Annotated in this window: 43 protein-coding genes, 11 tRNA genes and 1 pseudogene; 17 read left to right on the forward strand and 38 right to left on the reverse strand. The window is 68.1% G+C overall.

Features of this window, described 5'->3' with window-relative positions; genetic code table 11:
• Window positions 1–41 precede the first annotated feature (41 nt).
• Window positions 42–131 (reverse strand) — tRNA-Ser (locus VFQ84_RS13650).
• A 69-nt stretch (window positions 132–200) separates the two neighbouring features.
• Window positions 201–2,168, reverse strand: coding sequence for a caspase family protein (locus VFQ84_RS13655; RefSeq protein WP_325132186.1), 1,968 nt, complete (start codon window positions 2,166–2,168; stop codon window positions 201–203).
• Window positions 2,169–2,312: 144 nt separating this feature from the next.
• Between VFQ84_RS13655 and VFQ84_RS13660 the strand changes: the two genes are divergently transcribed.
• The gene (locus tag VFQ84_RS13660) at window positions 2,313–4,616 is read left to right on the forward strand and encodes an autotransporter domain-containing protein (RefSeq protein ID WP_325132187.1); all 2,304 of its coding nucleotides are present in this window, start codon (window positions 2,313–2,315) and stop codon (window positions 4,614–4,616) included.
• Window positions 4,617–4,618: 2 nt separating this feature from the next.
• Complete coding sequence (locus tag VFQ84_RS13665) at window positions 4,619–5,320, forward strand: PP2C family serine/threonine-protein phosphatase (RefSeq protein ID WP_325132188.1); 702 nt, start codon at window positions 4,619–4,621, stop codon at window positions 5,318–5,320.
• Window positions 5,321–5,327: 7 nt separating this feature from the next.
• On the opposite strand, the gene VFQ84_RS13670 is transcribed toward VFQ84_RS13665, so the two are convergent.
• Genes VFQ84_RS13670 through VFQ84_RS13685 form a run of 4 tightly spaced genes read right to left on the reverse strand, consistent with a single transcriptional unit; the run spans window position 5,328 to window position 8,768 of the window.
• A complete protein-coding gene (locus VFQ84_RS13670; protein ID WP_325132189.1) occupies window positions 5,328–6,854 on the reverse strand; it encodes a serine/threonine-protein kinase in 1,527 nt (508 codons plus the stop codon).
• A gap of 46 nt (window positions 6,855–6,900) precedes the next feature.
• The gene (dnaQ, locus tag VFQ84_RS13675) at window positions 6,901–7,608 is read right to left on the reverse strand and encodes a DNA polymerase III subunit epsilon (RefSeq protein WP_325132190.1); all 708 of its coding nucleotides are present in this window, start codon (window positions 7,606–7,608) and stop codon (window positions 6,901–6,903) included.
• Between the two features lie 8 nt (window positions 7,609–7,616).
• Window positions 7,617–8,051, reverse strand: coding sequence for a ribonuclease HI (gene rnhA, locus VFQ84_RS13680; protein WP_325132191.1), 435 nt, complete (start codon window positions 8,049–8,051; stop codon window positions 7,617–7,619).
• Window positions 8,052–8,075: 24 nt separating this feature from the next.
• Window positions 8,076–8,768, reverse strand: coding sequence for a methyltransferase domain-containing protein (locus VFQ84_RS13685; RefSeq protein WP_325132192.1), 693 nt, complete (start codon window positions 8,766–8,768; stop codon window positions 8,076–8,078).
• Window positions 8,769–8,812: 44 nt separating this feature from the next.
• Between VFQ84_RS13685 and gloB the strand changes: the two genes are divergently transcribed.
• The 3 genes from gloB to VFQ84_RS13700 all read left to right on the forward strand — a co-directional run bounded on the left by gloB (window position 8,813) and on the right by VFQ84_RS13700 (window position 11,659).
• Window positions 8,813–9,580 carry a hydroxyacylglutathione hydrolase gene (gene gloB, locus VFQ84_RS13690; protein ID WP_325132227.1) on the forward strand — a complete coding sequence of 256 codons (768 nt, stop codon included), beginning with the start codon at window positions 8,813–8,815 and terminating at the stop codon, window positions 9,578–9,580.
• Complete coding sequence (locus tag VFQ84_RS13695) at window positions 9,577–10,779, forward strand: transglycosylase SLT domain-containing protein (RefSeq protein ID WP_325132193.1); 1,203 nt, start codon at window positions 9,577–9,579, stop codon at window positions 10,777–10,779. The genes gloB and VFQ84_RS13695 overlap by 4 nt, the downstream gene beginning before the upstream one ends.
• Window positions 10,780–10,867: 88 nt before the next feature.
• Complete coding sequence (locus VFQ84_RS13700) at window positions 10,868–11,659, forward strand: enoyl-ACP reductase (protein ID WP_325132194.1); 792 nt, start codon at window positions 10,868–10,870, stop codon at window positions 11,657–11,659.
• Window positions 11,660–11,749: 90 nt separating this feature from the next.
• Here the strand turns inward: VFQ84_RS13700 and VFQ84_RS13705 are convergent, their stop codons facing one another.
• The 21 genes from VFQ84_RS13705 to VFQ84_RS13805 form a co-directional block, all read right to left on the reverse strand.
• On the reverse strand, window positions 11,750–13,696 hold the full coding sequence (locus tag VFQ84_RS13705) for a SurA N-terminal domain-containing protein (RefSeq protein WP_325132195.1): 1,947 nt from the start codon (window positions 13,694–13,696) through the stop codon (window positions 11,750–11,752).
• 83 nt (window positions 13,697–13,779) lie between these two features.
• Window positions 13,780–13,856 (reverse strand) — tRNA-Asp (locus tag VFQ84_RS13710).
• A 15-nt stretch (window positions 13,857–13,871) separates the two neighbouring features.
• Window positions 13,872–13,946 (reverse strand) — tRNA-Val (locus VFQ84_RS13715).
• A gap of 11 nt (window positions 13,947–13,957) precedes the next feature.
• Window positions 13,958–14,230 carry an HU family DNA-binding protein gene (locus VFQ84_RS13720; protein WP_325132196.1) on the reverse strand — a complete coding sequence of 91 codons (273 nt, stop codon included), beginning with the start codon at window positions 14,228–14,230 and terminating at the stop codon, window positions 13,958–13,960.
• Window positions 14,231–14,438: 208 nt separating this feature from the next.
• A complete protein-coding gene (lon, locus tag VFQ84_RS13725; protein ID WP_325132197.1) occupies window positions 14,439–16,874 on the reverse strand; it encodes an endopeptidase La in 2,436 nt (811 codons plus the stop codon).
• 140 nt (window positions 16,875–17,014) lie between these two features.
• Window positions 17,015–18,310, reverse strand: coding sequence for an ATP-dependent Clp protease ATP-binding subunit ClpX (gene clpX / locus VFQ84_RS13730; protein WP_325132198.1), 1,296 nt, complete (start codon window positions 18,308–18,310; stop codon window positions 17,015–17,017).
• A 115-nt stretch (window positions 18,311–18,425) separates the two neighbouring features.
• Window positions 18,426–19,049 (reverse strand): ATP-dependent Clp endopeptidase proteolytic subunit ClpP, encoded by a 624-nt coding sequence (gene clpP / locus VFQ84_RS13735; RefSeq protein WP_325132199.1) that lies wholly within the window; start codon window positions 19,047–19,049, stop codon window positions 18,426–18,428.
• A gap of 26 nt (window positions 19,050–19,075) precedes the next feature.
• A complete protein-coding gene (gene tig / locus VFQ84_RS13740) occupies window positions 19,076–20,377 on the reverse strand; it encodes a trigger factor (RefSeq protein WP_325132200.1) in 1,302 nt (433 codons plus the stop codon).
• A gap of 85 nt (window positions 20,378–20,462) precedes the next feature.
• A tRNA-Leu gene (locus VFQ84_RS13745) sits at window positions 20,463–20,547 on the reverse strand.
• A gap of 33 nt (window positions 20,548–20,580) precedes the next feature.
• Window positions 20,581–20,656: transfer RNA gene (locus VFQ84_RS13750), tRNA-Lys, on the reverse strand.
• 53 nt (window positions 20,657–20,709) lie between these two features.
• Window positions 20,710–20,786 (reverse strand) — tRNA-His (locus VFQ84_RS13755).
• A gap of 39 nt (window positions 20,787–20,825) precedes the next feature.
• Window positions 20,826–20,902: transfer RNA gene (locus VFQ84_RS13760), tRNA-Arg, on the reverse strand.
• Window positions 20,903–20,975: 73 nt separating this feature from the next.
• A tRNA-Pro gene (locus tag VFQ84_RS13765) sits at window positions 20,976–21,052 on the reverse strand.
• A gap of 135 nt (window positions 21,053–21,187) precedes the next feature.
• Window positions 21,188–21,264: transfer RNA gene (locus VFQ84_RS13770), tRNA-Arg, on the reverse strand.
• A gap of 136 nt (window positions 21,265–21,400) precedes the next feature.
• Window positions 21,401–21,493 (reverse strand) — tRNA-Ser (locus VFQ84_RS13775).
• Between the two features lie 55 nt (window positions 21,494–21,548).
• The gene (gene csrA / locus VFQ84_RS13780; protein ID WP_325132201.1) at window positions 21,549–21,767 is read right to left on the reverse strand and encodes a carbon storage regulator CsrA; all 219 of its coding nucleotides are present in this window, start codon (window positions 21,765–21,767) and stop codon (window positions 21,549–21,551) included.
• Between the two features lie 140 nt (window positions 21,768–21,907).
• Window positions 21,908–24,571 (reverse strand): alanine--tRNA ligase, encoded by a 2,664-nt coding sequence (gene alaS / locus VFQ84_RS13785; protein WP_325132202.1) that lies wholly within the window; start codon window positions 24,569–24,571, stop codon window positions 21,908–21,910.
• Between the two features lie 158 nt (window positions 24,572–24,729).
• Window positions 24,730–25,224 carry a regulatory protein RecX gene (locus VFQ84_RS13790; RefSeq protein WP_325132203.1) on the reverse strand — a complete coding sequence of 165 codons (495 nt, stop codon included), beginning with the start codon at window positions 25,222–25,224 and terminating at the stop codon, window positions 24,730–24,732.
• A 28-nt stretch (window positions 25,225–25,252) separates the two neighbouring features.
• Window positions 25,253–26,287, reverse strand: a complete 1,035-nt coding sequence (recA, locus tag VFQ84_RS13795) for a recombinase RecA (RefSeq protein ID WP_325132204.1) — start codon at window positions 26,285–26,287, stop codon at window positions 25,253–25,255.
• Window positions 26,288–26,469: 182 nt separating this feature from the next.
• On the reverse strand, window positions 26,470–27,123 hold the full coding sequence (lexA, locus tag VFQ84_RS13800) for a transcriptional repressor LexA (protein ID WP_325132205.1): 654 nt from the start codon (window positions 27,121–27,123) through the stop codon (window positions 26,470–26,472).
• Between the two features lie 55 nt (window positions 27,124–27,178).
• Window positions 27,179–27,685: a CinA family protein gene (locus tag VFQ84_RS13805; protein ID WP_325132206.1), complete on the reverse strand. Its 507-nt coding sequence runs from the start codon at window positions 27,683–27,685 to the stop codon at window positions 27,179–27,181.
• 117 nt (window positions 27,686–27,802) lie between these two features.
• Between VFQ84_RS13805 and VFQ84_RS13810 the strand changes: the two genes are divergently transcribed.
• From VFQ84_RS13810 to mutS, 3 genes are all read left to right on the forward strand, one after another.
• Window positions 27,803–28,171: a BlaI/MecI/CopY family transcriptional regulator gene (locus tag VFQ84_RS13810; RefSeq protein ID WP_325132207.1), complete on the forward strand. Its 369-nt coding sequence runs from the start codon at window positions 27,803–27,805 to the stop codon at window positions 28,169–28,171.
• The gene (locus VFQ84_RS13815) at window positions 28,161–29,360 is read left to right on the forward strand and encodes a TonB family protein (protein WP_325132208.1); all 1,200 of its coding nucleotides are present in this window, start codon (window positions 28,161–28,163) and stop codon (window positions 29,358–29,360) included. The genes VFQ84_RS13810 and VFQ84_RS13815 overlap by 11 nt, the downstream gene beginning before the upstream one ends.
• A gap of 128 nt (window positions 29,361–29,488) precedes the next feature.
• Window positions 29,489–32,086 carry a DNA mismatch repair protein MutS gene (gene mutS / locus VFQ84_RS13820; RefSeq protein WP_325132209.1) on the forward strand — a complete coding sequence of 866 codons (2,598 nt, stop codon included), beginning with the start codon at window positions 29,489–29,491 and terminating at the stop codon, window positions 32,084–32,086.
• 18 nt (window positions 32,087–32,104) lie between these two features.
• Here the strand turns inward: mutS and VFQ84_RS13825 are convergent, their stop codons facing one another.
• From VFQ84_RS13825 to ffh, 6 genes are all read right to left on the reverse strand, one after another.
• The gene (locus VFQ84_RS13825) at window positions 32,105–32,509 is read right to left on the reverse strand and encodes an RNA-binding S4 domain-containing protein (RefSeq protein WP_325132210.1); all 405 of its coding nucleotides are present in this window, start codon (window positions 32,507–32,509) and stop codon (window positions 32,105–32,107) included.
• A gap of 84 nt (window positions 32,510–32,593) precedes the next feature.
• A complete protein-coding gene (gene rplS / locus VFQ84_RS13830; RefSeq protein ID WP_325132211.1) occupies window positions 32,594–32,959 on the reverse strand; it encodes a 50S ribosomal protein L19 in 366 nt (121 codons plus the stop codon).
• Window positions 32,960–33,085: 126 nt separating this feature from the next.
• The gene (gene trmD, locus VFQ84_RS13835) at window positions 33,086–33,844 is read right to left on the reverse strand and encodes a tRNA (guanosine(37)-N1)-methyltransferase TrmD (protein ID WP_325132212.1); all 759 of its coding nucleotides are present in this window, start codon (window positions 33,842–33,844) and stop codon (window positions 33,086–33,088) included.
• 20 nt (window positions 33,845–33,864) lie between these two features.
• Entirely contained in the window at window positions 33,865–34,371 is a 507-nt protein-coding gene (gene rimM, locus VFQ84_RS13840; protein ID WP_325132213.1) for a ribosome maturation factor RimM, read from the reverse strand.
• Between the two features lie 34 nt (window positions 34,372–34,405).
• Window positions 34,406–34,660, reverse strand: a complete 255-nt coding sequence (gene rpsP, locus VFQ84_RS13845; RefSeq protein WP_325132214.1) for a 30S ribosomal protein S16 — start codon at window positions 34,658–34,660, stop codon at window positions 34,406–34,408.
• Between the two features lie 159 nt (window positions 34,661–34,819).
• Window positions 34,820–36,193, reverse strand: a complete 1,374-nt coding sequence (gene ffh, locus VFQ84_RS13850) for a signal recognition particle protein (RefSeq protein ID WP_325132215.1) — start codon at window positions 36,191–36,193, stop codon at window positions 34,820–34,822.
• A 108-nt stretch (window positions 36,194–36,301) separates the two neighbouring features.
• On the opposite strand from ffh, the gene VFQ84_RS13855 reads away from it, so the two are divergent.
• Entirely contained in the window at window positions 36,302–37,099 is a 798-nt protein-coding gene (locus VFQ84_RS13855) for a cytochrome C assembly family protein (protein WP_325132216.1), read from the forward strand.
• A 185-nt stretch (window positions 37,100–37,284) separates the two neighbouring features.
• Here VFQ84_RS13855 and radA read toward each other — a convergent pair whose 3' ends face one another.
• The 3 genes from radA to VFQ84_RS13870 all read right to left on the reverse strand — a co-directional run bounded on the left by radA (window position 37,285) and on the right by VFQ84_RS13870 (window position 40,492).
• Window positions 37,285–38,679 (reverse strand): DNA repair protein RadA, encoded by a 1,395-nt coding sequence (gene radA, locus VFQ84_RS13860; protein WP_325132217.1) that lies wholly within the window; start codon window positions 38,677–38,679, stop codon window positions 37,285–37,287.
• An 89-nt stretch (window positions 38,680–38,768) separates the two neighbouring features.
• Window positions 38,769–40,328, reverse strand: coding sequence for a phosphatase PAP2 family protein (locus VFQ84_RS13865; RefSeq protein WP_325132218.1), 1,560 nt, complete (start codon window positions 40,326–40,328; stop codon window positions 38,769–38,771).
• 88 nt (window positions 40,329–40,416) lie between these two features.
• Window positions 40,417–40,492 (reverse strand) — tRNA-Thr (locus VFQ84_RS13870).
• 274 nt (window positions 40,493–40,766) lie between these two features.
• On the opposite strand from VFQ84_RS13870, the gene VFQ84_RS13875 reads away from it, so the two are divergent.
• Together VFQ84_RS13875 and VFQ84_RS13880 are read left to right on the forward strand one after the other, a co-directional pair.
• Window positions 40,767–41,243: a PA2169 family four-helix-bundle protein gene (locus tag VFQ84_RS13875; protein WP_325132219.1), complete on the forward strand. Its 477-nt coding sequence runs from the start codon at window positions 40,767–40,769 to the stop codon at window positions 41,241–41,243.
• A gap of 55 nt (window positions 41,244–41,298) precedes the next feature.
• Window positions 41,299–42,198, forward strand: coding sequence for a BON domain-containing protein (locus VFQ84_RS13880; protein WP_325132220.1), 900 nt, complete (start codon window positions 41,299–41,301; stop codon window positions 42,196–42,198).
• Between the two features lie 106 nt (window positions 42,199–42,304).
• Here VFQ84_RS13880 and ispH read toward each other — a convergent pair.
• Window positions 42,305–42,421 (reverse strand): annotated as a pseudogene (gene ispH, locus VFQ84_RS13885) (4-hydroxy-3-methylbut-2-enyl diphosphate reductase); the annotation flags it as partial.
• A gap of 345 nt (window positions 42,422–42,766) precedes the next feature.
• On the opposite strand from ispH, the gene VFQ84_RS13890 reads away from it, so the two are divergent.
• The 3 genes from VFQ84_RS13890 (at window position 42,767) to VFQ84_RS13900 (ending at window position 46,395) form a co-directional block, all read left to right on the forward strand.
• On the forward strand, window positions 42,767–44,701 hold the full coding sequence (locus tag VFQ84_RS13890; RefSeq protein ID WP_325132221.1) for a GmrSD restriction endonuclease domain-containing protein: 1,935 nt from the start codon (window positions 42,767–42,769) through the stop codon (window positions 44,699–44,701).
• 270 nt (window positions 44,702–44,971) lie between these two features.
• Window positions 44,972–45,505, forward strand: coding sequence for an ATP-binding protein (locus VFQ84_RS13895; RefSeq protein WP_325132228.1), 534 nt, complete (start codon window positions 44,972–44,974; stop codon window positions 45,503–45,505).
• Between the two features lie 158 nt (window positions 45,506–45,663).
• Entirely contained in the window at window positions 45,664–46,395 is a 732-nt protein-coding gene (locus tag VFQ84_RS13900) for a DUF2321 domain-containing protein (RefSeq protein WP_325132222.1), read from the forward strand.
• Between the two features lie 578 nt (window positions 46,396–46,973).
• On the opposite strand, the gene VFQ84_RS13905 is transcribed toward VFQ84_RS13900, so the two are convergent.
• Window positions 46,974–47,921, reverse strand: a complete 948-nt coding sequence (locus VFQ84_RS13905) for a DUF3761 domain-containing protein (RefSeq protein WP_325132223.1) — start codon at window positions 47,919–47,921, stop codon at window positions 46,974–46,976.
• A gap of 287 nt (window positions 47,922–48,208) precedes the next feature.
• Here VFQ84_RS13905 and VFQ84_RS13910 point away from each other — a divergent pair, with 287 nt between their 5' ends.
• The 3 genes from VFQ84_RS13910 to VFQ84_RS13920 all read left to right on the forward strand — a co-directional run.
• A complete protein-coding gene (locus VFQ84_RS13910) occupies window positions 48,209–48,850 on the forward strand; it encodes a hypothetical protein (protein WP_325132224.1) in 642 nt (213 codons plus the stop codon).
• Window positions 48,847–50,112 carry an abortive infection family protein gene (locus VFQ84_RS13915; protein ID WP_325132225.1) on the forward strand — a complete coding sequence of 422 codons (1,266 nt, stop codon included), beginning with the start codon at window positions 48,847–48,849 and terminating at the stop codon, window positions 50,110–50,112. Before VFQ84_RS13910 ends, VFQ84_RS13915 begins: the two co-directional genes overlap by 4 nt.
• Window positions 50,113–50,170: 58 nt before the next feature.
• Window positions 50,171–50,559: hypothetical protein (locus VFQ84_RS13920; RefSeq protein WP_325132226.1), on the forward strand; the 389-nt coding region annotated here is incomplete at its 3' end.

A 50,559-nucleotide genomic window follows, 5' to 3' on the forward strand; every position in this document is an offset into this window, starting at 1 on the left:
AAGTAGGGCCAAAGCCTCGGCTGAATGCGAGGGCGTGGGAATGGCGGAGAGGGTGGGATTCGAACCCACGGTAGGCTCACACCTACGCCTGATTTCGAGTCAGGTACATTCGACCACTCTGCCACCTCTCCGGACCCCGGCGTAGCGGTCGCACCGCCGGGGCCGCGAATTATAGGGCGGCGCGAGCCGATCCGCCAGCCTCAGGGGCCGGACCCGCTGGCGGCCCCCCGCGGCAGGAAGAAGAACTCGCCGCTTTCATGGCCCGCGAAGCGGATCGGCGAGTACTGGGGCACCTGCGGCACCGGGGCGTCGATGGCGCCCAGCGCCAGCGAGGTGGACACCTCCCGGAACAGGCGCTGGCCCTCCAGCAGGCCGTTGTTGTCCTGGAGCACGTTCAGGAAGGCCCGCGCGAAGTAGCTGTGCCGGCCCGAGCCGGTGTCGGGCACCGGCTGCACGCCGCCCGAGGTCAGGGCGGTGCGCGAGCGGCCGTCGGCCATGGCCCGGACCCATTCGTCCCACTGCCCCGCCGCCATCGTGCCGGGGTCGAAGGTCGGCACCGAGGCCCGGGTCATGGTGCCCGAGTAGCAGGAGTCGGCCACCACCAGCACGTGCCGGGCCGGGATCGTGTTGAGGATGTCGCTGATGGCGGCGTTCGAGATCCAGGTCTTGTCGGCCCCGGCGGCGCCGTCGCTGGGCACCCAGTAGCCGCGGCCGCTGGCGTCGATCTCCCCGTGGCCGGCGTAGTAGACCAGCAGGTTGTCCTCGGGCTTGAGCGTCTCGCGCATCTCGTTGAGCGCGGTGAGGATCTCGAGCCGGCTGCCGTTGAGCACCAGGCTGGCCTGGTAGCCGTAGCGCTCGCGCAGCATCGCCGCCACCGCGTTGGCGTCGTTGGCCGCGCTGGTGAGCGTGGGATAGGCCGGGTCGCGGTAGCTGTTGTTGCCGATCACCACCGCGTAGTAGCGACCGAGCTTGACGCCGCGCGGCAGCTTGCCGTCGCCGGCGGGCGCCGATGCCGCGGCCGGCGACGTGCCCGCCTGCGGCAGCAGGGTGAAGGCCAGTTCGGCGCGACCGCCCTCGCGTCCGGTCGCCGCGACCTGCACCTGGGTGCCGCCGGCCGGCACGTCGACCTCGGCGCTGAAGCCGCCGCTGGCGTTGAGCGGCGCCGGCTGGCCGTTGACCGTGATGGCGCCGACCCGCTCGGGCGCGGTCACCCGGCCGACGACCTGGCGCTTGCCGGGTCCGCCGCGATAGACGGCGGTGTTGCGGCCGCGGGTGGCGACGAAGACGGGATCGAGGATCTCGAGCATCGGTGCGGCCGCGTAGGCCCCGCCCGCCGACGCGCCGGCGCGCTGCTCCAGCGACGCCAGCTGGGTGCGCTGGCTGTTGATCTGTTCTTCCTGGGCCAGCAGCTGGTTCTCGAGCAGCCGGGTGAGGTCGTCGTCCTGCTGCTGGCGGGCCTGGGCCAGCTTGGCCTGGGTCTCGGACAGCTGGCGCCGGGCCTCGGCCAGGGCGCCGCGGCGCTGGGCCAGCTCGCGCTGCAGCGCCTGCACCTGCTCGCGCAGCGCGGCGGACTCGGCTTCGCTGGCCTGCACGTCCTGCTCGAGGCCACTGATCTTCTCGTCGCGCGCCTTGATCTCGACCTGCACCACCGAGGCGTACATCAGTTCGTCCTCGATGCCCGAGGCCTCGCGATAGAGATTGAGCGCCGCCGCCTGGTCGCGCTCGACGCCCAGCCCCTGTTCGTACAGGTAGCCCAGGTTGATCCTGGCGCGGCCGTAGCCCTGCTCGGCCGCCTTCTTGAACCACTGGAAGGCCATGCCGTAGTCGGGCGCGGTACCCAGCCCCTTGGAATAAATCTCGCCGACGTTGTTCTGGGCCTCGGCATCGCCCGACATCGCGCCCTCGAGCCAGACCTTCAGCGCGGTCTGGTAATTGGCGCGGTCGTAGGAAACATATTCACCGCCGCGGATCTGGCAGTCGGACTGGGTGGTGCGCACCGGCCGCCGGGCGCTGAGGAAGGTGGCCTGCCGGCCCAGGCGCCGGATCTGTCCGGGCAACAGGCAGTCGACGATCAGCAGGTCCTCGGCGTTGCGCACCGCGGCCTGCGCGGGCGCCGCCGGCCAGCCGGCGAGCACCGCCAACAGGCAGCCGGCGGCAAGAACGGACATTCGGGAGAGGAGCGGACAAGGGTTGTGCAGGCTCATGGGCACGGCTCCGTTGGGAAGCGATGCGGCTCGCGCGGAGGCCCTTGCAGCGGCGCGCCAGCCGCTATACTCGAGGCGAAGTTATAGCCGCATTCCAGGGGAAAAGCGATGGACTCAGGCAAGGTTGCGGTCGACGCCCGACGGGCGGCAAGCCACGTCGTCAAGGCACTCACCTGGGGGCTGGTCGCGATCGCCGCGCTGGCCTGGAGCAGCGGCGCCCGCGCACAGAGCTGCGACTTCGTCCCAGTCGGCGCCACCGCCGCCACCGGGCCCGCCGGCACCCAGGTCAGCTTCACCCTGCGCGCCGAAGTGGCGTGCACGCCCACGGTGGACATCGTGCTGGCGATCACCGCCGACACCACCGGCGGCGCCGCGATCGTGCCGCCGACCGCGCCGACCCTGGTGCTCGACACCGACTACACCTTCACCGTCGCCCTCGGCCCGCTCGCCAACGGCACCGGCACCGTGCAGGCCAGCTGCGTGCCCACGTTCTGCACCCCGGGCTCGCTGGTGTTCACCTTCAACACCGACGCCACCGTGGTGCGGCTGCTGACGGCGGTCGACGGCGGCGACCAGACGGTGCTGCCCAACGTCGCCTTCCCGACGCCGCTGCAGGCCAATGCCACCGACAACGGCCTCAACGCCGTCGGCGTGCCCGTGTCCTGGACCGTCACCAGCGGCTCGGCCACGCTGTCGGCGGCCACCAGCAACACCGACAACTTCGGCAACGCCAGCGTCACCGCCACCGCCGGCAACACGCCCGGCCCGGTCACGATCACCGCCGTGCGCCAGGACGATGCCACCGCCATCGCCGTGTTCAACCTCACCGTCGATGCCCTGGGCACCCTGGACGTGATCGGCGGCGACGGCCAGACGCTGGCGGCGGGCGCCACCTCGGCGCCGCTGCAGGTCGAGCTGCGCGATGCCGCCGGCAATCCCATCGCCGGCTCGCCGGTGGCCTGGACCGCCTCGGCCGGCACGCTGGGCGCCGCCACCACCCTGACCAACGGCGCCGGCGTGGCCAGCAACACCGTCACGGTCGCTTCGGCCGGCGCGGTCGACGTCACCGCCAGCTCGCCGCTGGCGGCAGCCCCGGCCGTGTTCCAGCTCAACGGCGCGCTGCGCAACCTGGCCGGCCTCTCGCGCACCCAGCGCGCCGTGGCCGAAGCCATCGATACGTTCTGCCCCGCGCTGGCCGCGCTGCCGACCCCGACGGCGCAGCAGGCCGACCTGCTGGCGCGCTGCCGCGAACTGGGCGCCGCCGCCGGCCTCGATCCCGCCGCCACCGTCGACGCCCTCGACCAGCTGATGGCCGGCGTCGCGCTGACCCAGGCCAATGCCGCATTGAGCGCGGTGCAGTCCCAGTTCCAGAACCTCAAGACCCGCATCGCGGCGCTGCGCAGCGGTACCGGCGGCACGCGCTTCGGCGGCCTGGCGCTGAACACGCCGGCCGGCCCGATTTCGCTGGGCACGCTCTCCAGCGCCTTCGGGGCCGACGGCGAGGCCACCGAGGTGGGCGCCGACTTCAGCCGCTGGGGCTTCTTCGCGGCCGGCACCATCGGTCGCGGCGAGTCCGACGGCGGCAGCGTCGACCCCGCCTTCGACTACGACGTCGAAGGCCTCACCGCCGGCCTCGACTACCGCCGGAGCGATCGCTGGGTGATCGGCGGCTCGCTCGGCTACACCCGCCAGGACACCGACCTGCCGGGCGACCGCGGCGGCCTGGACACCACCGGCTGGAGCGTGTCGGCCTACAGCACCTACTACCAGGCCGACAGCTGGTACCTCGACAGCGTGCTGACCTGGGGCCGCAACGACTACGAGATGCTGCGGCGGATCCAGTACACCCTGCCGCTGGCGGGCGGCGGCAGCACCAGCATCGACCAGACCGCGATCGCGGACGCCTCGGGCGACCTGTTCGCCACCGCCTTCACTTTCGGCCGCGACTTCAACCGCGGCGCCTTCGGCGTGGGTCCGTACGGCCGACTGATGTACACGCGACTGGGCTTCGACGAGATCCGCGAACAGACCGTTGCCGGCGCACCCGGCAGCGGCCTGGGCCTGGCGATCGAAAGCCGGGACCTGACCTCGCTGGCCAGCGTGCTGGGCACCAAGTTCACCTGGACCCACGGCACGAACTGGGGCGTGCTGATGCCGCACCTGCAGCTGGAGTGGGAGCATGAATTCCGCGACGACCCGCAGGCGATGGAGGCCCGCTTCCTCAACGACCCGCTGGCGACGCCGATGCTGGTCACCGGCGACCCGCTCGATACCGACTACTTCCGCCTGGGCCTGGGCCTGTCGATGGTGCTGACCGGCGGGCGCTCGGGCTTCTTCTACTACGAGCGCCTGGCCGGACGCGACGGCGAATCGCAGTGGAACCTGGCCCTCGGCCTGCGCATGGAGTTCTGAGCATGATCGAGTTCGGCCACCTCAGCCACGTCGGCCTGCGCCGCGAGCTGAACGAAGACACCTACTTCGGCGACTCCGAACTGGGCCTGTGGCTGGTGGCCGACGGCATGGGCGGCCATGAGTTCGGCGAAGTCGCCAGCGCCCTGGCCCGCGACACCGTGGTGCGCGAGGTCCGCGCCGGCCGGCCGCTGGCCGACGCCATCCGCCGGGCCGACGAAGACATCATCCGGCACAGCAAGCAGCGCGCCGAGAGCCTGCCGATGGGCACGACGATGGTGGCGCTGCGCATCCAGGACCACCGCTTCGAGCTGGCCTGGGTCGGCGACAGCCGCGCCTACCTGTGGAACGGCCAGCTGCGCCAGCTTTCGTCCGACCACAGCTACGTGCAGGAACTGATCGACCAGGGCGCGATCACCGCCGAACAGGCGCGCGCGCATCCCCACCGCAACGTGGTCACGCAGGCGCTGGGCGTCACCGACCCGCAAAGCCTGAAGGTGGAAACGCTATCGGGCGAACTGCGCCCGGGCCAGCAGCTGCTGCTGTGCAGCGACGGCCTCACCGAGGAAGTCGACGACGCCCACATCGCCGGCCTGCTGGGCCAGGCCGAACTGTCGGCGCAGGAGTGCGTGGACCACCTGGTGTCCGCGGCCCTCGACGGCGGCGGCTCGGACAACGTCACCGTCATCCTGCTGCGCCGGCGCTGAGCCCGCGTCAGCCGGCCGGCGGCGCCGGCGGCAGCGTCGGCGCGTCGCCCGACTCGGCGGTGGCGACCGCGTCCTGCAGCTCGCGCAGGTAGGCATCCCCCGGATCCACCGCCAGGCCGGCGCGCACGATCACGCCGCACTGCGCCCAACGCCCGGCCGCGCAGGCCTTGTGCCCGAAGCTGCGGTAGAAGGCCACGATGCCGGCGATGCCGGCCTTTGCGCGGACATTCTCCGGGTCCAGCCGCAGCGCCTGGCGGTAGTAGCCCAGCGCGCTGTCGTCGTCGGGCAGGGTCAGCTTGCGGCCCGGCTCCGTGCGGGTGCCGTATTCGAACAGCTGGTCGGCGGCATTGAGCAGGCGCGCGACTTCGTCGGCATCGGCGGCATCGACCGGTTTGGGCATCTGGAAATCAGCGGGCAAGGCGTCGCGATCCGGCGCATCGCCGGTCGTGGCCGTGGCCGGCGGCGCCGCGTCCACCGCCCGCGCCGGATCGGCGGTCGGCGAGGCCGCCGGCGACAGCAGCCACCAGGCCAGCACCGCGATCGCGAACAGTGCGGCCAGGCCGGCGGCGGGCAGCAGCCAGGCCGGCCGCGCCTGGTCGCGGGCGACGCTGACGCGGGTGCGCTGCTGGGTGGCGGCGCCGTTGGCGATGCGCTGGCCGGTGCCGGGCTTGCGGGCGCGCGTTTCCTGGATGGCGACCGCTTCCGGTGCGGTCGAAACCAATCGATGCAGCGCCTCGATGAAGGCCGCGCCGGTGTTGAACCGCTCGCCCGCCAGCTTGGCCATCAGCCCGTCGATCAGCGGCTGCAGCCAGGCGTGCGGCGCCGGCAGGGTCGGCACCGGGTGGGTGACGTGCATCAGCGCCACCGTGAACGGATCGGCGGCCTGGTAGGGCGGCGCGCCGACCAGCATTTCGTACAGCACGGTCCCCAGGCTGTAGAGGTCGGAGCGCCCGTCCACCGGTTCGCCGCGCGCCTGCTCGGGGCTCATGTAGTCGGGCGTGCCGATCGAGGCGCCGGCGACCGTGGAGCTGTTGCTGCCGTCCATGGCCTTGGCGATGCCGAAGTCGGCCAGCACCACCCGCCCGTCCTTGCGGAACAGCACGTTGCCGGGCTTCACGTCGCGGTGCACGAAGCCCTTCTCGTGCGCGAAATCCAGGCCCAGGGCGATATCGGTGGCGATGTCGAGCACGTGCGCGACGCTCAGGTCGCCCTCGGCGATGCGCTCCTTGAGGGTGCCGCCCGGGATGTACTCGGCGGCGAGGTAGTAGACGCCGTTGTGGCTGCCGATGTCGTACACCGTCACCAGGTTCGGGTGCTGCAGCTTGGCGGTGATCTTGCCTTCCACCACGAAGCGGCCGGCGAACTCGGCGTTGGCCGCCAGCACCGGCGACATCACCTTCAGCGCCACCTCGCGGTCCAGCGACTCCTGCATGGCCAGGAACACCGAGGCCATGCCGCCCTCGCCGATCGGCCGCAGGATGCGGTAGCCCGGGATGTTGATGTCGACCGAGGTGAGCAGGACGGTGGCGTTCAAGTCGATCCCCTGGCCGGTGGCGCCGGCCGATTATCCACCAAACGGCTCAGGCCGCCGGCCCGGGCCAGAGGCATTTGCCGGCCTTGCCGGCGATCTTCTGCAGGCGGGCCTCGTGCGCGGCGAGCTCGGCGTCGCTGGCGCGCAGCACCCGGCGCGGCGCCGCGGGCAGCGCGATGCCGCCGACCGGGCGGGCCGCGGTTTCCGGCTCACCGGCGGGCGCCAGGCCCAGGTCGCCCTGGCCGGCGGTGAGGCCCAGGTAGACCTCGGCCAGCAGCTCGGCGTCGAGCAGGGCGCCGTGCAGCTTGCGGTGGCCGTTGTCGACGCCCAGCCGCTTGCACAGCGCGTCGAGCGAATTGCGCTGGCCCGGGAAGCGCTCGCGCGCCATCGCCAGCGTGTCGAGCACGCTGGCGTGGTCCTCGAGCCGGCCGTAGTGCTTGCCGGCCAGCGACAGCTCGTAGTTCAGGAAGCCGACGTCGAAGCTGGCGTTGTGGATGATGAGCTCGGCGCCGGCGATGAATTCCAGCAGTTCGTCCAGCACCGTCTCGAAGCGCGGCTTGTCGCGCAGGAAGTCCAGGCTCAGGCCGGTCACTTCCTGCGCGCCCGGCTCCATCTCGCGGCCGGGATTGAAGTAGCGCTGGAACTGGCGGCCGGTGGGACGGCGCTCGACCAGTTCCAGGCAGCCGACCTCGACGATGCGATTGCCCTTTTCCCAGGACAGGCCGGTGGTTTCGGTATCGAGCACGATCTGGCGCATGGCGGGCCTCAGCGGAACTTTTCTGCGGCGGCGCGGGCCAGCTGGTCCACGCGCTCGTTCTCGACGTGGCCGGCGTGGCCCTTGACCCACTTCCACTGCACCTTGTGCGGCTTGGCGGCGGCCTGCAGGCGCTCCCACAGGTCGCGGTTCTTGACCGGGTCGCCGCCGGCGGTCTTCCAGCCACGGCGGATCCAGTTCGGCAGCCATTCGCCGATGCCTTTCTGCACGTACTGCGAGTCGGTCGACAGCACGACCTCGCAGGGCGACTTGAGCGCTTCGAGCGCCATGATGGCCGCCAGCAGCTCCATGCGGTTGTTGGTGGTGTCGGCCTCGCCGCCGGCCAGCTCGCGTTCGGTGCCGCCGTGGCGGAGCAGTGCGCCCCAGCCGCCGGGGCCGGGGTTGCCGAGGCAGGCGCCGTCGGTGTGGATTTCTACGGATTTCATTCGGGCATCCATGCGGGGTTCTTGTCAGCCGGCGCTCATGCCGGGGCGGAACTTGAGGGCGGCGGTGCCGGCGCGCACCGGGGTCAGGGCCGGGTCGCGGCGACGGGCGACGACCAGGCTGGCCATGCGCAGGCCGGCCCAGGGATGATCGCGTTCGCGCGGCGCCAGGTCCACCGCCGGCGCACTGGACCACACCGGCCCCAGGCAGCGGCGGCGCTGGACCTCGAGGCCGGCGGCCTGGGCATCGGCGACCACCGCCAGCGGGTCGCGCGGCGCCAGGCCGCGGAAGCCCCAGCGCAATCGCGCCGGGCTCCAGGGATTGAGCGTGAGCAGGATCGCGACGCCCTCGGGCTTGAGCACGCGCGCCATCTCCTCGAGCAGGGTCACCGGCGCCGGCGAGGTCTCGAGCACGAACAGGCCGTAGACCAGGGACACGCAGCCGCTGCAGATCGGCAGCTGGTCGTCGCGGCAGGCCAGGTCGCCGGCCAGGCCGTCGCCGTCGCGGTGGAGGCTGACCACGTTGGCCAGCATGTTGCCCGACAGCACCGGGGCCAGGGCCGGCGTCGGCCGCAGGTAGAGGCCGGTATGGCCGAAGACGCGGGTGAGCTCGGGGATGGCCTGGCGCTGCACCTCGTGCAGCATCCGCAGGCTGGCCTCGCGTTTGAACCAGGCAGCGGCGGGCGAGTCGGGTTGACGTCGGGCGGGAGCCGGGGGCATGGTCGCGATTCTGCGTCATAAGCGCGTCCCAGGTCACCCCGTTGCTGCGTCTCGTCGCCCTGCCCGCCTTCCAGGACAACTACATCTGGCTCCTGTGCGGGGCGGACGGCGCCGCCGTCGTCGTCGACCCGGGCGATGACGCCCCGGTGCGGGCCGCGATGGCCGAAGGCATCCGCCCGGTGGCCCTGCTGCTGACCCACCACCACGCCGACCACGTCGGCGGCGCGGCCCGTCTGCAGGCGGCGCTGGACATTCCCGCCTACGGGCCCGTGGACGACCGCATCCCGGGCGAGGTGCAGCGGGTCGGCGACGGCGACCGGGTCGACGTGCCGGCGCTGGGCGTGGGCTTCGACGTGATGGCGGTGCCGGGGCACACGCGCAGCCACGTCGCCTTCCACGGCGCCGGGCACCTGTTCTGCGGCGACACGCTGTTCAGCCTCGGCTGCGGGCGCATGTTCGAAGGCCAGCCGGCACAGATGCTGGCCTCGCTGGAGCGCCTGGCCGCGCTGCCGGGCGACACCGCGCTTTGCTGCGGCCATGAATACACCGAGGCCAACGGGCGCTTCGCGCGCACCGTCGAGCCCGACAATCCGGCGCGCGAGGCCTGGCTGGCCCGCGTCGGCGAGCGCCGGCGCGCCGGCCTGCCCAGCCTGCCGGGCACGCTGGCGGTCGAGCGCGACGCCAATCCCTTCCTGCGCGTGGACACGCCGGCCGTGCGCGCCACCCTGGCGCAGCGGCTGGGCCAGGCGCCCGCCGATCGCGCCGCGGCGTTCGCGGCGCTGCGCGAATGGAAGGACGGCTTCACCGGATGAGCGACCTCCGCCGTGCCCTGCCGCTCCTGCTGATCGTCGCCCTCGGGCTGCTGTCGGCCTGCCAGCCGTCGGTGCGGCCGGACCCGCTCGAGCCCGAGGAGCCGGCGACGCCGGTGGCCCTCGCCGCTCCCGCCGCGATCGCGCCCGCCGCGCCGCCGAAGCCGGCACCGCCGGCGGCGCCGGACCCGATCGACACCGGCGCCGAGGTCTTCGACCGCATGCGCGCCCGCTTCTCCGCCCCGGTCTGCGTCAAGGGCGAGCGCAACCAGCTCTGGCGCAAGCGCTACGCCGGCTACCCGGACAGCTTCGCCCGCCACGTCGAGCAGATCCTGCCGCTGATGGGCTACGTGGTCGAGGACGTCGAGCGGCGTGGCCTGCCGGGCGAGTTCGCGCTGCTGCCGATCGTCGAGAGCTGGTATCGCCCGGCCGCGATCGGACCCGGCGGTCCGGCCGGCATGTGGCAGATGATCGCCAGTACCGCGCGCAACCACGGGGTCCGCATCCAACCGGGCTACGACGGCCGGCTTTCGCCGGTGGCGTCGACCGACGCCGCGCTGTCCTACCTCGAGTCGCTGGACGAGAAGTTCGGCGGCGAATGGCGGGCGATGGCGATGGGCTACAACGCCGGCGAGTACCGCATCCTGCGGGCGTTCCAGGCCAGCGGCGACCAGCGCGTCTCGGGCGAGCACCGGCTGCCGCGCGGGCTGTCGAACACCACCTACGATTACGTCGCGAAGCTGCATGCGCTGGCCTGCCTGTTCGACAAGCCCGAGCGCCACGGCCTGGTGCTGCCGCGCGAGGCGCGCTTCACGCCCCTGGTGCGGATTGCGCTGCCGGCGGGCGTGGCCAGCCTCGACCAGGCCGCGGTGCAGCTGGGCGTCGATGCGTCGGCGCTGCGCGCGCTCAACCCGGCCTACCGCCAGGGCCGGGTGGTCGCCGGCGTGCCGCGCGACGTGCTGGCGCCGGCGAGCGCGCTGTCGCGGCTGGCGGCGCTGGCGCAGGCCGGGCCTTCGGCCGACGCGGACACCGGCCTGCCCTTGCCCGCGGCGACCGGGCGCGTGCACGCGGTCAGGCCCGGCGACACGCTGTCGCGCATCGCCGCACGCTACGGCGTGACGCTGCGCTCGCTGTTCGAACTCAACCAGCTGGACGGCCGTTCGATCCTGCGCCCGGGCCAGCGGATCCGCATCGACCCCTGAGCGCCGCGACCATGCTTGGCGGTATGGCCTGCCGCGGTTCAAACTACGGGCCATCGCCGCCGACACGCGCGGCCATCGGGAGGACACCATGGGATTCTTGACCGGCAAGCGGGCCCTGATCGTGGGTATCGCCAGCCAACGCTCCATCGCCAGCGGCATCGCCGAGGCCATGCATCGTGAGGGCGCCGAAATGGCCTTCACCTACCAGAACGACAAGCTCAAGTCCCGGGTCGAGGCCGCGGCCGCCGACTGCGGTTCGAGCATCGTGCTGCCGCTGGACGTCGCCGAGGATGCGCAGATCGAGTCGGTGTTCACCGAGCTGGGCAAGCATTGGGACGGCTTCGACATCCTGGTGCACTCGGTCGGCTTCGCGCCGCGCGAAGCGCTCGAGGGTGGCTTCCTGGACAACCTCACCCGCGAGAACTTCCGCATCGCGCACGACATCTCCAGCTACTCGCTGGCGGCCCTGGCCAAGGCGGCGCGGCCGATGATGAAGGGCCGCGGCGGCAGCATCCTGACGCTGAGCTACCTGGGCGCCGAGCGGGCGCTGGCCAGCTACAACGTGATGGGCCTGGCCAAGGCCAGCCTGGAGGCCAACGTGCGCTACCTGGCCATGAACCTGGGCCCGGAAGGCACGCGCGTCAATGCGATCTCGGCCGGCCCGATCAAGACGCTGGCGGCCTCGGGCGTCGGCAACCTGCGCAAGATGCTCACCCACGTGGCCGAGACGGCGCCGCTGCGCCGCAACGTGACCATCGAGGACGTGGGCAACGTGGGCGCGTTCCTGTGCTCGGACCTGGCGGCGGGCGTGACCGGCGAGGTCACCTACGTCGACTGCGGCTACAGCATCCTGGGCATGACGGGCATCACCATCGACTGAGCCGGGACGGGATCCCGCCGGGCCAAGGGCCAGGCGCGGGATAAAAAAAAGCCCGGGGAAACCCGGGCTTTTTTCGTTGCCAAAGAAGCGTCAGAGACGCTCTTCGGACACCTTGACCGTGTAGACCTTGCGCAGTGCGCGCAGGTACTCGAGCAGTTCGGCCTGGCCGCGCGCCTGCGCGAACTGGTCGACGAGCAGGCCGCGGGTCGCATCGTCCAGGTCGGCCAGGTCGCCCGGCGTGACCGCCGTGACTTCGAACAGCATGTGGCGATCGTTCGCCACCTTGGCGATGCCGAACGAGGGCTTGCCCGCCTCCGGCGGCGCCACGCGGAACACCTCGGACAGCAGCGCCGGCGGCAGCGGGCCGCGGCGACCCACGTCGGGCATGTCGGCGACCGTGCGGCCGACGTCGGTGGCCAGCGCGTCCAGCGTCTCGCCCTGGCGGGCGCGCTCGAGCAGCGCTTCGGCCTGCGCCTGCGAGCCCTTGGCCAGGCGATCGGCGTTGAAGTCCGACAGCACCCGGTCCTTGACCTCGTCGAAGGGGATCGCGGCCTCGGGCACCACGTCGACCACGTGGATGACGACGACATGGCTCGGGCCGATCTCGATCGCGTCGCTGACCTGGCGCTCGACCTTCTGCGCATCGCTGAAGGCCGCCGCGCGGACCGCTTCGATCGCCGACAGGCCCTGCGGCAGGCCGCCCCGGCCGAACAGCGCGGTGCGCTGCACCGGCAGGCCCACGGCTTCGGCCGACGGCGCCAGCGCGGTCGGATCCTTGTAGATGCGCTCCACCAGGCGGCCACTGAGATCGCTGAACCGGCGCTCGGCTTCGTTCTGCAGGAATTCCTGCTCGATCTCGGCGCGGACGTCCTCGAACGGACGCTCGCTGCCCGGGACCAGCTCGCGCAGCTGGATCACGTGCCAGCCGTCCGGCGTGCGCACCGGATCGGTGACCTGGCCCGCGGCGTCGAGCGCGAACAGCGCCTGCTCGAAGGCGGCGTCGAACAGGCCGGCCTCGACCACGCCCAGGTCGCCGCCCTCGGCCTTGGAGCCCAGGTCGTCGGAGTTCTCGCGCGCCAGGGCCGCGAAATCGGCGCCGGGTTCGCGCGCCTGCGCGGCCAGCGCGGCGGCCCGCTCGCGGGCGGCCTCGACCGCCGCGGGATCGGCGTCGACGGGCACGGCGATGAGAATGTGCGAGGCCACGCGCTGCGGCTCGGTGACGTAGCGCGCGCGCAGTTCGTCGTAGCGGGCGCGCAGGGTCGCTTCGTCGACCGTGGCCGGAACGTCCAGCGCGGCGCCGTCGATCTCGACGTATTCGATCGCGACCTGCTCTTCGGTGCGATAGCGCGAGGCATTGGCGTCGTACCAGGCCTGCAGCTCGGCCTCGGTCGGCGGCTCCGCCGGCAGCGACGGCGTCGGCAGGTCGATCAGGCGCAGCGTGCGGGTCTGCTGGCTCAGGCGCAGGAAGGCTTCCAGCTCGCTGTTGCCGGCAATGGCCGTGGTGGCGATCTGGTTGGGCAGCGTGCGGCGCGCCAGGTCGGCGCGCACCGACGCCATGAACTGGGCGTGCGTGGTGCCCTGCCCCGCCAGCGCCAGGCGGTACTGGTCGGGGCTGTAGGCGCCGTTGACCTGGAACTGGGGCAGCGCCTTGAGCTGCTCCGCCACTTCCTGTTCCGGCACGGTGATGCCTTCGCGCTCGGCGACCATCGCCAGCAGCGCGTCGTCGACCAGGCCGTCGAGCACGTTGCGCTTGGAGTCGATGGATTCGAAGGCGGCGCTGTCGAAGCCCTCGCCACCGGCCTCGCGCGCCTGCTGGCGCGCCTGCTCGAAGCGGCGACGGAACTCATCCTGCGAGATCTCGCGCTCCTGCTTGCCGAAGATCCAGTACTTCGCCGGCCCTTCGATCTTGGCGGCGTAGGTCTCGATCTTGGGCGAGAAGTAGGAGTCGATGCCGAAGAACGCCATCGTGATGATGACCGCGCCCAGGATGAGGAAAGCGATCCAACCCGAGGACTTGTCGCGAATGCGCTGGAGCATGTGGGATATGCCGTTCGAAGGTGGAGCCCGGTTTCCCGGGCCGGAAAAAACGAAGGCGCCCTTGCGGGGCGCCCTCGAGGATATGGCGGAGTGGACGGGACTCGAACCCGCGACCTCCGGCGTGACAGGCCAGCATTCTAACCAACTGAACTACCACTCCGCTGTTTCTACTGCTTGGTGGGTGCTGAGGGTTTCGAACCCCCGACCCTCGCCTTGTAAGGGCGACGCTCTACCGCTGAGCTAAGCACCCTTACAAGACGCTCAGTTTACAGCATCCTTCAGGGCTTTGCCAGCCTTGAACGCAGGATTTTTCGAGGCCTTGATCTTGATGGTGTCGCCGGTCTGCGGATTGCGGCCCTGGCGGGCGGCGCGCTTGCGGACGGAGAAGGTGCCAAAGCCCACCAGCGTGATGGTTTCGCCCTTCTTGAGCGCCTTCTTGATCGTTTCGATCATGGCGTCGACGGCACGGCCAGCGTCAGCCTTGGACAGCTCGGCGCCATCGGCGACGGCACTCGTAAATTCGGCTTTGTTCATTATTGACTCCCTGAGCGGGGGGAACCCGCATTCTGAAAAACCGGGCCGGCCCGGCAATGGCCTGGGGCGCGGCTCCGATCCACCTGTGCCAGCACACGCGGGGTTTCCCGGTGCGAAGGTTGGATGATTTATACCAGCCGCATTTTGACCGCGCAATACGCGAAAGCCAGATATTTCGCGGGTTTCCGGGACTTGCGGTGGCTCGCGATCAGTGCGTCATCGAGGCCTGGCCACCGTCCTTCGTGCCGGGTTCGCTGCTGGCCTCGGGGGCCGGGTCGGACCCCGCCCCCGGGGCCAGGGGGCGCACCAGGGCGACATCCAGGACCTCGTCGATCCATTTGACCGGAATGATCTCAAGGCCTTGGGTGACGTTCTTGGGGATGTCCGCGAGATCCTTCTTGTTCTCGTCCGGGATCAGCACCGTGCGGATGCCGCCGCGCAGGGCCGCCAGCAGCTTTTCCTTCAGGCCGCCGATCGGCAGCACCCGGCCACGCAGGGTGATTTCGCCGGTCATGGCCACGTCGGCCCGGATCGGCACGCCCGACAGCACCGAGACCAGGGCCGTGACCATGGCGATGCCGGCGCTGGGGCCGTCCTTCGGGGTGGCGCCCTCGGGCACGTGCACGTGGGTGTCGAACTTGTTGTGGAACTCGGTGTCCAGGCCCAGCCGCTCGCTGCGCGAACGCACCACGCTGTAGGCGGCCTTGACCGATTCCTGCATGACGTCGCCGAGCTGGCCGGTGAGGATCAGCTGGCCCTTGCCCGGCAGCAGCGTGGCTTCGATCTGCAGCAGGTCGCCGCCGACTTCGGTCCAGGCCAGGCCGGTGACCAGGCCGACTTCGCTTTCCTGCTCGGCGCGGCCGAAGTCGAAGCGCTGCACGCCCAGGTACTTGTCGAGGTTCTTGGGGGTGACGCTCATGGACAGCGGCTTGCCGTTCTTGCGCGGGCCGGCCAGGGCGATTTCCTTGACCACCTTGCGGCAGATCTTGGAGACCTCGCGCTCGAGGTTGCGCACGCCGGACTCGCGCGTGTAGTAGCGCACGATGTCGCGCACCGCGCCCTCGCTGACCTTGAGCTCGGCCGGCTTCAGCCCGTTCGCCTTGAGCTGCTTCGGGATCAGGTACTTCTCGGCGATGTGCAGCTTCTCGTCCTCGGTGTAGCCGGGGATGCGGATCACTTCCATGCGGTCGAGCAGCGGGCCGGGGATGTTGAGCGAGTTGGAGGTCGCCACGAACATCACTTCCGACAGGTCCAGGTCGACCTCGAGGTAGTGGTCGTTGAACGAGTGGTTCTGCTCCGGGTCCAGCACTTCGAGCAGGGCCGAGGACGGGTCGCCGCGGAAGTCCATGCTCATCTTGTCGATCTCGTCGAGCATGAACAGGGGGTTCTTGCTGCCGACCTTGCTCAGGTTCTGGACGATGCGGCCGGGCATCGAGCCGATGTAGGTCCGGCGGTGGCCGCGGATCTCGGCCTCGTCGCGCACGCCGCCCAGCGACATGCGCACGAACTTGCGGTTCGTGGCCTTGGCGATGGACTGGCCGAGCGACGTCTTGCCGACGCCGGGCGGGCCCACCAGGCACAGGATGGCGCCCTTCATGTTCTTCACCCGCGACTGCACCGCGAGATACTCGAGGATGCGTTCCTTCACCTTCTCCAGGCCGTAGTGGTCGGCGTCGAGCACGTCCAGCGCGGCCTTGAGGTCCTTGCGGACCTTGCTGCGCTTCTTCCACGGCACGCCCACCAGCCAGTCGATGTAGTTGCGCACGACGGTGGCCTCGGCCGACATCGGCGACATCTGCTTGAGCTTGTTGAGCTCGGCGCGGGCCTTGGCCTCGACCGCCTTGGGCATGCCGGCGGACGCGACCTTCTTGGCCAGCTCCTCGAGTTCGTTCGGCGCTTCGTCCAGCTCGCCGAGCTCCTTCTGGATCGCCTTCATCTGCTCGTTGAGGTAGTACTCGCGCTGGCTCTTCTCCATCTGCGACTTCACGCGGCCGCGGATGCGCTTCTCGATCTGCTGGACGTCGATCTCGCCGTCCACCAGGCCAATCAGCATCTCCATGCGCTGGCCGATGTCCAGGGTCTCGAGCAGCTGCTGCTTGTCGGACAGGCGCGCGCCGAGGTGGGCCGAGATGGTGTCGGCCAGGCGGCTGGGTTCGTCGATGCCCGACAGCGTGGTCAGCAGCTCGGGCGGCAGCTTGCGGTTGGTCTTGACGTACTGCTCGAACAGGGTCATCAGCGAACGCTGGGTGACCTCGAGTTCGCGCGCGTCGCGCGCATGCAGCGAATCGACTTCGACGCCGGTGGCGGTCAGCGCGCCCTCGCGGTCGCCGTAGCCATCGATGGCCACGCGCGCCGAGCCCTCGACCAGCACCTTGATGGTGCCATCGGGCAGCTTGAGCAACTGCAGCACCTGGGCCAGCGTGCCGACGCCGTAGAGGTCTTCCGCGGCCGGGTCGTCGGTGTCCGGGCTCTTCTGGGCGATCAGCAGGATCTGCTTGTCGCCGGCCATCGCCAGGTCCAGCGCCTTGATCGAGCGGTCGCGGCCCACGAACAGCGGGATGACCATGTGCGGGTACACCACCACGTCGCGCAGCGGCAGCACGGGCAGGTCCAGGCGATTCGGGACGGGGGTCTTGTCTTCCATGGGAGGGGCTCCGTCGGGGGCCGGGGGCCCCGCTATGGCTCAGGTTATGGGGGCCCGGGGGGCTGCTTGCAAGTTTTTCTTCCGGAAAAGAAACGGGCCGGAAAGACCGGCCCGGGATTCAAGCACTTGCAGCGTACGGTTCAGTCGCCGGAGGCGGCCTTGGGCGCCGCGGCGGGGGCCGGGGTGCTGGAGTAGATCAGGTAGGGCTCGGTGGCATGGTTGATCACCGACTCGTCCACGACGACCTTGCTGACGTTTTCCAGCGACGGCAGGTCGTACATGGTGTCGAGCAGCACCGACTCCATGATGGTGCGCAGGCCGCGGGCGCCGGTCTTGCGCTTGAGTGCGCGCTTGGCGATCGCCATCAGCGCGTCCGGACGCACCTCCAGCTCGACGCCCTCCATCTCGAACAGCTTCTTGAACTGCTTGGTGATGGCGTTCTTGGGCTCGGTGAGGATCTTGATCAGCGCGGTTTCGTCGAGCTCCTCGAGGGTGGCGACCACCGGCAGGCGGCCGACGAACTCGGGGATCAGGCCGAACTTGATCAGGTCCTCGGGCTCGACCTCGGCCAGCAGCTTGCCGACCTCGACCTTGCGTTCGCTGGACTTCACCTTGGACGAGAAGCCGATGCCGCCGGCTTCGGTGCTGCGGGCCTGGATGATCTTGTCCAGGCCGGCGAAGGCGCCGCCGACGATGAACAGGATGTTCTTGGTGTCGACCTGCAGGAATTCCTGCTGCGGGTGCTTGCGGCCGCCCTGCGGCGGCACCGAGGCGACGGTGCCCTCGATGAGCTTGAGCAGGGCCTGCTGCACGCCTTCGCCCGAGACGTCGCGGGTGATGGACGGGTTCTCGGACTTGCGCGAGATCTTGTCGATCTCGTCGATGTAGACGATGCCCTGCTGCGCCTTCTCGACGTCGTAGTCGCACTTCTGCAGCAGCTTCTGGATGATGTTCTCGACGTCCTCGCCGACGTAGCCCGCCTCGGTGAGGGTGGTGGCGTCGGCGATGGTGAACGGCACGTTGAGCAGGCGCGCCAGCGTCTCCGCCAGCAGGGTCTTGCCCGAGCCGGTGGGGCCGATGAGCAGGATGTTGGACTTGGACAGTTCGATGTCCTCGTTCTTGATCCGGCTTTCGATGCGCTTGTAGTGGTTGTACACCGCGACCGACAGCGTCTTCTTCGCGCGCTGCTGGCCGATGACGTACTGGTCGAGGACCTCGAGGATCTCGCGCGGCTTGGGCAGGTGGCTGCGGGCGGCGTGGGCCTTTTCCTCGAGCTCCTCGCGGATGATGTCGTTGCACAGCTCGACGCATTCATCGCAGATGAACACGCTGGGGCCCGCGATCAGCTTGCGGACCTCGTGCTGGCTCTTGCCGCAAAACGAGCAGTACAGGATCTTGCTGCTGTCGCCGGTACGGCCCTGGCGGTCTTCGGTCATGCTCTGGTTGCCCTGGTGGAATGGGTCGGAATCGAGAATATCACAGGCCGCCAATGGTCAAACCCCGACCCGGCGGGGCCGGATCGGGGCGTGAAGGCGGTGTTTCGGCCGGGGATCAACCGGCCTGGACGGTGTCTTCGGGACGCGAGCTGATGACCGCGTCGACCACGCCGTAGGCCTTGGCCTCTTCGGCGGACATGAAGTAGTCGCGCTCGACGTCGCGCTCGATCTTCTCGATCGGCTGCCCGGTGTTGTCGGCCAGCTCCTTGTTCAGGCGCTCGCGCAGGAACAGGATCTCCTTGGCCTGGATCGCGATGTCGCTGGCCTGGCCCTGGGCGCCGCCCGAGGGCTGGTGGATCATCACCCGCGAGTTCGGGAGGATGTAGCGCTTGCCCTTGGCGCCCGCGGCCAGCAGGAACGAGCCCATGCTGGCGGCCTGGCCGACGCAGATGGTGCTCACGTCGGGCTTGATGAAGCGCATGGTGTCGTAGATCGCCATGCCGGCCGTGACCACGCCGCCCGGCGAGTTGATGTACAGGCTGATGTCCTTCTCGGGGTTCTCGGCCTCGAGGAACAGCAGCTGGGCGACGATCACGTTCGCCATGTAGTCGTCGATGGGGCCGACCAGGAAGATCACCCGCTCCTTGAGCAGGCGCGAGTAGATGTCATACGCCCGCTCGCCGCGGCTGGTCTGTTCGACCACCATCGGCACCAGGTTCAAGCCCTTGATCGGTTCCATGCGACGTTCCTCCGTTTTGGCCGAGCTTACGCGGCCGGGCGCATCAGTTCGGTGAAGCTCAGCGCCTGTTCGGTGGCTTCGGCGCGCTCGGCGATCCAGTCGATCACCTGCTCCTCCATCACCCGGTTGCGCAGGCTGGACATGAGGTTGGGGTCGTTCCGATAGAGTTCAACGACCTGCTCGGGCTCCTCGTAGGTGGAGGCGATCAGCTGCAGGGTCTCGTTCAGGCGCTTGGGGTCGAGGCGCAGCTCGTTCTGGCGGGCGACTTCGCCCACCAGCAGGCCGGCGGCCACGCGGTTGCGGGCGGCGGCCATGAACTGCTCCGGGTCGGCCTTGGCGTTGGCATTGCCCTGCTGGCGCGCCTGCTGCTCGGCGGCGGCGGCCATGTTGCGGGCCTCGGCCTGGACCAGGCGCGGCGGCAGCTCGACGCTGCTGAAGGCCTCGACCAGCTTGGTCGCGACTTCGGCGCGCAGGCGGGCCATCAGGGTGCCCTTGAGCTCGCGCTCGAGGTTGGCGCGCACTTCCTTGCGGAACTGTTCGATCTTGCCGCCCTTGATGCCAAAGCTCTTGACGAACGCCTCGTCGATCTCGGGCAGGTGCGGCTCGGACACCTTGTGCACCTTGAGCATGACCTTGGCGGCCTTGCCGGCCAGGTCGGTGGCGCGCCAGTCGGCCGGGAAGGTCATGTCGATCTCGCGCTCTTCGCCGGCGGACATGCCGGCCAGCGCGGTCTCGATCTCGGGCAGCATCACCGCCGAGCCCAGCACGGTGTTGCCCTTGTCGCTGCCTTCCGGCGGCATGCGCAGCTCGCCGCTGGTGGCGACGGTCTCGACCGCCAGCAGGTCGCCCGGCTGCGCCGGACGCGACACTTCGACCCAGGTTCGGCGCTGCGCGCGCAGGGTTTCGATCATGCCGTCGATGTCGGTCTCGTCGATGGCCGAGGTGGCACGGACGATCTTGAGCTGCTTCGGGTCGATGGTGCCGAAATCGGGCACGACCTCGAAGGTCGCGGTGAAGCGGATTTCGCCGGCGTCGGCGGCCGGGTCGGCCTTGAGCTCGGGGTTGCCGGCGACCAGCAGCTTCTGCTCGCGCAGGGCTTCGCCGAAGCTTTCACGGACCAGCTCGCCGTAGGCTTCGTTGCGGACCTGGGGACCGAAGCGCTGCTCGATGACCTTGGCAGGCACCTTGCCCTTGCGGAAACCCTTGATGTTGGCCGTGCGCGCGATCTCGACCAGGCGCTTGCCGACGACGTCGTCGAGGCGTTCGGCCGGCAGGCTGATGGTGAGGCGGCGTTCCAGGTTGGCGGTGTTCTCGAGCGAAACTTGCATGTCAACTCCTGACCGCGCCGTTCCCGGGCGCGAAAATGAAAAAACCCGCAGAGCCCCGAATCATCCCCGCGCCTCCGTTGCCGGATGGTGCGAAAGGAGAGACTCGAACTCTCACGGGTTGCCCCACTGGAACCTAAATCCAGCGCGTCTACCAGTTCCGCCACTTTCGCATTGCCGCGCGGTATCGATTCAATCGGGAAGATTGGTGGGCCGTGAAGGATTCGAACCTTCGACCTATTGATTAAGAGTCAACTGCTCTACCAACTGAGCTAACGGCCCGTAATCTTCCCGCCGAAGCGGCTTGCGACGCGGCATTATGCCGCGCTCGGAACTGGGGTGGAAGACGGGACTCGAACCCGCGACCCTCGGAATCACAATCCGATGCTCTAACCAGCTGAGCTACATCCACCACATTGTGAACCTGAACCCTGCTCCACCCCTCCCGGCCTGGCGCGCCCGGCAGGAATCGAACCTGCAACCGCCGGCTTAGAAGGCCGGTGCTCTATCCAGTTGAGCTACGGGCGCCTGCCGGGATGATAACCCGACGACGTCCGCCCGCTTCCATGCGCGGTTGCCGCTGACACCGGGAAAGCTGGCCTGGTCGGGGCAGAGGGATTCGAACCCACGACATCCAGCTCCCAAAGCTGGCGCTCTACCAGGCTGAGCTATACCCCGGCGGTGGAACCCGGCACCCGGAGAGGCGCGCCGCACGAGTTACAACTTTACGGCTGCCGCGGCCGGGGGTGCAATGCACCGAAGGCCTTGGCCGCCGAACAAAAAGGGTGCCGAAGCACCCTGTTTGCCGAAGAGTGGCGCGCCCGGAGAGATTCGAACTCCCGACCACCAAGTTCGTAGCCTGGTGCTCTATCCAGCTGAGCTACGGGCGCGCAGAAGCGAAATTATGGGGGACGGCGGCGATGCCGTCAATGCCTGCGATGAAACAAAACCGCGGGCCACCCAAACACACCTTGGTTGCAACTTCGCCGCCGGTGGAAGGCCGCCTTGGAGGCGGCGATTCCGACCTGGCGGAGTGAGAGGGATTCGAACCCTCGATCAGGCTTTTGACCCGATACTCCCTTAGCAGGGGAGCCCCTTCGGCCACTCGGGCATCACTCCGTGACGGACACCGGTTTTGACCTTTCGGGCGAAACCGGCCGCATAGGATAGCCTTTCAATCGGGCTTCGGTAAACCCGCATCGGCGCCGGCGCCCGCGGGCGCCTCGCCGTCGTCCTTCTGGATGCGCTGGAAGATTTCCTCGCGATGCACGGCGACGTCCTTGGGCGCCGTGATGCCGATGCGCACCTGGTTGCCCTTGACGCCCAGCACCGTGACGGTGACCGAGTCACCGATCATCAGGGTTTCTCCCACCCTTCGCGTCAAAATAAGCATCGCTCTCCCTCCCGATACGTCCCTGCACCGGCCCGCGCGACCCATTGGCTGCGCGCGGTTCCCAGGCCGCAAGATTGCGGCGCTTACCGATGGTAGTGCGCTGCCGGGCGGGGTGCAACGAAGCCCCCGCCTCCGCCGGCTCAGCCCACGCGCTCGGCGACCCAGGCCGGCACCGCCTGCAGCGCCGCCACCAGCGCCGGGCCGTCCGGTCCGCCGCCCTGGGCCATGTCGGGGCGGCCGCCGCCCTTGCCGCCGATCTGCGCGGCGACGTGCGCCAGCAGCTCGCCCGCCTTGACCTTGCCCAGCGCCCTGCCCTGCACGCCCGCGACCAGCGAGGCCTTGCCGCCCTCGGCCGAGGCCAGCACGATCACGGCGTCGCCCAGGCGCGCCTTGAGCTGGTCGACGGCGTCGCGCAGCGACTTGGCGTCCAGTCCCTCCAGGCGCGCGGCGACCACCTTGGTGCCCGCCACCTCGGGCGCGGACGCCGCGAGATCGGCGGTGGCGCCCGCGGCGGCCTTGGCCTTGAGCGATTCGAGTTCGCGCTCGAGCTTCTTCTGGCGATCGAGCAGCTGGCGCAGTTTCTCGACGACGTCGGCGGCGTTGCCGCCCAGCAGCGCGGCCGCCTCTTCCAGGCGGCGCTCTTCGGCCGCGATATGGGCCAGCGCGCCCTCGCCCGTCACCGCTTCGATGCGGCGCACGCCGGCCGCCACGCCGCCTTCCGAGATGATCTTGAAGACGCCGATGTCGCCGGTGTGGTGGACGTGGGTACCGCCGCACAGCTCGGTCGAGAACTCGCCCATGCGAAGCACGCGCACGTGCTCGCCGTACTTCTCGCCGAACAGCGCCATGGCGCCGAAATCGAGCGCTTCCTGCATGCCCATGTGGTGCACTTCGGCCTCGGCGTTGCGGCGGATCTCGGCGTTGACCATCGCCTCGATACGGGCCAGGTCGGCGGCCGGGATGGCCTGGAAGTGCGAGAAGTCGAAGCGCAGGCGATCGGGCGCGACCAGCGAACCCTTCTGCGTGACGTGGTCACCGAGCACCTGGCGCAGCGCGGCGTGCAGGAGGTGGGTGGCCGAGTGGTTGAGCACCGTGGCCTGGCGGCGCGCCTCGTCGACGCGCGCCGAGACGCGGTCGCCGACCTTCAGGGCGCCGCCCGAGAGGCGGCCCAGGTGGCCGTGGAAGGCCCCGGAGAGCTTGAGCGTGTCGCGCACCTCGAAGCGGTTGCCCGCGGGATCGAGCAGCTGGCCGGCGTCGCCGACCTGGCCGCCCGACTCGGCGTAGAACGGCGTGTGGTCGAGCAGCACCACGGCCTCCTCGCCCACCGCCAGCGACGGCACCGGCTTGCCGTCGCGGACGATGGCGACGATGCGGCAGCCGTCGGCGTCGAGCGACTCGTAGCCCAGGAATTCGGTCGGCCGCAGGCTGGCGATCAGGTCGGCGGGAAGCGCGGTGCCGCCGGCGAACTTGCTGGCGGCGCGGGCGCGGTCGCGCTGCTGGTCCATCGACGCCTCGTACTCGGCCAGCGCACCGTCGGCCAGGGCCCAGCCCTTGTCGGCGTTCTCGCGCAGCAGGTCGGCGATCAGGTCCGGCGGGCAGCCGTAGGTGTCGTGCAGCTGGAACAGCTGCTCGCCGCGGATGCGGTTGCCGGAGGCGGCCAGGTAGTCCTGCAGGCGCGCCATGCCGGCCTCCAGCGTCTGAGCGAACGCGGCCTCCTCGCCCTTCAGCGCCTGCTCCACCAGCTTCTGCTTGGCGGCCAGCTCGGGATAGGCCTCGCCCATCACTTCGACCAGCGGCTGCACCATGCGCCAGAACTGGCCGTCGGCGCTGAGGCCGTCGAGCTTCCAGAAATGGCGGATGGCGCGGCGGATGATGCGGCGCAGGACGTAGCCGCGGCCTTCGTTCGAGGGCAGCACGCCGTCGACCACCAGGAAGCTGCAGGCACGGATGTGGTCGGCGATGACGCGCAGCGACTTGTGTTCGAGATCGGCGGTGGACGTGATCGCGGCCGCGGCCTTGATCAGGTGCTGGAACAGGTCGATCTCGTAGTTGCTGTGCACGTGCTGCAGCACGGCCGCGATCCGCTCCAGGCCCATGCCGGTGTCGACGCAGGGCGCCGGCAGCGGCACCAGGGTGCCGTCGGCCTGGCGGTCGTACTGCATGAAGACGTTGTTCCAGATCTCGATGAAACGATCGCCGTCCTCGTCCGGGCTGCCCGGCGGACCCCCGGCGATGTGGTCGCCGTGGTCGTAGAAGATCTCGGAGCACGGGCCGCAGGGGCCGGTGTCGGCCATCTGCCAGAAGTTGTCGCTGGCGTAGGGCGCGCCCTTGTTGTCGCCGATGCGGATGATGCGCTCGGGCGGCAGGCCGACCACCTTGTTCCAGATGTCGTAGGCCTCGTCGTCGGTGTGGTAGACGGTGACCAGCAAGCGCTCGGCGGGCAGCTTCCAGACTTCGGTAAGCAACTGCCAGGCGTAGGTGATGGCCTCGTGCTTGAAATAGTCGCCGAAGCTGAAGTTGCCCAGCATCTCGAAGAAGGTGTGGTGGCGCGCGGTGTAGCCGACCTGGTCGAGGTCGTTGTGCTTGCCGCCGGCGCGCACGCAGCGCTGCGAGCTGACGGCCCGCGCGTAGCTGCGCTTCTCGGCGCCCAGGAACACGTCCTTGAACTGCACCATGCCGGCATTGGTGAACAACAGCGTCGGGTCGTTGCCCGGCACGAGCGGGCTCGAGGGGACGATTTCGTGGCCCTTGGAGCGGAAGAACTCCAGGAAATCCCGGCGGATCTGGTTGCTGGTCTTGGTCATGGACGGCGAAAGGCTCTGGGAACTTGGAGTCAGGGCCACGGCGCGACGCACCCGCCCCACCCCGGGATGGGGGCGGAACCGGGGATCACCACCGGATGGCGTGGCTGCCAAGATTAACAGCCCGCGACGGGGGGCCGGCACCCGGCGGGCGCGGACGGCTAGAAGAAGCCGCCGTCGTCCTCGTCCGCGGCGCGGTCGCGGACCGCGCCCCAGGCGCTGTCCTGGTCGAAGCCCCGCCGCAGCAGGAAATCGACCGCCTTGCGCCGCTTGCCCGGGTCGGCGAGGACCTCGGGCCGGAAGCGCTTGTCGATCAGGGCCCGCGCCGAGGCGGGCCAGTCGGTTTCACAGGCCTCGATAGCCTGCTCGACCTCGGCCGCGGGCAGGCCGTGGCCGGCCAGCTCCTGGCGGATCCGCACCGGCCCATAACCCGCATGGGCCCGGTCTCGCGCGAAGGCGGTAGCGAACCTGAGGTCGTCCTGGTAGCCCAGCCCGGCCAGTTTTTCGATGGCGGCCTCGGCCTCCTCCGGGTCGGCGCCGCGCAGGCCCAGCTTGCGCTTGAGGTCACGGCGGGAATGCTCCCGCCGGACCAGCAGCTCCAGCGCCTTCTGGTAGGCATCCGGCCGGGCGCGGCCGGACGCGTCACCGAAGCCCATGGTGGACGTCCCCGGCCGACGCCGGGGCTCAGGCCTCGGCCGGCTCGGCGTTCTCGTCGCCGATCACCAGGCCCGGGACGAACTTCTCGCGCAGCTTGGCCTCGAGATCCTTGGCCACGGCCGGGTTCTCCTTGAGCCACTGGCGGACGTTCTCCTTGCCCTGGCCGATGCGGTCGCCGTTGTAGCTGTACCAGGCGCCCGCCTTCTCGATGAGCTTGGCGTCCACGCCCATGTCGATGATCTCGCCCTCGCGGCTGATGCCCTGGCCGTAGAGGATCTCGGTGACGATGATCTTGAACGGCGGCGCCATCTTGTTCTTGACCACCTTGATCTTGGTCTGGTTGCCGATCACTTCCTCGCCCTTCTTGACCGAGCCGATGCGGCGGATGTCCAGGCGCACCGAGGCGTAGAACTTGAGCGCGTTGCCACCGGTGGTCACTTCCGGGCTCTGGCCCGGCATCATCACGCCGATCTTCATGCGCAGCTGGTTGATGAAGATGACCATGCAGTTGCTGCGCTTGATGTTGCCGGTGAGCTTGCGCAGGGCCTGGCTCATCAGGCGGGCCTGCAGGCCCGGCAGCTGGTCGCCCATCTCGCCCTCGATCTCGGCGCGCGGGGTGAGCGCGGCGACGGAGTCGACCACGACCATGTCGACCGAGTTCGAGCGCACCAGCATGTCGGCGATCTCGAGCGCCTGCTCGCCGGTGTCGGGCTGGCTGACCAGCAGGTCGTCGATATTGACGCCCAGCTTGACCGCATAGGTCGGGTCGAGCGCGTGCTCGGCGTCGATGAAGGCCGCGGTGCCGCCGGCCTTCTGGCACTCGGCGATGGCCTGCAGGGTCAGCGTGGTCTTGCCCGAGGACTCGGGGCCGTAGATCTCGATGACGCGCCCCTTGGGCAGGCCGCCGATGCCGAGCGCGATGTCGAGCATCAGCGAACCGGTGCCGATGACCTCGGCCGGCTCGGTGCTCTTGTCGCCCATGCGCATGACGGCGCCCTTGCCGAACTGCTTCTCGATCTGGCCCAGGGCAGCGGTGAGGGCGCGCTTCTTGTTCTCGTCCATCGTGGGGTTCCTCGGGGGTTTGTTGTCAGGTGCAGCGAGGTTAGCGGGGCGGGGTCTCACGGACTGAGAACGTTCCGCGGACCCTGAATCTGCGGGTTCGCGCGCATCGGCGGCAGCGGTTTCCGCCTCGATGCGCTGTAGGGAAAGCGACTTCTTCGGGCCCGACTTCTTGCCACCGAAACTCAACGGTTCGGCCTTACGAGGCCGCAGTACAGGCCTTCGACCGCGAAGTCCTGGTCGGGCTTGACGACGATGGGGGCGAAGTCGGGATTGCGGGGCAGGAGGCGGATGCCGTCCTTGCCGATCTTGAGCAGTTTCACGGTGATTTCCTCATCGATGCGGGCGACCACGATCTGGCCGCTGCGCGCGTCACGGGTACGGTGCACGCCGATCAGGTCGCCGTGCAGGATGCCTTCGTCGCGCATGGAGTCGCCCTTGACCTTGAGCAGGTAGTCGGGTGCCGGCGAGAAGAAGACGCGATCGAGCAGCACCATGTCGTGAAGGCCGGCGTCGGCGCCGATGGGCAGGCCGGCGGCGACCTGGCCCAACACGGGCAGGCGAAGGAGGTCGTCCCCGGCGGCGGGGACGAGGTCCGCCGCCGGGGACGACACGTCGGGGAGCCCCTCGGGCGCGACCAGGCGGATGCCGCGCGCCTGCCCCGGCACGCGGCGGATGGCGCCGGCCTGCTCGAGGGCCTCGAGGTGGTATTGCGCGGCGCGCACGCCCTTGAAGCCGAAGGCGTGGGCGATCTCGACCTGGGACGGCGGGACGCCGTCGGCCGCGATGCGCTCGGTGATCATGGCCAGGATGGCCTGCTGGGTGTCGGTGATGTCCATTAGTAGTAATACTACTAATGACCCCGCCCCGGCTGTCAAGCCTTTTTTCCGCCGGCTAGCGGGCCAGCTCCAGCAGGCCGCGCAGCGCGGCCTCCACGGTCTGCCGGCGCACCGCCTCGCGGTCGCCTTCGAAGTGGAACAGCTCGGCCTTGGGGTAGCCGCCGCGCCGCTTCCAGCCCAGCCAAACCGTGCCGACCGGCTTGCCGGGGCTGCCGCCGGTGGGGCCGGCGATGCCGGTGACCGCGACCGCGATGCTGGCGCCCGAGGTGACCAGGGCGCCCGACACCATCTCGGTGACGGTCTCGCGGCTGACCGCGCCGTGCTCGACCAGGGTCTCCGGGCGCACGCCCAGCAGCGCCTGCTTGGCTTCGTAGCTGTAGGCCGCCATGCCGCAGTCGAACCAGGCCGAACAGCCCGGAATGTCGGTGATCATCTTCGCGATCCAGCCGCCGGTGCAGCTTTCCGCGGTGGCCAGCATCAGGTGCTTTTCCTGCAGCAGGGCGCCCACCTGCCCGGCCAGGTCGTGCAGCAGGTCGTCTTCGGGCCGTCGTGTCGAGTCCATGCGCCTAGCCTAGTCGCCGGCGCCGGGACCCGCCACCGGCGCGTCGACAGGGCACCCGCTTGACAGGGCCGATTACATCTGTAATCTGAAGTCCGGATTACACCTGTAGACGAAAACATGCAGATCAGCGAAGCCGAAAGCATCGTCATGGCCGTGCTCTGGCGCGACAGCCCCCGCAGTTCGGAGGACGTGGTGGCCGAGCTCGCCCGCGAGCAGGACTGGCAGGCGTCCACCATCAAGACCCTGCTCGGCCGCCTGGTGAAGAAGGGCGCCGTGCGCGCCACCAAGGACGGCCGGCGCTTCAGCTACGCGCCGGTGCTCACCCGCGAGGCCTGGGTCCACGGCCAGAGCAGCCACCTGCTCGATCGGGTATTCGACGGTCGCCTGGCGCCGCTGATCGCCCACTTCACCGAGCGCCACGCGCTCTCGCGCAAGGACCTCGACGACGTGAAGCGCCTGCTGGAGGAGCTCGACGATGGCCAGTGACGCCCTGCTCGAATTGATCCAGGCCACCCTGGCCCTGACGCTCGCCCTGGTCGCGGTCCTGGCCCTGCGCCGGACGCTGCGGCATCGGTTCGGTGCGGGCGCGGCGTATGCGCTCTGGGCGACCGTGCCGCTGGCGGTGCTGGCCGTGCTGGTGCCGGCGCGCAGCGCGGCGCCGACGCAGGCGGTGGCCGAGGTCCCGGCGCTGTTCGCGGCCCTGCCCAGCGCGGAAGCCACCCGCTCGCTGGCCCCGGCGCTGCTGGGCCTGTGGCTGGCCGGCGCCGGCGCGCTGGCGCTGCTGATGGTCGTGCGGCAGCGACGCTTCCAGCGCAGCATCCGGCGCGCGCCGGGCCAGCCCACCGACACCTCCGCGTGGGCGACGCCCGCCGTCACCGGCCTGCTGCGGCCGCGGATCGTGCTGCCGCTGGATTTCGCCGCGCGCTACACGCCCGACGAGCAGCGCCTGGTCCTCGCCCACGAGCAGCTCCACATCAGCCGCGGCGACATCCCCGCCCAGGGGCTGGCGACGCTGCTGCGCTGCGTCTTCTGGTTCCACCCGCTGGTGCACGTCGCGGCCACACGCTTCCGCTTCGACCAGGAACTGGCCTGCGACGCGTCCGTCATCGCGCGGTTCCCGGCCGCGCGGCGCAGCTACGGCGAAGCGATGCTCAAGACCCAACTGGCCGGTTTCGGCCTTCCCGTGGGCTGCCACTGGCAGTCCAGCCATCCCCTGAAGGAGAGAATCAGCATGCTCAAGCACCCCTTGCCCGGCCTGCGGCGCCGTCGCCTGGCCTCCGCCCTGGTCGCCACGCTGGCCGCCGGCACCTGCCTGGCCGCCTGGGCGGCGCAGCCTGCGGCGCCCGCGGATGATGCCGCCGCCAAGCCCTTGTCGACGGTGGCCGATGTCGACGTGCTGACGCCGCCGGCCTATCCGGCCGAGGCCGCCGCCAAGGGCCTGGGCGGCCTGGTGGTGCTGGACGTGCTGGTGGGCACGGACGGCGTGCCCAAGGAAATCAAGGTGAGCCAGTCTTCGCCCGGCGGCGTGTTCGACCAGCTGGCGGTGGACGCGGCGTGGAAGTGGCGCTTCAACGCGGGCCGCAACGGCGCCACCGGCGAGAAGGTCGAAGGCTGGGTGCGCGTGCCGGTCAACTTCAGCCCCGACAAAAAGGACGAGGCCTCCGCGCCACTGTAATCCGTCGCGGCAGGCTGGCCGGCGCCGGCCAGCCTGCCGGGCAGCGGCCCGCCCATGCATCGCATGCGGCACAATGCGGCAGTCCGGCGGCAAGCCTTTCGCCGCCCTCCCCCTGACTGTCCGCCTTCATGTCCACGCCTGATTCGAACGCTCCCGCCCACACCCCGCTGATGAAGCAGTTCTTCGCCGCCAAGGCGGAGCATCCCGACATCCTGCTGTTCTTCCGGATGGGCGACTTCTACGAGCTGTTCTACGACGACGCGCGCAAGGCCGCGCGCCTGCTCGACATCACCCTGACCCAGCGCGGCGCGTCCGCTGGCGCGCCGATCCCGATGGCCGGCGTGCCGGTGCACGCGATGGAGGGCTACCTGGCCAGGCTGGTGGCGCTGGGCGAATCGGTCGCGATCTGCGAACAGATCGGCGACCCGGCGGCGTCCAAGGGGCTGGTCGAACGCAAGGTCGTGCGCATCGTCACCCCGGGCACCGTCACCGACGAGGCCCTGCTGCAGGAGCGCCGCGACACTCTGCTGCTGGCGATCTCCCGCGGCAAGGGCGGCTACGGCCTGGCCTGGGCCGACCTGGCCGGCGGCCGTTTCCTGGTGTCCGAGGTCGGCACCGAGGACCAACTGACGGCCGAACTGGCCCGGCTGGACCCCGCCGAGATCCTGCTGCCCGACGAGGACGGCTGGCCGACGGCCGTGGCCACCCTGCCCGGCCTGCGCCGGCGGCCGCCCTGGGGCTTCGACGCCGATGCCTGCCGGCGCCAGCTGCTGCGTTTCTTCGCCCTGCACGACCTCACCGGCTTCGGGCTCGAGGACAAGCCGCTGGCGATCGGCGCCGCCGGCGCCCTGCTTGCCTACGTCGAGGAAACGCAGAAGCAGCGGCTGCCGCACCTGACCGCCATCGCCTTCGAGTCGGCCGACGACGGCATCGCCATCAACGCCGCCACCCGCCGCCACCTCGAGCTCGACAGCCGCACCGACGGCCGCATCGAACACACCCTGCTGGGCGTGCTCGACGCCAGCATCAGCCCGATGGGCGGCCGCCTGCTGCGGCGCTGGCTCAACCGCCCGCTGCGCGACCGCCGCGTGCTGGGCGAACGCCACCACGCCGTGGCCACCTTCATCGCCTCCGGCGCCGGCGACGACCTGCGCGAGCGTTTCCGCGGCCTGGGCGACGTCGAACGCATCCTTTCGCGCGTGGCGCTGCGCTCGGCGCGTCCGCGCGACCTGTCCACCCTGCGCGACGGCCTGGGCATGCTGCCGGCGCTGCGCGCGGTGCTGGCGCCGCTGGACTCGCCGCGCCTGCAGGCGCTGGCCGACGAGCTGGGCGAACATGCCGGCCACGCCGCCCTGCTCGCCTCGGCGATCGTCCCGCAGCCGCCGGTGCTGCTGCGCGACGGCGGCGTCATCGCCGAAGGCTTCGACGCCGAGCTCGACGAACTGCGCACGCTGTCGACCACCGCCGATCAGTTCCTGGTCGACCTGGAGGCCCGCGAGCGCGCCGCCACCGGCATCGCCACGCTCAAGGTCGGCTACAACCGCGTGCACGGCTATTTCATCGAGATCAGCAAGGGGCAGTCGAACCGTGCGCCGACGCACTACACGCGCCGCCAGACCCTGACCGGCGCCGAGCGCTACATCACCGAGGAACTCAAGGCCTTCGAAGACAAGGTCCTGAGCGCGCGCGAACGCTCGCTGGCGCGCGAGAAGCTGCTGTACGAACAGCTGCTGGACGCGCTCAACGAACGCCTGGCGTCGCTCAAGCGCTGCGCCGCGGCGCTGGCCGAACTGGACGTGCTGGCCGCCTTCGCCGAACGCGCCCAGGCCCTGGACTGGTCCCGGCCCGAGCTGACCGATGCGCCCGGCCTGCGGATCGAGCGCGGCCGCCACCCGGTGGTCGAGGCGGTGCGCAGCGAGCCGTTCGAGCCCAACGACCTGGTGCTGGACGACCAGGCCGACGGAAGCGGCCGCCGCATGCTGGTCATCACCGGCCCGAACATGGGCGGCAAGAGCACCTACATGCGCCAGAACGCGCTGATCGTGCTGCTGGCCCACGTCGGCAGCTTCGTGCCGGCGGCGCGCGCCGTGATCGGCCCGATCGACCGCATCCTGACCCGCATCGGCGCCGGTGACGACCTGGCGCGTGGCCAGTCCACCTTCATGGTCGAGATGGCCGAGACCAGCTACATCCTCCACCACGCCACCGCGAACTCGCTGGTGCTGATGGACGAGATCGGCCGCGGCACCTCCACCTACGACGGCCTGGCCCTGGCCGAGGCCTGCGCCCGCCACCTGGCGCACGTCAACCGCGCCTACACGCTGTTCGCGACCCACTATTTCGAGCTGACCGCGCTGGCCGAACCTGGCAGCGGCATCGCCAACGTCCACCTGGACGCGATCGAGCACGGCGACCGGCTGGTGTTCATGCACGCCGTCAAGGACGGCCCGGCCAACCGCAGCTTCGGCCTGCAGGTGGCGGCGCTGGCCGGCCTGCCGCGCACCGTGGTCGAACAGGCCCGGCGCACCCTGGCCGAGCTCGAGCAGCGCGGCGCGCCGCACGCGGTAGCGGACATGAGCCCGGCGGCGCTGGCGGCGCCGCAGCAGTTCGGCCTGTTCGCGCCCGCGCCCTCGCCGGCCCTGGAGGCACTGGCCGCGATCGACCCGGACGAGCTCACGCCCAAGCAGGCGCTGGAAGCGCTGTACCGGCTGAAGCTGCTGCGCTGAGCGCCGGCCGCGCGCGGCCTACAGCGCGTCGAGGTCGCCCAGGGCCTGGATCAGGCGACGCGCGCGCTTGTCGGGCTTGCCGGCGGGCGCACGGTAGCCGGCACTGGCCGCGCGGCGTTCGTCGGCCAGCCGCAGCCGCGCCTCGCGCGAGGCCTCGGATTCGGCGTAAAGCGCCTGCGCCACCGGCGCCGGGCCGCGGCGTTCGCTCAGCGCCAGCACCTGCACTTCGAAGACGTCTTCGCCGCGGCGCAGCCGCAGCTGTTCGCCGCCCTTGAGCAGGCGCGAGGCCTTCGCGCCCTGCCCCGCGACCTCGACCTTGCCGCCTTCGATGGCTTGCTTGGCCAGCGCACGCGTCTTGAAGAAGCGTGCCGCCCAGAGCCAGATGTCGAGCCGCACGGCGGCCAGCGTTTCCGGTGTTTGCATGTCCCATCCTAGCGCCGCGCGTGCAGGCCCCACCAACGAAAACGGCCGCCCAAGGGCGGCCGTTCGCGTCGGGCTGCGCAGGACTCAGTCCTTGCTGCGGGCCGTGGCCGCCAGGTCTTCCTTGATGCGCGCCTTCTTGCCTTCCAGGCCACGCAGGTAGTACAGCTTGCCGGCGCGGACCTTGCCGCGACGCTTGACGGTCAGCGAGTCGATCACCGGGCTGTGGGTCTGGAACACGCGCTCGACGCCGAAACCATGCGAGATCTTGCGCACGGTGAAGGCGGAGTTGAGGCCGGCGTTCTTGATCGCGATGACCACGCCTTCATAGGCCTGGACGCGCTCGCGGTTGCCTTCCTTGACCTTGACGTTCACCACGACGGTGTCGCCGGGGCTGAACTCGGGCAGCTTGCGCTGCGACTGCTCTTGCTCGAACTGCTGGAGGAAATTCATGGTTACACGCCTTTGATAGTTGTTTGATCTGCGCGCCAGAGGCCCGTAACCGTGCTTGGCTTAAGTGCTCTACCTCGGTAAAGCAGCTCGCAAGTATAGCCCGCCAAGCCCTTGAAGGGGAAGGCCTTAGCCGCCCGCCGGGTGATCGGCCCGCCACTGGGCGATGAAGGCGGCCAGCGCGACCCGGTCGGCCGGGTCCAGCACGGCCCGGCCCAGCAGGTCCGGGCGCCGCAGCCAGGTTCGGCCCAGGCTCTGCTGGCGGCGCCAGCGGGCGATGGCGGCGTGGTCGCCGGACAGCAGGACCGGCGGCACGCCCTCGGTGCCGGCCGCTTCGGACCGCGTGTAGTGCGGGCAGTCCAGCAGGCCGTCCTCGAAGCTATCCTGGGTGGCCGAGTCGGCGTGGTTCAGGGCGCCCTCCTGCAGCCGGCCGACGGCGTCGACCAGCACGGCCGCGGCCAGCTCGCCGCCGGACAGGACGTAGTCGCCGATCGACAGCTCCTCGTCCACCTCGCGTTCGATGAAGCGCTCGTCCAGGCCCTCGTAGCGGCCGCAGAGCAGGATCAGGCGGGGCTCGGCGGCCAGCTGCCGCACCTTGGCCTGGGTCAGGCGCTCGCCCTGGGGGCTGAGGTAGATGACCTTCGCCGGCGCCGGATCGGCCGCCCGGGCCGCCGCCAGGCAGGCGCCCAGCGGTTCGGCCAGCATCAGCATGCCGGGGCCGCCGCCGAAGGGGCGCTGGTCGACCCGGCGGTAGTTGTCGGTGGCGTAGTCGCGCGGGTTCCAGCCGTGCACGGCCAGCAGGCCGCGTTCCTGCGCGCGCCCGACCACGCCCAGCGCGGCGGACTCGCGGATGAAATCGGGGAACAGGGTGACGACGTCGATGCGCATGGCGCGGCCCGGGGCCGGGCTCAGAAGTCCGGGTCCCAGTCGACCACGACCAGGCCGGCGTCGAAGTCCACGGACTTCACGTACTGGTCCATGACGAAGGGCACCAGGCGTTCGCGCTCGCCCACCGCGACCAGCACCGGGTTGGCGCCGGTGTCGAACAGGTGGGAAACGCGGCCGAAGTCGACGCCCTCGAGGTTGCGCACGGCCAGGCCTTCCAGGTCGACCCAGTAGTACTCGCCGGGCTTGGGCGCGGGCAGCTGGCTGCGCAGCACCCAGATCTCGGCACCCTTGAGGGCTTCGGCCTGCTCGCGGTTCTCGACGCCCGGGAAGCTGGCGATGACCAGCTTGCCGGTGTCGCGGCCGCGCACGCCGGAAACCTCGCGCTCGGCATCGCCGGCACGAAGGATCCAGGGCTGGTACTTGAAGATGGCGTCGCGGGGATCGGTCCAGGAGAGCAGTTTCAGCTCACCCCGGACGCCGAAGTCGCCGGCGACCCTGCCCAGCAGGATGCGGCGATCGGTGCGCATGACGTCAGGCCTCGCGCGGGGCGAGGCCAGGGGCTCAGGCCGAAGCCTGGGCCGAAGCTTCCTTGAACAGCACGCGGACCTTGTCGGTCAGCTGCGCGCCGTGCGAAACCCAGTGCTTGACGCGCTCGGTGTCGAGCACCACGCGCTGCTCGGTCGGCGTCGCGATCGGGTTGTAGTAACCCAGGCGCTCGATCGAACGGCCATCGCGCTTGTTGCGCTGGTCGGTGACGACGATGTGGTAGAAGGGGCGCTTCTTGGCGCCACCGCGGGCCAGGCGGATCTTGACCATGTGAATTCAGCTCTACGGTTCTGAAACAGTAAACCCGACCGCAACCGGCCGGGGGAATCGCGAATTCTAACCCCTTGTCGGCCCGAAGGAAACCCTTGCGGCCGCACCCAGTGCCCGCCGGGCCCCTGCCCCGCGCCGGACCGGCCGCTGGCGCCCGCCTCAGCGGCCGGGGAAACGCCCGGGGAAACCGCCACCCATCAGCCCCTTCATGCCCCGCAGCATGCCCTTCATGCCGCCCTGGGACAGCTTGGACATCATCTTTTCCATCTGCTGGAACTGCTTGAGGAGCTTGTTCACGTCGGCCGGGGTGGTGCCCGAGCCCCGGGCGATGCGGGCCCGGCGGGAGCCGTTGAGCAGGCCGGGGTTGCGGCGCTCCTTCCTGGTCATCGAATTGATGATGGCCACCATCCGGGGGATTTCCTTGCCGGTGACCTGGGCCTTGACGTGGTCGGGGACCTGGCCCATGCCCGGCAGCTTGTCCATGAGGCCCGACAGGCCGCCCATGTTCTGCATCTGCTCGAACTGGTCCTTCATGTCGTTGAGGTCGAACTTCTTGCCCTTGGCGACCTTCTCGGCCAGCTTCTGGGCCTTGTCCTTGTCGACCTGCTGCTCGACCTGCTCGACCAGTGACAGCACGTCGCCCATGTCCAGGATGCGGCTGGCGGCACGGTCCGGGTGGAACACGTCGAGGCCGTCGGGCTTTTCGCCGACGCCCACGAACTTGATCGGCTTGCCGGTGATGTAGCGGACGCTGAGGGCGGCGCCGCCACGGGCGTCGCCGTCGGTCTTGGTCAGCACCACGCCGGTCAGCGGCAGCGCCTCGCTGAAGGCCTTGGCGGTGTTGGCGGCGTCCTGGCCGGTCATGGCGTCGACCACGAACAGGGTCTCGACCGGGTTGATCGCGGCGTGCAGGGCCTGGATCTCGGCCATCATCGCCTCGTCGATCGCCAGGCGGCCGGCGGTGTCGACGAGCAGCACGTCCACGAAGCTCTTGCGGGCGTCGTCGATGGCGGCACGGACGATGTCCACGGGCTTCTGGTCGGCGCTGGACGGGAAGAACAGCACGTCGACCTGCTGGGCCAGCGTGCGCAGCTGCTCGATCGCGGCCGGGCGGTAAACGTCGGCCGAGACCACCATCACCTTCTTCTTTTTGCGCTCCTTCAGGTGCTTGGCGAGCTTGCCCACCGTGGTGGTCTTGCCCGCGCCCTGCAGGCCGGCCATCAGGACGATCGCCGGCGCCGGCACGTTGAGGTTGAGCTCGGACGCGGCCGAACCCATCACCGCCGCCATCTCGTCGCGCACGACCTTGATCAGGGCCTGGCCCGGGGTCAGGCTGGTGAGCACTTCCTGGCCGACGGCGCGCACCTTGATGCGCTCGACCAGGGCGGTGACGACCGGCAGCGCCACGTCGGCCTCGAGCAGGGCGATGCGCACCTCGCGGGTGGCCTCGCGGATGTTTTCCTCGGTCAGCCGGCCACGGCCGCGCAGGCGCTGCAGCGTGCCGGACAGGCGTTGGGTAAGCGACTCGAACATGGGGCTGGGCGTCTGGCGTATGGGGCGCGAAGTATAGCGCGGGCGCCCGTCGCGACCCGCCAGTCGAGAATGGTTCTCACCTTTGGCGGGCTGTGCCAAACTCAGGCCATGACCGCCCTCGCCTTCGCCGTGATCGCCACCCTCCTCTACGGCCTGGCCAGCCACCAGTTGGCGGGGCACGCCCAGGGCCCGCACCCCGGCTCCCGGCGCTGGCTGCTGCTGGCGGTGCCTGCGGTGCTGCTGCACGCCGGCGTGCACGTCATCGCCTGGCGCCTGCTCGGCAGCGCCGACCTGCACTTCTTCGCGGCGCTGTCGTTGGTCGGCCTGGGCATGGCCGCGCTGACCACGGCGCTGGGCCCGGCGCAGCGGATCGAGGCGCTGGGCATCATCGTGTTCCCGCTCGCCGCGGCGGTGCTGCTGGCCTATGCCGGCTTCGGCGGCGGCATGCCGCGGCAGTCGTTGGGCTGGCCGCTGCAGCTGCACGCGCTGCTGGCGCTGCTGGCCTACGCCACGCTGGCGGTGGCGACGCTGCTGGCGCTGATGCTCTGGTTCCAGGACCGCGCCCTGCGCCAGCGCCACCTGGGCGGCTGGCTGCGCGTGCTGCCGCCCCTGACGCAGATGGAAACGCTGCTGTTCCGCTGCCTGGGCGCCGGCTTCGGCCTGCTCAGCCTGACCCTGCTCACCGGCGTGCTGTTCGTCGATGACCTGTTCGCGCAGGACCTGGGCCACAAGACCGTGCTGTCGATCCTGTCCTGGGGCGTGCTGGGCGCGCTGCTGTTCGGCCGCTGGCGCTGGGGCTGGCGCGGCCCGCGCGCGGTGAAGCTGACCCTGGTGGCGATGGCGCTGCTGCTGCTGGCCTTCTTCGGCAGCAAGTTCGTTTACGAACTGGTGCTGCACAGGTTCTAGAGAGGCGTTGGACGCGGATTTACGCGGATAAACGCGGATAGAGCAAAGGCTGGAGTGGGCCGCGGCGGCCCGGCCAACCCACCTAAAAGCCAACCACTTTTTTTGCTCTATCCGCGTTTATCCGCGTAAATGCGCGTCAAAAAGCCCTTGGCACCAAGCTCGCGCCAAAGCCCCCCGCACCGCGATTACTCGGCAGCGGCTTCGAGGGCCTCGGACAGGCGCTCGACGGCGATGACTTCGAGATCCTTGTAGGCGCCCTTCTTCGGCGCGTTGGCCTTGGGCACGATGGCGCGCCTGAAGCCGTGGGTCGCGGCTTCCTTGAGGCGCTCCTCGCCGTTGGGGACCGGGCGGATCTCGCCGCTCAGGCCCACTTCGCCGAAAGCCACGGTCTTATCGGCCAGCGGGCGGTCGCGCAGCGAGCTCAGCACCGCCAGCAGCACCGGCAGGTCGGCCGCGGTTTCCTGCACGCGGATGCCGCCGACCACGTTCACGAATACGTCCTGGTCGCCGGTGACCACGCCGCCGTGGCGATGCAGCACCGCCAGCAGCATGGCCAGGCGGTTCTGCTCCAGGCCCAGCGCCACGCGGCGCGGATTCGACAGGGGCGAGCTGTCCACCAGCGCCTGCACCTCGACCAGCAGCGGGCGCGTGCCCTCGCGCGTCACCATCACCGCACTGCCGGGCTGGGCCGTGCTGCTGCCGGACAGGAAGATCGCGGACGGATTCGGGACTTCGCGCAGGCCCTTGTCGCCCATCGCGAACACGCCCAGCTCGTTCACCGCGCCGAAGCGGTTCTTGAACGCGCGCAGCACGCGGAAGCGGCTGCCGGATTCGCCTTCGAAATACAGCACGGCGTCGACCATGTGCTCGAGCACGCGCGGGCCGGCGATGCCGCCTTCCTTGGTGACGTGGCCGACCAGGAACACGCTGGTGCCGGTTTCCTTGGCGAAGCGCACCAGGCGCGCGGCGCTTTCGCGCACCTGGCTGACCGAGCCGGGCGCGGCGGTGAGCAGTTCGCTCCAGAGGGTCTGGATCGAGTCGGCCACCAACAGCTTGGGCGCGGGCCGCGCCGAGGCGGCCTGGCCGAGGATCTTCTCGACGCAGGTTTCCGCCAGCGCGTGCAGGTTGTCGAGCGGCAGCCCGAGGCGCTGGGCGCGGCCGGCGACCTGGGCCAGGCTTTCCTCGCCGGTGACGTACAGCGCCGGCACCCGGGCCGACATCAGCGCCAGCGCCTGCAGCAGCAGGGTGGACTTGCCGATGCCCGGGTCGCCGCCCACCAGCACCACCGAGCCCTCGACCAGGCCGCCGCCCAGCACGCGGTCGAGCTCGCCGATGGTGGTGGACACGCGCTGCTCGGCGTCCTGGCTGACGTCCTTGAGCGCCACCACGCCGGCGGCCTCGGGGCGCCCGGCCCAGCCGCCCTGGCGCGCGGGCGCGGCGGCGCCCTTGCCGCCGCTGGCGGGCTCGACCACGAATTCGCTGAGCGTGTTCCAGGCGCCGCACTCGCCGCACTGGCCCTGCCACTTGCTGGAAGACGCACCGCAGTCGGTGCACACGTAGGCGGTCTTGGCCTTGGCCATGGGTCGGGGATGCTCGCGGGAAAGTTTGAATCTAACCGAGCCGGGTCTCAGGAGACGAGAAGATTCCGGCCCGTCGTGGTCGAGCGCAGTCAGTAGGTGATCCGGACCAGGGTCGGTGGCGTCAGCGTGGTGATGCCGCTGGCGTTGGTGGTCCTCAGCGACAGCGTGTGCCAACCGGCCGGCGCGTCGTCGAGCGCGAGCCGGTGTTTGAACGGCGCGATGCGCGCCAGCGGGACCGCCAGCCGGGCGAAGCTGGCGTCGGGCTCGAGCGGGCGGACGCCGAAGGCGATCGGCCCGAGCGGGCGCCCGTCGAGCAGGATCTCGATGCTTGCGATCTCGCTGCCCGCATCGACGGCCCAGCCGCTCACGCCCAGCGTGCCGTCGACGACCTGGTAAGCGCGCGGCGAGTCGAGGTAGGCGAACGGCAGGCCGGGGCAGCGGCCCGACGCCCCGGCCATGCCGCGGTAAACGCGGTAGGCCGGCAGGGCCTCGCTCGTCGCTTCCTCCGCCATGGCGCCCGTCGGTTGACCCATCGCCGCCTCCGTCGCCGTCGTGGACGACGCGCCAGCGGCCGCAAACGCCGCTTGCGGGTCGATGGCCGTGATCCGCGCAGCCTCGCAGGCCACCCGGATCGCCCCGTAGCCGGTCGCGTCAAAGGGCGGGAGGTCGACCAGCGCGAGCTGGAACGCAGTGCCGGCGGGCAGTGCCGCGAGCGCGTCGCGCAGGCCCGCGACGCCGGGCGCCTCGCCCGACGCCTCGTCCGGCGACACGCCCGCGGTGCGCAGCAGCCAGCCCTGGCGGCGAAGCCGGGCCTGCTGCCGCTGCAGCGCGACCAGGCCCGGAGTGCCGGTCGCCTCGCCGGCGGCCGCCGCCAGCGCCTGGTCCAATGCCCGCCACTGCCGCACCTGCGCGGCACCGACCACGCCCCAGGTCCAGGCCACCAGCAGCAGCGCCAGCGCGACGGCCGCCGCCCGACCCCGCGCATCGAAGCGCGCGGCCACCCAGGCGATCGCCATCGCCGCGGCCATCGTCAGCAGGAAGGACAGCAGCACGTCGGACAGGTAGTGCGCGCCGCTGACCATGCGCCCGATCCCCACCCAGGCCGAAAACGCGAGGCCGACGACCAGGACGACGCGGGCCAGGCGCCGGCGCACCGGGAACAGGAAGAAATACAGACCGGCGCAGGCCAGCGCCGCCACGGCATGCGAGGACATCTGCGACTGGCCGTCGAAGGCCTGGCCCGCCGTGAACATCGGCTGGTAGGGCATCGCGCCCCCCAGGGCGATGGTTTCGCGCGGGCGTGCGCGATCGAAATACTGCTTGCCCAGGCCTTCGCTGAGCACGACCAGCGACAGCAGGAGCAGCATCAGCCACTGCAGGCTGACCGTGCGGACGGGGCCGCGATGGCGCCGCCAGCCGGGCACCAGGACCACGGCGAGGTTCGCCAGCAGCAGGGCGGCCGCCACGCCCCAGGTCACCAGCGGGCTGGATTCACGGATGGTTTCCGCCATGGGCGACGCCGGATCGAACATCAGCCCGGCCAGCCAGGGGTCGAGCCCGCCCGCGTGGACCAGGCACAGGGCCAGCACCGGCAGCAGGAGGAAGGCGATGGCCCAGGCCGCCCACGGGCGGACCGGCGGAGCCGGCATCGGCGCGTCCTGGCGGCGACCCCTCGACTGCATTGCCTGCCCCCCGTCTGGGCGCCCCAACGAAAAAGCCCGCGGGGAGCGGGCTTTATGGTGCCGGAAACAGGAGTCGAACCTGCGACCTACGCATTACGAATGCGCCGCTCTACCAACTGAGCTATTCCGGCGTAAGCGGCGGATTCTAGTCGGAGGGGGCTGTCCGGTCAATTTGCCCTGCCCGTCCGCCCGCGGCGCCAGCCCCGCTCCACCGGGGCCCCGGCGACCGCCGCCGGGCGCGCCGGCGGCATCGCCCGGAACCCGCGGCCACGGGCGCCGGGACGGCGGATAACGCGAGATTCAGGCGGGTTTTCCTAGGGTAGTACTCGCTGCAGGCACGAGCATTCGCCGCAACAAGAGATCACCCTGCAGCGTGATCACCGGCCGCATCAAAGGAGAAATCCAATGACGACCAACAACACCGAACTCCGAAAGGAGAAAGTCGAAACCCTGAACGAGCTCATCCAGGCGACGCGCGACAGCGCCAAGTTCTACGCCGATGCCGCCAAGGCGGTGCACAACCCCGGGCTCCGTACCCTGTTCGACCAGATGGCCGAATCCAAGCAGGGCCTCGTGGGCAGCATGTCCAAGGAAGTGAGAGCCGAGGCCGCCGAGCCCGCTGCCGACGGCAGCCTGCGGGGCAAGCTCCACCAGGTCTACTCCACCCTCCGCGCCGAGATGGCGCGCGACGACGGCGACTACGCCTACGTCAAGGAACTCGAGAAGAGCGAGGATCGCCTGATGAGCGCCTTCCACGACGCCATCCAGCGCGACGACGCGCCGAAGGCGGTCAAGGAATCGCTGCTCAGCTACCTGCCCAAGGTGCAGCAGCACCACGACGCCATGCGCGACCGCAAGTGGGCGATGGAAGCCAGGCACTAAGCCTGCCTCGCCGACACCCCTCCACCCGGATACGTCCGAACACTGGGAGGACGCAATGAACAAGACGACACTACGAACGAAACCGACCCTGCTGGCCGCGGCCCTGGCCGTGCTGGTGGCCCCGGGGCTTGCCCTGGCTGGCGACCACAAGCCGATGGACAAGGCCGCCGACGGGATGGCAGAACTCGGCGCGGAGGCGCGCGACGCCTTCCGCGAGGGCCAGATCTGGGCTACCTACGTGACCAATGCCAGCCTCAACGCGCTCGACCTCTCGGTCGACGTGGAAGGCGACAAGGCAACGATCACCGGCACGGTCGAAACCCCGATCCAGAAACGACTGGCCGAACGCATCGCCGACCGCACCGACGGCATCGACCAAGTGAGCAACCGCATCACGGTGGACCCGGAATGGGTGGTCACCGTGATCGATCCCACGCCCACCTATGCCACCTTCGTGGCTGATGCGACGCTGGAGGCGATGGTCGACTCCAAGCTACTCTGGAACCACTACACCGACGGCCTGGACATCAACGTCGCGGCCGAGGCCGGCGTGGTCACCCTGACAGGCATCGCCGATACCCCGCACTCCCGCGCCCTGGCCGGCCAGATCGCGGCCACTACCCCCGGCACGCTGCTGGTCGAGAACAAGCTGATGCTGGACCCCGACCAGAAGGGCCAGGTGGCCACCGCCCGCGCGGCGGACGCCGATGAACGGCTGAGCGACGACTGGATCTCGGCCAAGACCCGCTCCACCCTGCTGTGGACCGAAGGCGTCCAGGGCAGCGACATCCGCGTGGACACCGAGGACGGCGTCGTGACGCTCGAGGGACCGATCGAAAGCGGTTACGAGAAGGAACTGGCGATCGAACTGGCCCAGGGCATCCGGGGCGTCCAGCGCGTCGATGCCAGCGGGCTGGAAATCACCGCCGACGCCGGGCAGGTGAGCCAGCGCTGACCGGGGCAGACACCGCCGGCCCTCGCCGGCGACCCGACGCCACGCAACGGGCCCGGTCCTCCGGGCCCGTTCTTCGTTGCGCGCGCCAGGCCGTTGCGGCGAATCCTCAGTTGACGAGGCTGATCCGCAGTTCCTTGGGCAAGGCGAAGACCACGTTCTCAGGCTCGCCCTCGAGGTGCTCGACCTGGCCGGCGCCGAGTTCCTGCAGGCGGGCGATCACGCCCGTTTCTGCCGTCGAAAGTCTCCGGCGACAGGTTGTGCTCAGTGTAGATGCCAGTGGAACCGGCCATACATCCGGGCCCGAGCTACCAACCTCGCCTGAGAAATTGTTGTATAGACATTTATCGCAACCTCCCTGCCCCATATCAAGTTCATAAAACCTCACAAGCTGGCAAGTCTCAATTCCATGTGCGAATGTCTCCCGAACTCGCATGAGTGGACGGATCCGACTTAATCGCTCCATACGCCCCCCCACTCAACGGGTTGCGCTACTAACGCAGACAGGCAAGAACCCCAATTCACACTCCAACTACCATGAACTTGGAACCGCCCAACTAGGTGCTTAGTGATGAACAACAACCTCAAAGTTCTTGACACCAGTGTGCCGGGCGTCCTCGAAAGCCTTCGCAAGGGTGAATGGTTAATCCCCCAGTTTCAGCGTGACTTCGTCTGGACTACAGACCAAATCTCGGAGTTGGTGCAGTCGATCTTGGCGTCTCGACCAATCGGGATGGTCACCCTATGGGAGCAGCGCACAGAGACGCCGATGAAACTTGAGCGATTGTCGATCCTAGACGCTAATCCGAGCACCGGAAAAACCGAGTTGGTTTACTTCCCAGCGGGCGCCACGACATCGTCGAAAACTTATGCCGTTCTGGACGGCAAGCAGCGTTGCACCGCGATTGCTATGGCGTTTGGAGGGTTTCGCGCCAAGCACGGCAGTTACAGATATTCGGGGCGCTACTTCCTGGACGTCGTAACCCAGGATGAAGCAAAGAGAGTCAAGTTCATCAAGGACTCGGTTGTTAGAGACCAGGGTCTCGACGTAGATGCAACTTGCATCGCAAGAGGACTACTGCCGTTGGCATCTAATACCGACGGGGAGGAAGTCCTAAAGCAGTGGATGCGCTACATGCGCCTTCTCTCGAACAAGGAATGCTATCCGGACCACCAACTCCCCAGCTCTGAAGAAATTGCGAGACGCACTCGAACGCTCGAGTCATGTTTTGAAGGCATAGTCAACACAAAGCTCGCTGTCTATATCGTCCCTGAAATTTATGGACTGACCGATATCTGCGAGATTTTCGAAACCCTAAACACAACGGGGACAAAGGTTTCGACTGTCGACCTAATCCATTCTTGGATCTACGCTGAGACGCACGATGACCCGAAAGGACCGCTCCTACTTAGGGACTGGCTTAAAGATCTTGGACAGAAAGATGGAGCATACGGCTGGGCGACTCACGACGACCGCCCGGAGTTGATGACTCAGCTGGTCACGGCCACCTATGTCGCCTCAGACAACAAGCCGCAGCCCAGGCGAGTTGGAACGCGAAATAACGAAGTCACTTCGGTCAAGGCTGGGGACATGCTGGCAGTGCCTACCGAGTATTGGCGATTCATTGAGAGCCAGAGCGACCTTTTTGCCACCTATCTGGGCGACGGACAAAAGGTAGTCGCAGGCGGGTATTTTCCCTGGCAAGCTTGCCCATATCCGGCGAGCATGGGGATCTACGTTGCCCTGCGTTGGCACACGAAGTTCGACTTTCCGAACGGTGCTTCGTGGAGCCGGGACGAAGCTGATGCATTGTTCCAAGCATTTTTTTGGCGAAACGCCCTTAGTCGCCGATATGACCAAGGCTTCCTCTCGCAAATTGGAACGGATATTTTCAAACTGAAAGAGATTCTCGCCTCCCGCGGCGAGTTTAAATCTAGCGCAGAATGGGCAGCCTCTGCGTCCGCAATCCTGACGGACCATTTTCTGAAAGGCTTCTCAATTACGCCGAGCATTGAGGACCTCGCGGAATACGCGCTCGACGGCGACATTGGTGGCGCGCTCTGGAAGGCGCTGAGCCTGCCGATGAGAGCCAGTGTAGAAAACGACCTGGTCAGCGGCGTGAGCCTGGCATTCCCCAACGATCACCAGGTGGAAATGCACCACATCTACCCGAAGGAATGGTGTCGGAACAATCGAAAGCACGCCGCTTTGGCGTCAATCTTAGACAAGGATGTTGGTGGTCGAGATTATGTGAACTCTCTCGCCAATCTCATGCCGCTTGGGCGAACGTCGAATAACAGCTGGAGACAGAAGTTTCCGGCGCAGTATTTCGCGGAGAAGCATCTCAGTTACAACGAAATGTCGAAGACATTCGAATCAATCTTCATCCACGAACAAATGTTTGCGCTTCTAAAAAGCGGAGACGATAGGATTCTGGAGTTCTGGAAGCTGCGCGCCAACCTCATAGCAAAGGACCTTTCTCGCCGAATGGAAGTAAGGCTTTGAGGCCCGCGCCGCATGCAATTCTCGGCAGATCAAGTCAGCTTTTGCAGTCAGGCACGCCTGCGCCCCACCGAGACCACCTTACGGAGGCTCGTGGAACTGCTTGCGCCGCAGACTGCCGCATCTGAAGGCCCCCTGACTAGAATTGCACAACTCCAAGCAGCCCTGGACCTTGTCGGCCTGGAAGTCCTGCCTAGCCTTGATGACGGAGACCTAGACTCTCCGAGGCTGGTAACAGCTCGGAGACCCGCTGTTGTCTCGGAGTCTCAGCTAATGGCTGAGATAAATGACGACGAGAACGAGAACCTAGAGCTGAAATCAAGTTTCAGCTGCTGCATTCGAACCTGGCGAGCTAGGCCAGAACTAGAAGCCCGACAATACCGAAAGCCAGCTGTCGAAGATTCTCTACTTTGCGCTATGGCAGGAATGATGAACGCCTCCGGCGGCCTTGTATTTGTCGGCGTTGAGGATGACCACAATCCGCTTGGATTAGGCCCGGACTTTCATGCCCTGGGCGTTTCAGACGTAGATAGGTGGCTGCTGAAGGTGAGAGATAAGATCACGACTTCCTTCCATGAAGGAGTGATGGTTAACGACCATATAAGCTTTTCGTTCCATGAGATTGACGGCGAGATTATCGCTCGTGCCGTCATTCGGCCGCGCCGGAGGCTGGCTCTGCTCGCCGGACAGGATGGCAGCGGTTACCATCGGATAATGCAGCGTCAAGGCAACAGAACAGTCGAGATAAAGCCTCTCGCAATTGAAGAGTTTTTTGAAGAACGCCTAAGCAATCGAAGGCGAACGTAGTCGCCCCGCATCCGATTGCTTGCAAGAAGCGAACACGTTGCGCAATCGCTAACTTTAGTCGGAGCCAATCTTTCTTTTTTTGGCCCGGGAATCTGAAGCCAGTTCACCTTGACCATGCTGGATCGAAAAACCTAGTGTCATTTTGGAGTATCGGCAGTATGGGCACATACGACACGCAGCAAGTTTGCCTGAACGGACACCAGGTTACAGACAGCTACTTCGGGCTACCGCAGCATCGCAGGAACCATTGCAGAGAGTGCGGCGCACCAACCACCCATCAATGTCCAACCTGCCAAGCCAACATAAAGGGCCACTACAGCGTGGACGGAGTTTTCACTGCCTGGTCAACCAAGGTGCCAAAGTTTTGCGAGTCGTGTGGCAACAAGTTTCCGTGGGCAGAGAAGCTGTTGGAGCAGGCAAGCCCAGTCCTAAAGCTTGAGCCAGTTGAGTCTCTCAAGCGAATTTGCACTCGATTACCCCTGGTAGTTCGCCAGCTTCGGGCCCGACATGACGGCAGGGAAACTATCGATGTATCTGACGAGTATGACGTGCAGGACATCTTGCATGCCTTGCTTTATCTATTTTTCGATGACGTCCGAGCAGAAGAATACACGCCAAGCTACGCGGGAAAGTCGACCCGGATGGACTTCTTGCTGAGGGGCGAATCCATTGTCATCGAAGCAAAGATGACGCGAAAGGGCTTGGGTGCCAAAGAGATCGGCGAACAGCTCATTGTCGACATTGCTCACTACCAGAAGCACCCAAACTGCAAAAGCCTAATTTGCCTTGTCTACGATCCAGAACACAGGGTAGTCAATCCACGCGGACTGGAGGCGGATCTATCTGAGCCGCGCGAGGGTTTGTCAGTCCATGTGTTCATCGTTAATTGAGCACAAATACCCAAGGGCGCAGTGATTGATGCCTCAGGCCGAAGAGCCGGTGCGGACGTAAAGTCTACATGGTGGCTCTATAAGGTTTCTTTGGGGGAGGCGGCAATGTGGCGCTCTCCATGCCGGAGCATACAAGGGGACCTATGACTTCGAAGCAGGAACTTGGCTTTCACGCAAAAAGTTAATACCCAATCTTCATGGGGTTAAGTTTGTTCCTTACATCTTGGATCAATAGCTTGGTATCCGAGATTCGGCGAGAAGTGAAAGGATTCGACAGTCAGCTTTTTCATGACGAATGCATGCGGTTTCCATGACGTTTACTCATTCCCGCCCCCTCGACCCATCCCGACCGCCTGCTTGGCGCGCTGCTGGCAACCAGGCTCATTCAATCCGCGATCGGCCCAGGCTGAATTCGAACCGCTCGCACGAGCCATGCGTCTACGCTTGGCAGCTGGCGCGGTGAAGGCTTTGTAAAGCAATGGGTTATAGTTGCCGATCAATCAGCCTGCGAGCTAAGTGCACCTTAAGGCTCCGTCACCGCTGTAGCCTTCTGCCAGCTCAGTGGCCCGCGCGACCAGCTAGCGTGTCTCATCGCCGTAGAAATACAACCAGCTGGTCTCCGATGCCATCTGCTTGCACTGCTGGACCGTTCGCGTCTGCGTGCGGGGGTGTATCCACTCGGCGACGCCTCGATGGTGCGAGCACGCACCCTTTCCTGTTGCCCAAGAATACGACCCATCCCGACAAACTGCGCCCACGCGATACGTCTCATATCGAACGCCAGCATCTAGGCACTTGTCGACCAATACCGCTAGCGGCGCCAACTGATTGGCATACAGATGCTTGTAAGCATCCCCGTAGGCGTGGCTGGCCACGAATATCGTTCCCAATCCCACCACACCCAATACAAGGATGTTCCGCAGGTGATTGTAGCCGCGCCCCGTCATGGCTCCAGCAATCAAGATCGAGCCGACAACAAGTGCAGCGCCTCCAAGCAATGCCAGCACCGCGGCACTGCCAATTCCCCATACCGTAAGCTCCGGGTTCCCCTGCACGAACATGCGAGCGCCGAACCCCAGGCCGCAGTAAACCGCCCACACCCACACCCAAGCAATCGAATTGGCGGTGAACGAATGCATACGATCGCCAAATGCCGGCGCCGCGCGGGGGTGTTGCGCCGGCCGTATAACCGGTTCAGTGGATCCGACGACTGCTGGTTGTGAGTCGATGGGCGCCCGCGGCGTAGGCGAGGTCAACTGTTGCGCCCGAGATGGTGGCGCGGGCCGATCATGCTTGATTAGGTAGACCAGATCGTCGGAAGGGCAGCCCGCGTGAAACCAAGACACCACATCACGGGGCGTGATGGTGCCCCGCCAATGATCAGCCAGGCGAAGCGGCTCATCCAGATAGACCTGATAAGCATCCAACGCCGCTTTGACTTGACGGGCTGACAACGCCGGGCCACCACCCGCCGAGAATAGCGAGGTGTCTGGACCCAAATGGCGATGTGAATCGAGTCCAAGCATGGACGAGGCGTCCCAAGGGCTTCAGAGCGCTTCCGAGGGGCCAGAATAGCGCTACAGCCAATGGGCTGCAGGGCGATCGGGAGTGCCCTACCCCCAGCCTTAGGGCCAGAGCGCCAGGCGCAGCTGGGCGAGTTCCTGGGCGGAAAAAAGCCGGCCGCGGCGAATGGGCCAGCGGGGCCCACGTAGTGGCCCCGGGTAGGTTTGCCAGCGGGTGGGCAAGGCGGCAGGGTCGAGCGGCAGGTCCATGTGGGTAGGATAGGGCGAGGCGGGCCAGCAGGAGTTAAAGGATGGCCGACCTGAGTCGCACGACTTGCGACGTCGGGCCCGCAAGCTGGAGCACCAGCGAAGGAGCAGGCATGTCATCGACACAGCTACCGTTTTCCGAGGTGTCCTACCGTTCGCATCCGAACAACTGGTTCAACCGAGCGTCGGACCTGCACGCCTCCGCCGGCGCCATCTGGCTGGCCATGGAAAGCGGCCGCGCGTCCGCGCAGGCCCTGGGCCTGTGGCAAGGTTTTGACATGACCGTGGCGTGCCGCCCGGTCTACCACCTGCTCTCGGGGCTTTCCCTGGAGGTGCTTATGAAGGGCGTGCTCGCGGAGCGAGGCGCGGCCCCGGAGCTCACTCACAACCTGCTGGAATTGGCGAAAGCACTTCCCCTGGAACTGTTGGACGGCGAGCCAGAGCTGTTGCGCTACTACTCCGACACCGTGATATGGGCGGCCAAGTATCCGGTGCCAACGCGCCCCACCGACGAAAAGCTGGCCGCGTTCTATAGCAACGCGGTCGAAGTCCTCACCGATAGCGTTCCCGGCGCCGCGTTCTCCCCGAAGCTCCCCGTATACCGGGTGTCTTCTAGCGGGCGCGCCGATTGGGAGCCCTTCAACAACTTGTATGGCCGGATCTTTGCCTTGAGGCACGCGCAGTGAACGAACAAACGCTGGAAACGACGCTTGGCACGGTGCACGCGCTTCTGCTCGCCGACGGGATGGACGAAGCGGCCATGGTGGTGCGCTCGTTCCCCGCCCGGGCACAGCAAACCGGATACGACAACTGGAATGGAGGCACCGAGTTGTGGGATGTCTACCTTGAGCTGCCGCCGGAACACTATGCCCGGATGGGGCCGCAGCGAAGCCGAATCGAAGAGCAAGTATCCGAGCGGCTCAAGCGCGTCCTAGAGACGGAGACCCAGGACTTGTATGCCGTCAAAATCATTCCTGCGTTGGTCAAGAACAAGGACTGGCGAGAAGCCACCCGGGGCGTCGCGCGGCAGGTCCGTGTGAACATTTTCGATGGCCTGCGCCTGGAAAAAGTGAAGTGGTTCGGCTCGCTGCACGAGGTCGAGTTTCTGAGCCGCCTGTTTGACCTGCAGAAGATGCCGTCCAACGACCCGCGCTATACCGACGCAGCGCGGGATATCTGGCAGCACTGCATCAACAACGATGACTGGGAGTTGGACTGGGTCTATTCGGACGAGCGCTTCGACCTGCTGAGCGGACCATCCGAGCGCTTCTTGCGCTTTCTCTGTGAAACCGTGCACCCGGTGGTCCGCCCGGACCGCGACGAGGCGATGAAGCTGGCGTCCCAATTCAATGACCAGCTCAGGGGCGAAGGCTGGGAAATCTACGAAGAAGAGCGGATAGCCGGGCACCCGAGGTTCGCTTACCGCCTGTTGACGAATCACGGCGTGCGCGCGGTCTCGCGAGCGCGAACGGTAGCCGATGCCCTAGACGCCGGCTGGATGGCCAAGGAAATCGAACGGCTTGAGAACGCCGTGGACCGCGATCCGGCTCTCGCTATCGGGACCGCCAAAGACCTGGTGGAGAGCTGCTGCAAGACGATTCTATCGAAGCTCAGCGTCGAGTGCGCGAAGTCTGACGACCTAGGTGATCTGACTAAGAAGGTGGCCAAGGAGCTCAAGTTGGTGCCGAAGGACATTTCGGACGGGGCGAAAGGTGCCGAAAACATTCGGCGCGTGCTTCAGAACCTGGCCCAACTTACCCACAACTTGGCGGAGCTTCGCGGGCTCTACGGGAGCGGGCACGGCCGCGACGGCAAGCACAAGGGGCTGCAGCCCCGGCATGCGCGGTTGGCCGTTGCATCCGCGGTCGCATTCATTGACTTCATCTCGGAGACTTATCGGGAGCGGGCGGCGACTGGGTCTTCGGACGCGACCGCTGAATCGAAATGATCCAGGCGCGGAGTATTCGGAACCAGCGCCGCGACGTGATGAAACGGGAGGATTGAGCATGGCAAAAGTTGAGCTTTCCAGCTGGCCGCCAACGGGTTTGTTCCCAGTCCAGGCGACCGGAAGCAGCGCATACCATGAAGCGCTGGCAGCGCTCGCGGCGAACGCAAAAGGCACGACCGGGCTCTGCTTCTTACCTGTTGCGCTATACCCTTACGACACCAATGCTCATGACCCTAATGCCGTCGGCGTCATGGCGCTTCCCCACATGGGAGCCGACCTGCTGGGCCATTTGCCCCGCGACTTAGCCGTGGCCTACCGCGAACGCATGGTCGGGCTCGGAATGCCTCCTTACAGTGCCTGTGATGCGGTGATTTCCGGAGGCTTGAAAGACAACGACAGGCAATACAACTACGTGCTCGAGCTGGATCTTGATTTGGCGATGCTTCC

This window comes from Arenimonas sp., from assembly GCF_035721105.1.
Lineage (GTDB): Bacteria > Pseudomonadota > Gammaproteobacteria > Xanthomonadales > Xanthomonadaceae > Arenimonas.

Excerpts from the sequence above, each read along its gene's own strand:
- VFQ84_RS13655 (WP_325132186.1), bottom strand. The coding sequence starts at position 2,168 with ATGTCCGTTCTTGCCGCCGGCTGCCTGTTGGCGGTGCTCGCCGGCTGG.
- VFQ84_RS13660 (WP_325132187.1), top strand. The coding sequence starts at position 2,313 with ATGGACTCAGGCAAGGTTGCGGTCGACGCCCGACGGGCGGCAAGCCAC.
- VFQ84_RS13665 (WP_325132188.1), top strand. The coding sequence starts at position 4,619 with ATGATCGAGTTCGGCCACCTCAGCCACGTCGGCCTGCGCCGCGAGCTG.
- dnaQ (WP_325132190.1), bottom strand. The coding sequence starts at position 7,608 with ATGCGCCAGATCGTGCTCGATACCGAAACCACCGGCCTGTCCTGGGAA.
- rnhA (WP_325132191.1), bottom strand. The coding sequence starts at position 8,051 with ATGAAATCCGTAGAAATCCACACCGACGGCGCCTGCCTCGGCAACCCC.
- VFQ84_RS13685 (WP_325132192.1), bottom strand. The coding sequence starts at position 8,768 with ATGCCCCCGGCTCCCGCCCGACGTCAACCCGACTCGCCCGCCGCTGCC.
- VFQ84_RS13695 (WP_325132193.1), top strand. The coding sequence starts at position 9,577 with ATGAGCGACCTCCGCCGTGCCCTGCCGCTCCTGCTGATCGTCGCCCTC.
- VFQ84_RS13700 (WP_325132194.1), top strand. The coding sequence starts at position 10,868 with ATGGGATTCTTGACCGGCAAGCGGGCCCTGATCGTGGGTATCGCCAGC.
- VFQ84_RS13705 (WP_325132195.1), bottom strand. The coding sequence starts at position 13,696 with ATGCTCCAGCGCATTCGCGACAAGTCCTCGGGTTGGATCGCTTTCCTC.
- VFQ84_RS13720 (WP_325132196.1), bottom strand. The coding sequence starts at position 14,230 with ATGAACAAAGCCGAATTTACGAGTGCCGTCGCCGATGGCGCCGAGCTG.
- lon (WP_325132197.1), bottom strand. The coding sequence starts at position 16,874 with ATGGAAGACAAGACCCCCGTCCCGAATCGCCTGGACCTGCCCGTGCTG.
- clpX (WP_325132198.1), bottom strand. The coding sequence starts at position 18,310 with ATGACCGAAGACCGCCAGGGCCGTACCGGCGACAGCAGCAAGATCCTG.
- clpP (WP_325132199.1), bottom strand. The coding sequence starts at position 19,049 with ATGGAACCGATCAAGGGCTTGAACCTGGTGCCGATGGTGGTCGAACAG.
- tig (WP_325132200.1), bottom strand. The coding sequence starts at position 20,377 with ATGCAAGTTTCGCTCGAGAACACCGCCAACCTGGAACGCCGCCTCACC.
- csrA (WP_325132201.1), bottom strand. The coding sequence starts at position 21,767 with ATGCTTATTTTGACGCGAAGGGTGGGAGAAACCCTGATGATCGGTGAC.
- alaS (WP_325132202.1), bottom strand. The coding sequence starts at position 24,571 with ATGACCAAGACCAGCAACCAGATCCGCCGGGATTTCCTGGAGTTCTTC.
- VFQ84_RS13790 (WP_325132203.1), bottom strand. The coding sequence starts at position 25,224 with ATGGGCTTCGGTGACGCGTCCGGCCGCGCCCGGCCGGATGCCTACCAG.
- recA (WP_325132204.1), bottom strand. The coding sequence starts at position 26,287 with ATGGACGAGAACAAGAAGCGCGCCCTCACCGCTGCCCTGGGCCAGATC.
- lexA (WP_325132205.1), bottom strand. The coding sequence starts at position 27,123 with ATGGACATCACCGACACCCAGCAGGCCATCCTGGCCATGATCACCGAG.
- VFQ84_RS13805 (WP_325132206.1), bottom strand. The coding sequence starts at position 27,685 with ATGGACTCGACACGACGGCCCGAAGACGACCTGCTGCACGACCTGGCC.
- VFQ84_RS13810 (WP_325132207.1), top strand. The coding sequence starts at position 27,803 with ATGCAGATCAGCGAAGCCGAAAGCATCGTCATGGCCGTGCTCTGGCGC.
- VFQ84_RS13815 (WP_325132208.1), top strand. The coding sequence starts at position 28,161 with ATGGCCAGTGACGCCCTGCTCGAATTGATCCAGGCCACCCTGGCCCTG.
- mutS (WP_325132209.1), top strand. The coding sequence starts at position 29,489 with ATGTCCACGCCTGATTCGAACGCTCCCGCCCACACCCCGCTGATGAAG.
- VFQ84_RS13825 (WP_325132210.1), bottom strand. The coding sequence starts at position 32,509 with ATGCAAACACCGGAAACGCTGGCCGCCGTGCGGCTCGACATCTGGCTC.
- rplS (WP_325132211.1), bottom strand. The coding sequence starts at position 32,959 with ATGAATTTCCTCCAGCAGTTCGAGCAAGAGCAGTCGCAGCGCAAGCTG.
- trmD (WP_325132212.1), bottom strand. The coding sequence starts at position 33,844 with ATGCGCATCGACGTCGTCACCCTGTTCCCCGATTTCATCCGCGAGTCC.
- rimM (WP_325132213.1), bottom strand. The coding sequence starts at position 34,371 with ATGCGCACCGATCGCCGCATCCTGCTGGGCAGGGTCGCCGGCGACTTC.
- rpsP (WP_325132214.1), bottom strand. The coding sequence starts at position 34,660 with ATGGTCAAGATCCGCCTGGCCCGCGGTGGCGCCAAGAAGCGCCCCTTC.
- ffh (WP_325132215.1), bottom strand. The coding sequence starts at position 36,193 with ATGTTCGAGTCGCTTACCCAACGCCTGTCCGGCACGCTGCAGCGCCTG.
- VFQ84_RS13855 (WP_325132216.1), top strand. The coding sequence starts at position 36,302 with ATGACCGCCCTCGCCTTCGCCGTGATCGCCACCCTCCTCTACGGCCTG.
- radA (WP_325132217.1), bottom strand. The coding sequence starts at position 38,679 with ATGGCCAAGGCCAAGACCGCCTACGTGTGCACCGACTGCGGTGCGTCT.
- VFQ84_RS13865 (WP_325132218.1), bottom strand. The coding sequence starts at position 40,328 with ATGCCGGCTCCGCCGGTCCGCCCGTGGGCGGCCTGGGCCATCGCCTTC.
- VFQ84_RS13875 (WP_325132219.1), top strand. The coding sequence starts at position 40,767 with ATGACGACCAACAACACCGAACTCCGAAAGGAGAAAGTCGAAACCCTG.
- VFQ84_RS13880 (WP_325132220.1), top strand. The coding sequence starts at position 41,299 with ATGAACAAGACGACACTACGAACGAAACCGACCCTGCTGGCCGCGGCC.
- VFQ84_RS13890 (WP_325132221.1), top strand. The coding sequence starts at position 42,767 with ATGAACAACAACCTCAAAGTTCTTGACACCAGTGTGCCGGGCGTCCTC.
- VFQ84_RS13895 (WP_325132228.1), top strand. The coding sequence starts at position 44,972 with ATGGCTGAGATAAATGACGACGAGAACGAGAACCTAGAGCTGAAATCA.
- VFQ84_RS13900 (WP_325132222.1), top strand. The coding sequence starts at position 45,664 with ATGGGCACATACGACACGCAGCAAGTTTGCCTGAACGGACACCAGGTT.
- VFQ84_RS13905 (WP_325132223.1), bottom strand. The coding sequence starts at position 47,921 with ATGCTTGGACTCGATTCACATCGCCATTTGGGTCCAGACACCTCGCTA.
- VFQ84_RS13910 (WP_325132224.1), top strand. The coding sequence starts at position 48,209 with ATGGCCGACCTGAGTCGCACGACTTGCGACGTCGGGCCCGCAAGCTGG.